This window comes from Nicoliella spurrieriana, from assembly GCF_023380205.1.
In the GTDB taxonomy this organism is placed as follows: domain Bacteria; phylum Bacillota; class Bacilli; order Lactobacillales; family Lactobacillaceae; genus Nicoliella; species Nicoliella spurrieriana.
On the sequence record NZ_CP093361.1, the window covers coordinates 1,557,129 to 1,614,799 of the forward strand.

Annotated in this window: 59 protein-coding genes and 2 other annotated features (2 of these 61 cut by a window edge); of the genes, 8 read left to right on the forward strand and 51 right to left on the reverse strand. The window is 41.7% G+C overall.

All coding sequences use genetic code 11. The features are described from left to right. From MOO44_RS07900 to MOO44_RS07915, 4 genes are all read right to left on the reverse strand, one after another. Positions 1 to 399, reverse strand: the 5' portion of a protein-coding gene (locus MOO44_RS07900; protein WP_260116578.1) for a cysteine hydrolase family protein. 159 nt of this gene lie to the left of the window's left edge; 399 of the gene's 558 nt are visible here — the first part of the coding sequence; it begins with the start codon at positions 397 to 399; the stop codon falls past the left edge of the window. Between the two features lie 14 nt (positions 400 to 413). Then, a complete protein-coding gene (gene ccpA / locus MOO44_RS07905) occupies positions 414 to 1,415 on the reverse strand; it encodes a catabolite control protein A (RefSeq protein WP_260116579.1) in 1,002 nt (333 codons plus the stop codon). Positions 1,416 to 1,568: 153 nt separating this feature from the next. Then, a complete protein-coding gene (locus MOO44_RS07910; protein WP_260116580.1) occupies positions 1,569 to 2,039 on the reverse strand; it encodes a hypothetical protein in 471 nt (156 codons plus the stop codon). 21 nt (positions 2,040 to 2,060) lie between these two features. Next, complete coding sequence (locus MOO44_RS07915; protein ID WP_260116581.1) at positions 2,061 to 2,456, reverse strand: DUF948 domain-containing protein; 396 nt, start codon at positions 2,454 to 2,456, stop codon at positions 2,061 to 2,063. 141 nt (positions 2,457 to 2,597) lie between these two features. Between MOO44_RS07915 and MOO44_RS07920 the strand changes: the two genes are divergently transcribed. Then, on the forward strand, positions 2,598 to 3,485 hold the full coding sequence (locus tag MOO44_RS07920) for a mechanosensitive ion channel family protein (protein WP_260116582.1): 888 nt from the start codon (positions 2,598 to 2,600) through the stop codon (positions 3,483 to 3,485). A gap of 41 nt (positions 3,486 to 3,526) precedes the next feature. On the opposite strand, the gene MOO44_RS07925 is transcribed toward MOO44_RS07920, so the two are convergent. Then, positions 3,527 to 4,123 carry an XTP/dITP diphosphatase gene (locus MOO44_RS07925; protein WP_260116583.1) on the reverse strand — a complete coding sequence of 199 codons (597 nt, stop codon included), beginning with the start codon at positions 4,121 to 4,123 and terminating at the stop codon, positions 3,527 to 3,529. Between the two features lie 5 nt (positions 4,124 to 4,128). Then, the gene (gene murI, locus MOO44_RS07930; protein WP_260116584.1) at positions 4,129 to 4,938 is read right to left on the reverse strand and encodes a glutamate racemase; all 810 of its coding nucleotides are present in this window, start codon (positions 4,936 to 4,938) and stop codon (positions 4,129 to 4,131) included. Positions 4,939 to 5,089: 151 nt separating this feature from the next. Here murI and MOO44_RS07935 point away from each other — a divergent pair, with 151 nt between their 5' ends. Further along, the gene (locus tag MOO44_RS07935) at positions 5,090 to 5,665 is read left to right on the forward strand and encodes a YslB family protein (protein WP_260116585.1); all 576 of its coding nucleotides are present in this window, start codon (positions 5,090 to 5,092) and stop codon (positions 5,663 to 5,665) included. A gap of 42 nt (positions 5,666 to 5,707) precedes the next feature. Here MOO44_RS07935 and trxA read toward each other — a convergent pair whose 3' ends face one another. From trxA to ezrA, 36 genes are all read right to left on the reverse strand, one after another. After that, a complete protein-coding gene (gene trxA, locus MOO44_RS07940; RefSeq protein WP_260116586.1) occupies positions 5,708 to 6,022 on the reverse strand; it encodes a thioredoxin in 315 nt (104 codons plus the stop codon). A 76-nt stretch (positions 6,023 to 6,098) separates the two neighbouring features. Then, positions 6,099 to 8,462 carry an endonuclease MutS2 gene (locus MOO44_RS07945; protein WP_260116587.1) on the reverse strand — a complete coding sequence of 788 codons (2,364 nt, stop codon included), beginning with the start codon at positions 8,460 to 8,462 and terminating at the stop codon, positions 6,099 to 6,101. 12 nt (positions 8,463 to 8,474) lie between these two features. Then, a complete protein-coding gene (locus MOO44_RS07950) occupies positions 8,475 to 8,960 on the reverse strand; it encodes a CvpA family protein (protein WP_260116588.1) in 486 nt (161 codons plus the stop codon). Positions 8,961 to 8,962: 2 nt separating this feature from the next. After that, positions 8,963 to 9,223, reverse strand: coding sequence for a cell division protein ZapA (locus MOO44_RS07955; protein ID WP_260116589.1), 261 nt, complete (start codon positions 9,221 to 9,223; stop codon positions 8,963 to 8,965). Between the two features lie 100 nt (positions 9,224 to 9,323). Then, positions 9,324 to 9,629 carry a DUF1292 domain-containing protein gene (locus MOO44_RS07960; protein WP_260116590.1) on the reverse strand — a complete coding sequence of 102 codons (306 nt, stop codon included), beginning with the start codon at positions 9,627 to 9,629 and terminating at the stop codon, positions 9,324 to 9,326. A gap of 18 nt (positions 9,630 to 9,647) precedes the next feature. Next, entirely contained in the window at positions 9,648 to 10,082 is a 435-nt protein-coding gene (gene ruvX / locus MOO44_RS07965) for a Holliday junction resolvase RuvX (RefSeq protein WP_260116591.1), read from the reverse strand. Further along, positions 10,079 to 10,366, reverse strand: coding sequence for an IreB family regulatory phosphoprotein (locus MOO44_RS07970; protein ID WP_260116592.1), 288 nt, complete (start codon positions 10,364 to 10,366; stop codon positions 10,079 to 10,081). The genes ruvX and MOO44_RS07970 overlap by 4 nt, the downstream gene beginning before the upstream one ends. Positions 10,367 to 10,546: 180 nt before the next feature. After that, positions 10,547 to 13,192 (reverse strand): alanine--tRNA ligase, encoded by a 2,646-nt coding sequence (alaS, locus tag MOO44_RS07975; protein ID WP_260116593.1) that lies wholly within the window; start codon positions 13,190 to 13,192, stop codon positions 10,547 to 10,549. Positions 13,193 to 13,480: 288 nt separating this feature from the next. Next, positions 13,481 to 14,842: a DEAD/DEAH box helicase gene (locus MOO44_RS07980; protein ID WP_260116594.1), complete on the reverse strand. Its 1,362-nt coding sequence runs from the start codon at positions 14,840 to 14,842 to the stop codon at positions 13,481 to 13,483. Then, a complete protein-coding gene (locus MOO44_RS07985) occupies positions 14,842 to 15,798 on the reverse strand; it encodes a DHH family phosphoesterase (protein WP_260116595.1) in 957 nt (318 codons plus the stop codon). Before MOO44_RS07985 ends, MOO44_RS07980 begins: the two co-directional genes overlap by 1 nt. An 84-nt stretch (positions 15,799 to 15,882) precedes the next feature. Further along, positions 15,883 to 16,260 carry a preprotein translocase subunit YajC gene (gene yajC, locus MOO44_RS07990; RefSeq protein WP_260116596.1) on the reverse strand — a complete coding sequence of 126 codons (378 nt, stop codon included), beginning with the start codon at positions 16,258 to 16,260 and terminating at the stop codon, positions 15,883 to 15,885. 51 nt (positions 16,261 to 16,311) lie between these two features. Continuing rightward, complete coding sequence (ruvB, locus tag MOO44_RS07995; protein ID WP_260116597.1) at positions 16,312 to 17,319, reverse strand: Holliday junction branch migration DNA helicase RuvB; 1,008 nt, start codon at positions 17,317 to 17,319, stop codon at positions 16,312 to 16,314. A 21-nt stretch (positions 17,320 to 17,340) separates the two neighbouring features. Beyond that, positions 17,341 to 17,958 carry a Holliday junction branch migration protein RuvA gene (gene ruvA, locus MOO44_RS08000; protein WP_260116598.1) on the reverse strand — a complete coding sequence of 206 codons (618 nt, stop codon included), beginning with the start codon at positions 17,956 to 17,958 and terminating at the stop codon, positions 17,341 to 17,343. A 14-nt stretch (positions 17,959 to 17,972) separates the two neighbouring features. Further along, positions 17,973 to 19,943 (reverse strand): DNA mismatch repair endonuclease MutL, encoded by a 1,971-nt coding sequence (gene mutL, locus MOO44_RS08005; protein ID WP_260117331.1) that lies wholly within the window; start codon positions 19,941 to 19,943, stop codon positions 17,973 to 17,975. Positions 19,944 to 19,968: 25 nt separating this feature from the next. Then, a complete protein-coding gene (gene mutS / locus MOO44_RS08010; RefSeq protein WP_260116599.1) occupies positions 19,969 to 22,602 on the reverse strand; it encodes a DNA mismatch repair protein MutS in 2,634 nt (877 codons plus the stop codon). Positions 22,603 to 22,623: 21 nt separating this feature from the next. After that, on the reverse strand, positions 22,624 to 23,427 hold the full coding sequence (locus tag MOO44_RS08015) for a TIGR00282 family metallophosphoesterase (RefSeq protein ID WP_260116600.1): 804 nt from the start codon (positions 23,425 to 23,427) through the stop codon (positions 22,624 to 22,626). 87 nt (positions 23,428 to 23,514) lie between these two features. Beyond that, positions 23,515 to 25,083 carry a ribonuclease Y gene (gene rny, locus MOO44_RS08020; RefSeq protein WP_260116601.1) on the reverse strand — a complete coding sequence of 523 codons (1,569 nt, stop codon included), beginning with the start codon at positions 25,081 to 25,083 and terminating at the stop codon, positions 23,515 to 23,517. A 170-nt stretch (positions 25,084 to 25,253) separates the two neighbouring features. Next, positions 25,254 to 26,345 (reverse strand): recombinase RecA, encoded by a 1,092-nt coding sequence (recA, locus tag MOO44_RS08025; protein WP_260116602.1) that lies wholly within the window; start codon positions 26,343 to 26,345, stop codon positions 25,254 to 25,256. An 86-nt stretch (positions 26,346 to 26,431) separates the two neighbouring features. Further along, on the reverse strand, positions 26,432 to 26,905 hold the full coding sequence (locus MOO44_RS08030) for a nicotinamide-nucleotide amidohydrolase family protein (RefSeq protein WP_260116603.1): 474 nt from the start codon (positions 26,903 to 26,905) through the stop codon (positions 26,432 to 26,434). A gap of 41 nt (positions 26,906 to 26,946) precedes the next feature. Beyond that, complete coding sequence (gene pgsA / locus MOO44_RS08035) at positions 26,947 to 27,528, reverse strand: CDP-diacylglycerol--glycerol-3-phosphate 3-phosphatidyltransferase (protein ID WP_260116604.1); 582 nt, start codon at positions 27,526 to 27,528, stop codon at positions 26,947 to 26,949. Between the two features lie 52 nt (positions 27,529 to 27,580). Further along, the gene (locus MOO44_RS08040; RefSeq protein ID WP_260116605.1) at positions 27,581 to 28,465 is read right to left on the reverse strand and encodes a helix-turn-helix domain-containing protein; all 885 of its coding nucleotides are present in this window, start codon (positions 28,463 to 28,465) and stop codon (positions 27,581 to 27,583) included. A gap of 93 nt (positions 28,466 to 28,558) precedes the next feature. Then, entirely contained in the window at positions 28,559 to 29,845 is a 1,287-nt protein-coding gene (gene yfmH / locus MOO44_RS08045) for an EF-P 5-aminopentanol modification-associated protein YfmH (protein WP_260116606.1), read from the reverse strand. Beyond that, entirely contained in the window at positions 29,832 to 31,094 is a 1,263-nt protein-coding gene (gene yfmF / locus MOO44_RS08050; protein ID WP_260117332.1) for an EF-P 5-aminopentanol modification-associated protein YfmF, read from the reverse strand. Before yfmF ends, yfmH begins: the two co-directional genes overlap by 14 nt. A gap of 95 nt (positions 31,095 to 31,189) precedes the next feature. After that, the gene (locus MOO44_RS08055) at positions 31,190 to 32,041 is read right to left on the reverse strand and encodes an amino acid ABC transporter substrate-binding protein (protein ID WP_260116607.1); all 852 of its coding nucleotides are present in this window, start codon (positions 32,039 to 32,041) and stop codon (positions 31,190 to 31,192) included. 12 nt (positions 32,042 to 32,053) lie between these two features. Beyond that, positions 32,054 to 32,683 carry an amino acid ABC transporter ATP-binding protein gene (locus MOO44_RS08060; protein WP_260116608.1) on the reverse strand — a complete coding sequence of 210 codons (630 nt, stop codon included), beginning with the start codon at positions 32,681 to 32,683 and terminating at the stop codon, positions 32,054 to 32,056. 21 nt (positions 32,684 to 32,704) lie between these two features. Further along, on the reverse strand, positions 32,705 to 33,358 hold the full coding sequence (locus MOO44_RS08065) for an amino acid ABC transporter permease (protein WP_260116609.1): 654 nt from the start codon (positions 33,356 to 33,358) through the stop codon (positions 32,705 to 32,707). A gap of 152 nt (positions 33,359 to 33,510) precedes the next feature. After that, positions 33,511 to 33,744, reverse strand: a binding site (T-box leader). A gap of 50 nt (positions 33,745 to 33,794) precedes the next feature. Then, positions 33,795 to 34,598, reverse strand: a complete 804-nt coding sequence (gene minD / locus MOO44_RS08070) for a septum site-determining protein MinD (protein ID WP_260116610.1) — start codon at positions 34,596 to 34,598, stop codon at positions 33,795 to 33,797. Next, positions 34,598 to 35,263 (reverse strand): septum site-determining protein MinC, encoded by a 666-nt coding sequence (locus MOO44_RS08075; RefSeq protein WP_260116611.1) that lies wholly within the window; start codon positions 35,261 to 35,263, stop codon positions 34,598 to 34,600. Before MOO44_RS08075 ends, minD begins: the two co-directional genes overlap by 1 nt. Before the next feature lie 11 nt (positions 35,264 to 35,274). Continuing rightward, complete coding sequence (gene mreD / locus MOO44_RS08080) at positions 35,275 to 35,802, reverse strand: rod shape-determining protein MreD (RefSeq protein ID WP_260116612.1); 528 nt, start codon at positions 35,800 to 35,802, stop codon at positions 35,275 to 35,277. Between the two features lie 14 nt (positions 35,803 to 35,816). Then, positions 35,817 to 36,665, reverse strand: a complete 849-nt coding sequence (gene mreC / locus MOO44_RS08085; protein WP_260116613.1) for a rod shape-determining protein MreC — start codon at positions 36,663 to 36,665, stop codon at positions 35,817 to 35,819. Positions 36,666 to 36,743: 78 nt separating this feature from the next. Then, positions 36,744 to 37,748, reverse strand: coding sequence for a rod shape-determining protein (locus tag MOO44_RS08090; RefSeq protein ID WP_279306817.1), 1,005 nt, complete (start codon positions 37,746 to 37,748; stop codon positions 36,744 to 36,746). A 155-nt stretch (positions 37,749 to 37,903) separates the two neighbouring features. Then, positions 37,904 to 39,211, reverse strand: a complete 1,308-nt coding sequence (locus MOO44_RS08095; RefSeq protein WP_260116615.1) for a bifunctional folylpolyglutamate synthase/dihydrofolate synthase — start codon at positions 39,209 to 39,211, stop codon at positions 37,904 to 37,906. Between the two features lie 59 nt (positions 39,212 to 39,270). Further along, entirely contained in the window at positions 39,271 to 41,928 is a 2,658-nt protein-coding gene (locus MOO44_RS08100) for a valine--tRNA ligase (protein WP_260116616.1), read from the reverse strand. 48 nt (positions 41,929 to 41,976) lie between these two features. Beyond that, positions 41,977 to 42,189: a binding site (T-box leader), on the reverse strand. Between the two features lie 58 nt (positions 42,190 to 42,247). After that, a complete protein-coding gene (thiI, locus tag MOO44_RS08105) occupies positions 42,248 to 43,465 on the reverse strand; it encodes a tRNA uracil 4-sulfurtransferase ThiI (RefSeq protein WP_260116617.1) in 1,218 nt (405 codons plus the stop codon). 10 nt (positions 43,466 to 43,475) lie between these two features. Beyond that, positions 43,476 to 44,621 (reverse strand): cysteine desulfurase family protein, encoded by a 1,146-nt coding sequence (locus MOO44_RS08110; RefSeq protein WP_260117333.1) that lies wholly within the window; start codon positions 44,619 to 44,621, stop codon positions 43,476 to 43,478. Positions 44,622 to 44,735: 114 nt separating this feature from the next. Next, positions 44,736 to 46,451, reverse strand: a complete 1,716-nt coding sequence (ezrA, locus tag MOO44_RS08115; RefSeq protein ID WP_260116618.1) for a septation ring formation regulator EzrA — start codon at positions 46,449 to 46,451, stop codon at positions 44,736 to 44,738. A gap of 181 nt (positions 46,452 to 46,632) precedes the next feature. Between ezrA and MOO44_RS08120 the strand changes: the two genes are divergently transcribed. The 6 genes from MOO44_RS08120 (at position 46,633) to MOO44_RS08145 (ending at position 50,578) form a co-directional block, all read left to right on the forward strand. Continuing rightward, positions 46,633 to 47,079, forward strand: coding sequence for a GAF domain-containing protein (locus MOO44_RS08120; RefSeq protein WP_260117334.1), 447 nt, complete (start codon positions 46,633 to 46,635; stop codon positions 47,077 to 47,079). A 194-nt stretch (positions 47,080 to 47,273) separates the two neighbouring features. Then, positions 47,274 to 47,882, forward strand: a complete 609-nt coding sequence (rpsD, locus tag MOO44_RS08125) for a 30S ribosomal protein S4 (protein WP_260116619.1) — start codon at positions 47,274 to 47,276, stop codon at positions 47,880 to 47,882. Positions 47,883 to 47,975: 93 nt separating this feature from the next. After that, positions 47,976 to 48,449: a YueI family protein gene (locus MOO44_RS08130; RefSeq protein WP_260116620.1), complete on the forward strand. Its 474-nt coding sequence runs from the start codon at positions 47,976 to 47,978 to the stop codon at positions 48,447 to 48,449. 11 nt (positions 48,450 to 48,460) lie between these two features. Further along, positions 48,461 to 49,738 (forward strand): replication-associated recombination protein A, encoded by a 1,278-nt coding sequence (locus MOO44_RS08135; protein ID WP_260116621.1) that lies wholly within the window; start codon positions 48,461 to 48,463, stop codon positions 49,736 to 49,738. A 20-nt stretch (positions 49,739 to 49,758) separates the two neighbouring features. After that, entirely contained in the window at positions 49,759 to 50,046 is a 288-nt protein-coding gene (locus MOO44_RS08140) for a hypothetical protein (protein WP_260116622.1), read from the forward strand. A 61-nt stretch (positions 50,047 to 50,107) separates the two neighbouring features. Then, the gene (locus MOO44_RS08145; RefSeq protein WP_260116623.1) at positions 50,108 to 50,578 is read left to right on the forward strand and encodes a universal stress protein; all 471 of its coding nucleotides are present in this window, start codon (positions 50,108 to 50,110) and stop codon (positions 50,576 to 50,578) included. A 189-nt stretch (positions 50,579 to 50,767) separates the two neighbouring features. Here MOO44_RS08145 and MOO44_RS08150 read toward each other — a convergent pair whose 3' ends face one another. The 9 genes from MOO44_RS08150 to MOO44_RS08190 form a co-directional block, all read right to left on the reverse strand. After that, positions 50,768 to 51,661 carry a helix-turn-helix transcriptional regulator gene (locus tag MOO44_RS08150; protein WP_260116624.1) on the reverse strand — a complete coding sequence of 298 codons (894 nt, stop codon included), beginning with the start codon at positions 51,659 to 51,661 and terminating at the stop codon, positions 50,768 to 50,770. Positions 51,662 to 51,732: 71 nt separating this feature from the next. Beyond that, on the reverse strand, positions 51,733 to 52,314 hold the full coding sequence (locus tag MOO44_RS08155; protein WP_260116625.1) for a DNA-3-methyladenine glycosylase I: 582 nt from the start codon (positions 52,312 to 52,314) through the stop codon (positions 51,733 to 51,735). A gap of 76 nt (positions 52,315 to 52,390) precedes the next feature. Next, positions 52,391 to 53,509, reverse strand: a complete 1,119-nt coding sequence (locus tag MOO44_RS08160; protein ID WP_260116626.1) for a D-alanine--D-alanine ligase family protein — start codon at positions 53,507 to 53,509, stop codon at positions 52,391 to 52,393. Positions 53,510 to 53,590: 81 nt separating this feature from the next. Then, positions 53,591 to 54,361 carry a hypothetical protein gene (locus tag MOO44_RS08165; protein ID WP_260116627.1) on the reverse strand — a complete coding sequence of 257 codons (771 nt, stop codon included), beginning with the start codon at positions 54,359 to 54,361 and terminating at the stop codon, positions 53,591 to 53,593. A 32-nt stretch (positions 54,362 to 54,393) separates the two neighbouring features. Further along, entirely contained in the window at positions 54,394 to 55,281 is an 888-nt protein-coding gene (locus MOO44_RS08170) for an ATP-binding cassette domain-containing protein (RefSeq protein WP_260116628.1), read from the reverse strand. Next, positions 55,268 to 55,645: a GntR family transcriptional regulator gene (locus MOO44_RS08175; protein ID WP_260116629.1), complete on the reverse strand. Its 378-nt coding sequence runs from the start codon at positions 55,643 to 55,645 to the stop codon at positions 55,268 to 55,270. Before MOO44_RS08175 ends, MOO44_RS08170 begins: the two co-directional genes overlap by 14 nt. 130 nt (positions 55,646 to 55,775) lie before the next feature. Beyond that, complete coding sequence (locus MOO44_RS08180) at positions 55,776 to 56,600, reverse strand: MetQ/NlpA family ABC transporter substrate-binding protein (RefSeq protein WP_260116630.1); 825 nt, start codon at positions 56,598 to 56,600, stop codon at positions 55,776 to 55,778. 16 nt (positions 56,601 to 56,616) lie between these two features. Further along, positions 56,617 to 57,309: a methionine ABC transporter permease gene (locus MOO44_RS08185; protein ID WP_279306812.1), complete on the reverse strand. Its 693-nt coding sequence runs from the start codon at positions 57,307 to 57,309 to the stop codon at positions 56,617 to 56,619. Further along, positions 57,302 to 57,671: the end of a methionine ABC transporter ATP-binding protein gene (locus tag MOO44_RS08190; RefSeq protein ID WP_260116631.1), read on the reverse strand. The gene runs 665 nt beyond the window's last position; 370 of the gene's 1,035 nt are visible here — the last part of the coding sequence; its start codon lies beyond the right edge, outside the window; it ends in the stop codon at positions 57,302 to 57,304. The genes MOO44_RS08185 and MOO44_RS08190 overlap by 8 nt, the downstream gene beginning before the upstream one ends.

Consider the following 57,671-nt stretch of genomic DNA (forward strand, 5'->3'; position numbering starts at 1 on the left):
CACCCCCGTTAAATGAAGGGTGTCAACATGGCGCTCCCGCAACCGAATATCTAAGTCCGTCCCGGCAAATGAGCTATAGCGGGTCTTATCAAATAATCTGACCCGTTCGTTAGCCTGATTAGTTTGATACCAAGAATTGACCTGCCCAAACAACTCGCGTCCCCATGAATTCCGTACATTATGCGGTGGGTAAAGCTTCGTTTCTGGATGGTATTGATCATTTGGCCGATGGACATCGGTCGGTAGGTACACAAAAGCACCCTGCCTTAGCATTTGGGTAGCTAGGTTAGTAATTGAAGGAGCTAATTGTTGGGCTGCTTTACCACAGGTCAATGCCCCGTGGTCAGCAACAAAATCATTTGTGTAATCGATAATCAATAACGCTTCGTTTGATTTCATTCTCATCATCCTCACTAGTTAGTCGAATTCCGGTTAATAATTTGATGGGCCAACACGACGTTTTTATTTGCAACGACATCATGATCCATCAACTTAGTTAATAGCCGCATTGCTACGGCTCCAATATCGTAGAGTGGCTGGTCAATTGATGATAATTCTGGTCTCACCACCCGGGTGAACTTCGTATTGTTCCCCGTAATCAGTTGAAAAGCAGTCGGGACGTTAACTGAGGCATCGGTAAGCCCGTTTAAAATCCCAGCAGCTAATTCATCGTCACTGACAAAGGCCCCCTGAATCCCGTTTTGAATTAAACGGGGAGCTAAATCATAACCATCTTGATAACTTTCACTGGTTTCAAATAATAAATGCTCATCAAATTCCACTTGCTTTTTTAAAAGGGCATCACGATAACCAGCAAGCCTGTATTCCCGGTTAATTGAATACTTCAAGGCACCACAAACCAAACCGACTTTTTGACACCCGTTGTTCAACAGCTGACTAACTGCCTCATCAGTCGCAGCTCGATAATCAATATTAACGCTAGGTTCTACTGGATCCTTACTAGTCGTTCCTGCTAATACTACCGGCACCTTTGCATCATTGAAGGCCTTCCGCAGATTAGTCGTAACATCACGCCCCATGAATACAATTCCATCAACCTGCTTAGCTAATAGTGAATTGAACACCCGACATTCCTTTTCAGTGTTTCCATCGGAACTAGCCAAAATAATATTATATTTATACATTTCAGCAATATCGTTAATTCCACGAGCCAATTCTGAAAAATATATATTAGTAACATCTGGAATAATGACCCCCACCGTAGTGGTTTTTTTACTGGCCAATCCCCTAGCTACTGCATTAGGGTGATAATTTAAGTCCTTAATAACCCTTAACACTTTATTGCGGGTGTTTTGACGTACATTGCTATTTCCGTTTACCACCCTTGAAACAGTTGCCATTGAAACGTGGGCTTCTCTGGCAACGTCATATATGGTAACCGTTTGTTTTTCCATGAAATGGCCTTCCTTTACATTAAATAATAGCGCTTACATTACTATTTAATATAACAAACATCGAAGGTTCAATCAATTTTTACAACCAACTATTTGTAAATAAAAAAGCCCACCACGGTTAAGTGGTAAGCTTCGCAAACTAAGTATCAGTTATTATTTTGAAGTCCCGTTCGGGTAGAATGTTTCGACCTTTTTGTCATTTTTAAAAACGTCGTCGGCATTCACAACAATATCATCCTGTGCATCCTCAGATGTATTATTCAATTCATCACGAAGGCGATCAGCTGCGGTATGGAATTGAGTAGTATTACTTTCATCATTATCGTCATCACTATTTTCTTTGAATCGATCGTTAATTTTTTCACCAGCTGAATTAACTGCTTGTTTTGCATTGTCAGTCAATTCACCAGTTTTTTGGTTAACTTTTTGCCGCGCGTCTGAAATGGCATCATTTGCGTAGAATGCATAGTCAACCGCACGGTCTTTTAAATCATGAGCTGTGTTGTTAACCTTAGTAATGATTTCCTTTTGTTTTGCTGAATCCAGGCGCTTAAATGCAAAATAAGCTGCAGCACCAGTTAATCCAACGAATAAACCAAATCCAAATCCTGCTTTTTTACTCATAACGAACACCTCTAAAATTGATTATTTTTTATTCTTATTTTTCTTCTTGCTGTTACCAAAGATAGAAGCACCAGCTAAGCTCATTAACTTAGTGCCAAAGCCCATCTTACCGCCATTCTTGACCCGGCCAGTAAGATTCTTAGTAGAATCATTTAATTCTGACACACTAACTCCCAAGTCTGCCGCTGCTTGGAACACTGGATCAATCGTATTGACCTTATCATTTAAATCCTTAAGCATTGAGTTAGAACTTGCTAAAACTTTTTCAGTTTGACTAGCGAGAACATCAACATCATCAGTAATTGACTTTAAGCTTTGGTTAACCTCGTTTAAAGTCGTTACTAGCTTTAATAAGAATACTCCGATAAAGATTACTAATAGCAGAAAAGCTAAGGCAGCAATAATCCCTGCAGTCATCTAAATTCCTCCCCCCAATTGATTATTAAACCTACTGTTAAGAATATCATTTTCAATAATGTTTGACAATTAAAGTTAATTACTAATTATTATTGTTAAACTATGTTAAAATACGTTTATTATATCGAGGGGGAATTAATAATGCTTATCGCAGAATCTGTGATCACTAAAAATAGTTCATTCATTCAAAAGTACTTAGCAACGTTCAAGTGGGATAAAATTTTAAATGATTTCACTAGCGCCGCCTTTTCTGTGATTGTAATTTCAATCTTTTTTATCATCATTAGTCGGGTTGGTAAATTCTTTATCAACAAGGCGTTCAAGCAATATGCTAAAAGCAACAACACCAATAATTCGGCTAAGCGCATCAACACGCTGCATGTCGTCTCCAATAATTCATTCCAATATGGATTAGTATTTTTTTGGATCTACTCGGTCCTTTCAGAAGTAGGCGTCCCAATCGGTACCCTGCTTGCCAGTGCCAGTATCTTCAGTGTTGCCATCGGGATTGGAGCACAGGGATTGGTTACGGATATTGTAACCGGCTTTTTAATTTTATTTGAAAAGCAAATTGATGTTGGTGAATACGTTACCATTACCATGACGACCGGGACCCAAATTGAAGGAACCGTTACCGGAGTGGCATTGCGGACGACTGAATTAACCAGTTTTACGGGTTACGTTAACTACATTCCTAACCGCCAACTAGCTGCGATCACGAACCGAAACCGTAGTGAGACCAGAGCGATCATTCAGATCCGTATTAATGGGAACACCCCAGTTGATAAAACCATCGGGGTTATTAATAAGGTTAATGCTGAAAACGTTAAAAAGTATCCAGATATTATCGCTGCACCAGATGTTTGGGGTGCATTCAATACTCCTGATGGTAACCTTGCCATTCAAGTTAATATTGAAACTAAGAACGGTCAACAACTATACATTCAACACCAATTCTTAGGTCTCTACCTAGATGCCATCTCAGATGCCGGAATCGAATTACCAAAGAGCCCGGTTGTGTTGAACTAATTAATGACCAAATAAAAAAGACGAATTTAAATTCGTCTTTTTTATTTGGTCTGATTCCACCACTCATCAATTTTAGCAAGTAACTGGCGAGTGGCGCGCCCCCGATGGCTAATTGAATTCTTCTGTTCATCGGTCATTTCACCCATCGTTAACTTAAACTTCGGAACGTAAAATAACGGATCATAACCAAAGCCGCTGGTTCCACGCGGTGCATCTAAAATTTCACCATGAATATCCCCGTTCACAACCAGTTTAGCCCCACTGGGCTTTAGTAGTACCAGGCACGTCCTAAAAATAGCTGAACGGTCATTTTGCCCCACTAAATTAGCTAATAGTTTTTGGTTATTTGCTAAATCATCATGATCGCCAGCATACCGTGCTGAATGGACTCCGGGAGCCCCATTTAAGGCGGCAACCTGTAATCCTGAATCATCAGCAAGCGCAGCTAGCCCAGTTGCATCCACCACTGCACGGGCTTTAATGGTCGCATTTTGTTCAAATGTTGCTCCGTTTTCGTTAATTGAACCCACTTCCGGAAAATCGGCCAGTGTTTTGACATTGAATCCGTGTGGTTCCAACATTTCTCGAAATTCACGAGCCTTATTAGGGTTGTTCGTCGCAATAATTAAATCAGTCATTAAAATCACTCCAATTCTGAAAGGTCGACATGGCAGGCGTCAATTTTCATTTGTAACCAATCCTCAGCAATGGTTACGAATTTAGCCACCGCACCGGTCGTATAGAACCGATAGGTCGCTTGATGATCATTAGGGGCCATTAAATCCGCATGTTTTAGGCCGTCAACTACCTGCTCACAAACGGCAATGCCGGGATCCACCAATCGAATCCGAGGCCCCACCGCATTTTGAATCAATTTTCGCATAATGGGGTAGTGGGTACACCCCATTATCAACGTATCAATGCCATGAGCTAGCATCGGCTTAACATCGACATCAACAATCTTTTGATCTTCAGGCCGATGGTATTCACCATCCTCGACCATTGGAATAAACCGTGGACACCCGAGACTAAAAACAGTGGTCTTTGGATCAAGCCGTTTCAACTCCCGTTCGTAAGCATGGCTATTAACGGTCCCATTGGTTGCAATTACACCCACCCGATGGTTAAGCGTCGTGTTGATTGCTAATTTACTACCCGGATCGATTACGCCAATTACCGGGATTGGCAACTCACGAGCTAACAGTGGTAGTGCCTGGGCAGATGCAGTATTGCACGCCACCACTAATAATTTAATCTCTCGTTTCAATAGAAAACGGGCAACCTGGGTTGCATAGGTTTGAATTTGTGCTTGGCTTTTTTCGCCGTATGGTAATCTGGCTTCGTCACCGAAGTAAACAATTGACTCGTTCGGCAGCTTCTTGATAACAGCTTTGGCAACCGTCAGGCCACCGACTCCAGAATCCATGAATCCAATCGGTTGTGAATTCATCATTGGTCCCTCTTTCGCATATTATGAAACTTAATTATCTAACATTTTCTACCAACCTTCAAGGTATAAGATAATGTAAAGGGGTCGCAAAAATTGTTTTAGTAAGTGTATAATAGTGATTATAAATGAAAAAGAATTGAGGTTGAGAACGGATATGAATCAAGAATTATATCAAAAATTCATTACTAATCCGGAAATTAAACAAAATTGGCCAGCAGCACTCCTCCGTGATGGAGTAATTTCCGACCTGCTAGGTGAGGATATCCATAGTATTCTTTACTGGGCTGGCAAATCCATGGCTAGAAAATACGCCACCACTAATCCAGCGGACCTAATTACCTTCTTTGAGCAAAGTGGGCTAGGCCATCTAACCATCCAAAGTGAAAATAAGACTGCTATCGAATGGCTCATTGACGGCCCCATCGTCAACGCCCGCCTTGCTGTTAATGCGGACGCGGACTTTATGTTCGAGGCCGGCCTACTTGCCCAATCAGTAGAACAACAACGCGGCCTCATTTCAGAAGCCGAACTAAATAAAAAAAGCGTTAAAAAGGGGAGCGTAGTCATTACCGTCCATATCGACCCCAAAAATACGACCGATGAATTTGAAACGGTTGCTCCATTTTCCGTTATCTCGAACCGCAAAGAACAACCCGTTGAACAAGAACCAATGCCAAATCAACCCACTAACGAAGCGGTTGATCAACATCAAGATCAAAAAACCAAATAAAAAATCACGACCACACAGTCGTGATTTTTTATTTGGTTTTAATTAGTTAACGTATTGATCCAATATCTTTGCTAATTGTTCCTTACTGTGGTAACCCACAATACTATCTACAACCTTACCATCCTTTTTAACTAGCAAGGTTGGAATACTCATAATCCCAAACTTTTGGGGAGTGGCTTGATTTTGGTCAACATCCATCTTATTGAACGTTACCTTATCACCCATCTCTTCTGATAATTGATCAACAACTGGTGATTGCATCCGGCATGGACCACACCAAGTGGCCCAGAAATCAGTCAAGGTAACACCCTTTGAAGTATCTTGTTCAAATGTTTTATCAGTAGTTTCAGTAACCATATAAATCCCTCCTAAATTAATTCTTTTTAATAGTTTAACACGCATTATTTTAAAATCAATCAAAACGCATTGTACACTATTTAAATTTAACAACGGTCGCCCCATCACCACCAGCATTGGCTGGCGAGTAACCAAAGCTCTTTACCCGTCGATTTCGTTTCAAGTAGTCAGTAACACCCTTTCGTAGGGCTCCGGTCCCCTTCCCATGAATAATGGTTACGGACGGGTACCCAGCTAGTAAAGCAGCATCAATGTAGCGGTCAACCTCGTGCATTGCCTCATCGTAACGATGGCCACGTAAATCAAGGGTCGATGACATCCCAGAAGAACTAGTCCGCCGTACCGCACTATACTGCCGCTTGGGTGCTTGCTTAGGCTGATTCAGCTTTTCTAAATCGGATTCTTCAATCTTCATCCGCAGAATCCCAATTTGAACTTCCCAACTCTGCTTGCCGACCTTATCAACTAATACCCCTGGTTGTCCGTATGATTTCACCATCACATCATCACCCTTGTGGAAATCATGCTTAGCTTTTTCACGCTTCAAGACCCGGTTGTTGGATAGATTAAGATCCTTATGCAGTGCATTTAACTGCCCCTTTGCATCCATTAGTTCATTTTCCTTTACTGCCGATTCAGAAAGGTGTTTTTGCTTTTCATGCAGATCAGCAATGATTTTATCAGCCCGGCGTTTGGACTTGGCAACAATTTCGTTGGCACGTTCCTTTGCATTTTGAGTCAGTCGTTCCCGCTGCTTTTCGTACTGGCTAAACTTCTCAGTCAATTCGGCATGCAACTTAGTAGCCGCATTTAATTGACTCCGTAGATAGTCAGCATCCTCCCTTGCCCGACGGGTTTGATCTGCCAGTTGTTTAATCATATTATTGATTTCTTGACTACTGGTATCTGAAAACGAGCGCGCTTCTTGAATCACGCTAGCTTCCATCCCAAGCCGCTCAGCGATATTAAGTCCATTACTTTGGCCAGGCACCCCGACCAAGAGGTGGTAGGTTGGTTTTAACGTATCAATGTCAAATTCCATTGAGGCATTAATTGTCTTGGGGCGATTGTACGCATATGCCTTTAATTCTGGATAGTGGGTCGTAGCAATCACTTCACTATCAACTGATCCAATTTTATCTAAAATCGCGATTGCAAGGGCAGCTCCCTCCTTGGGATCAGTCCCAGCACCCACTTCATCCAATAGTACCAAGCTATTCGCAGTAATTCGTTTCAAAATCCTGATGATGTTATCCATGTGCGATGAAAAGGTACTCAGATTATTTTCAATCGATTGTGCATCCCCAATATCAGCGAAAATATCGTCAAATACACCGACTTGACTGCCCTCGTTAACTGGAATGAACAACCCTGATTGGGCCATTAGCTGTAATAAGCCCACCGTCTTAATCGTAATGGTTTTCCCACCCGTATTCGGACCGGTCACCACGATTGCACGGTATTCAGCACCCAGGGTAATCGTATTCCCCACTACCTTGTGGGGATCAATCAATGGGTGTCGAGCGTTCTTCAAGTGCAGGTGATTAGCACGCGACAGCTTGGGCAACGTTGCTTTAATTTTTTTAGCGTACTGGGCCTTCGCGTTGATTAAATCCAGGTGGCCAATGATTTTCGCATTGGTGATAATTTCATCCTGGTACGGCGCCACCATTGCTGATAACTCCGCAAGGATTTTAATTTCCTCATGGCGAGCGGCTAATTGATCACGACGAAGTTGGTTGTTTAATTCCACCACTGCGGCAGGTTCAATGTACAGGGTCTGTCCAGATGCACTTTGGTCATGAACGATTCCGCCAAATTTTCCCTTTGCCTCAGCCTTTACTGGAATAACGTAACGGTCGTCACGAATGGTTATGATGGCCTCACTAAGAAACTTAGCCTGGTTACCACGTAAATACTTCCCCATCCGGTTACGAATCGTAGTCTCAGTCCGGGTAATCCGTTTTCTTAATCCATAGAGCTCCTCGGAAGCTGAATCTAATAATCGGCCATCCGGATTTAAAGAGTGCTGTAAGCGTTGCGTAATTTCCGGAATAATCGCAAAGGTTGTAATTAAATCATAGAGTTTTTGTAGCTCAACTTTATTGGCACGTAAATTATCAAAAAAACTAACCATCCGGTTTACCGTGATTAATACCTGCATAATCTGAGCCAATTCGGTTCCGTTTAAACTAGCGTTGATTGTTAAGCGCTTCATGTACGGACGAATGTCATTTAAAGTCACTAATGGCATTGATTTTTGTAATCTTAAAATATGGGCACCATCATCAGTTTCCAAAAGGGCCCGTTCAATTTGTTGCGGGTCACTGCTGGGGTTTAATTGACTGAGCTCGTGTCGGCCAGTGCTAGTTGATAGGTACCCATAGATTGCTTCTTTTATTTTATTGTACTCAAGGGTATTAAGAACCTTTGAATTCATAATTCCATCCCCCTAATTAGAATGTAACCACTTATCAATTGCATTGTGGGTAATTGTTGGTGTTTGGTTAACGATCATTTGAGCAACGGTCGAGTGGGCATATTGAGTTGCAAACCAATCGGCATTTTGTAATATCAAAAAATTCAGGCTAATCCAAATTAATCCATAGCACATTATAAAGCCCGCCACCCCACCTAAGAGGCCGTTAATTTGCTTCAAAATCGGTAGTTGCACAGCTGTCTTTAGAATCCGACCAATCCGCATGACTAATAAATAGCACACTAAAAAGGTTGCAAAGAAGGCAATTGAACTAACAATTGCTGGACTAGCGCTCTGCAACAAGGTTAAAATCCAGTGCCTTGGGTACACTGAAAACTGCCATGCAGCCCAAAACGAAATTACATAGCCTGCAATAATAACTAAGCTTGCCACTAAGCCACGGTGAAAACCAATCATCACACCGCAAAATAGTAAAATTAAAATAATAATTGTTAACATGATTATTTTTTGGCTCCTGATTTTGAGTCCGTTTTTAGTTCATCTAATTCGCCCTGTAGTTTTAACTGATCAGAAATCGCATTAAATGCTAATAATACCATTGCATCTTCGTAGCTGACGCTAGCCGATAGTTGATTTAACTGGCTTAATTGCTTGTTCATTAAGTCAGTTACGGCATGCATATGCTCCATCGAACTTTTGCCGACAAACGTATAGGTCCGGTTCCCAATTTTAGCTTTAAACCGCTTCTTGGTTTCACTCATTTTAATCCCTCCACATTCCTAAACGGAGCATTTAATTAGAAATGACCGTAAAGTTAGTTCCTCACAAAAAAACTCCCAACGGGTGCTGGGAGTCGGTGCATTATTCATCAGAATCATTATCTAAAAATGTATTTAGAACGGATTCAACAATGTCCCATTCCTTTTCAGATTCGATCGGCATCAAGCGGCCACCCTGTGGATCGGTAGGATCTTCACCCTTTGGTAATGCGTAGGCCTCGATGTCGACTTCATCGTCATCTTCCTTACCAGCTGGGTATACTAGAATGTATGATTTTTCCATATCGTCAGATTCAAAAGTGAATAAAATCGTGTATAATTCTTCATTCCCCTGGTCATCAACTAAGGTAATTTGTTTTTTGCCATCTTCATTAGTCGTTTCGGTCATTATAATCTAATTCTCCTTTTAATTTAGGGTCAATTTTCCCTTACGGTCTAAGTAGCCCTGTAAAATTAATTCTGCAGCCACTTTATCGATCACCTGTTTGCGTTTTTTACGTGAAGTATCAGCTTCTTCAACTAACATTCTTTCTGCTTCGACGGTCGTGAGCCGTTCATCTTGAAAATCGAATGGAATCCCAAATCGCTGGTTCGCCATCCAGGCGTACTTACGACAGGCATCCACCCGTGGGCCCGAAGTATTATTCATATTTTTAGGTAACCCGACCACAAAACCAGTTACTGCATATTGTTTAACTAATTGTGCCAGTCGGTCAAACCCAAACTCCTTTTGTTCCTCATCAATTGGTATAATTTCGACACCTTGGGCGGTCCATCCCAACGGATCACTAACTGCAATCCCGACGGTTTTAGTCCCAACGTCTAATCCCATTAACCTCATTTATGATCCTCGTTTCCATCGGTCCCGACATTTTGATTATTATCCAGATAAAAACGGACTAATTCTTCAATAATTTCATCACGTTCGTGCCGTCTGATTAGATTTCGAGCATCGTTGAAGCGTGGAATGTAAGCTGGATCACCTGAAATCAAGTAACCCACAATTTGATTATATGGGTTATATCCCTTTTCTTCCAACGCACGGTACACAATTAACAGTGTATCATGTACGTCCTTAGGGGCTTTATTAAAATCGAAATACATCGTCTTATCTAGGGAAGCCATTTGCAACACCTCACATATTCCTTGCGTTCCTTGTTATTTTACTAAAAAAATCAATAAATCTCAAATTGAAGCCGGTTTAAAATCCAGTCCGTTCACTAGTTAGTTGCTCTATTATATCATAAAAATATAAAAAAACACCAATGGTGAAGCGTTCTTCAACCATTGGTGTTTTTTATTCAACTATTTTTGGGTCTTGACCCAATCATAAGCAGCACTCATTGCATCGTTCAAACCAGCAGGATTCGTTCCACCAGCTTGAGCCATGTTAGGGCGACCACCCCCGCCACCATTAATGGTGCCTGAGATGGCTTTAATTAAGTCGCCAGCCTTAAAGCCAGCCTTGACCTTATCATCACTAACGGCTGCGATTAAATTAGCCTTATCCTTGCTATTAGTTCCTAGCACTAAGATGTCGGATAAGCCCTTAGTCCGCCAAGTATCAGCTAATTGCCGGAGTTGAGCCATTCCAGAATCCTTAATGATTCCAGTGATGACCTTCACTCCATCAACATCCTTCACGTTAGAAAAGACATCGTTAGCTTGTTGCGAAGCCACCTTTGCTTCTAATGATTCTTGTTTTTGCTTCAGATCCTTAATTTCAGATTGAAGCTGGGCGACCTTATTTGGAACGTCCTTAAGTTGCTTAGCCTTTAGTTCGGCTGCAATTCGATTTAGGAGTCCTTCCTTATCGTTTAGGTATTCAAACGCTTCACGGGAAGTCACCGCTTCAATTCTTCGAACCCCAGCACCTACTCCAGATTCGGAAACGATTTTAAATAACCCAATTTGACTGGTGTTCTTAACGTGATCACCACCACAGAATTCAATTGAGAAATCTCCGGCACTAACCACTCTGACCTTCTTACCATACTTAGAACTAAATACCGCAACGGCACCCATTTCCTTTCCAGTCTTTGGATCAGTTTCGATCGTTGTGACGGGTAGTTCTGCAAAGATTTGGTCATTAACCATGTTTTCGACTTTTTTCAAGTCATCTTCGGTAACGGAACCAAAGTGGTTAAAGTCAAACCGGAGGTAGTTTGGTTCAACTAATGAACCAGCTTGTTGGGTGTGACCACCTAATACATTTCTTAATGATTGATCCAATAAATGCGTCGCAGTATGGTTCTTTTCGACCTTATTATGGAAATTGCGATCAACGACTAATTTATAAGTAGCACCCTTTTGCATTGGTTCCACTAATTCAACGGTGTGTAAGTTTTGGTTATTAGGTGCGTGTTGGACATCAATGACTTTGGCTACTAACTGACCATCTTGATCTTCGATTACCCCCTGGTCAGCAACTTGGCCCCCCATTTCAGCATAGAATGGCGTCTTATCAAAAATTAATTCAGCCTTACCAGCCTTAACGGAATCAACTAGCTGTTCATCGAACACGATGTCCTCTAACTTAGCGTTATCAACAGTTAATTGGGTATATCCAACGTATTGACTAGGGGTCTTAATATCAACTAATAAATCCCGTTGGACACTCATTGCATTGCCATCGTCACGAGCATTACGTGCCCGATCCTTTTGCTTTTGCATTTCATTCTTGAATCCTTCGGCATCAACGCTCATCCCCGCATCAGCAAGGTATTCTTGCGTTAATTCAAATGGAAATCCGTAGGTATCATAAAGCTTGAATGCATCGGCGCCACTCATTTGCTTATTTGCTGATTTTTTAACCCCATCCATTAGTTCGTTCAAGAGGGCTAATCCATCTGATAGTGTATCATTAAAGCGGTTTTCTTCTGATTGAACCACTTTTTCGATATAATCAGCATTCTTCAATACTTCGGGGTAGTGCGATTGCATAATCTTACCCACCACTGGTACTAATTGGTAAAGGAAGTTTTCGGTAATGCCTAAATCCCGACCAGCCACGATGGCCCGCCGAATCAACCGCCGAATTACGTATCCACGTCCCACATTAGATGGAATTGCCCCATCATTAATGGCAAAGGTAATTGCACGGGCATGGTCAGCAATGATTTTGAATGAAACATCGTCAGCGGCAACCTTTCCATACTTACGGTTGGCACTTAATTCCTGAGTCTTGTGGATAATTGGTAAAAATAAGTCGGTTTCAAAGTTAGTGGGCGCATTTTGAAAAATTGAAACGACCCGTTCTAATCCCATCCCCGTATCAATGTTCTTCCGTGGAAGTGGTTCGTAGGTGTCATCTGGTTTGTGGTTAAATTGGGAGAACACGATGTTCCAAACTTCCAGGTACCGTTCGTTTTCGCCACCAGGGTAGTTTTCAGGATCATCGGGTGCTAAGTCGTTAAACTCTTCCCCACGGTCGTAGAAGATTTCTGAATCAGGACCTGAAGGGCCTTGACCAACATCCCAAAAGTTATCTTCCATATCAATTAAATGGTCTGGTTCCACTCCGGCTTCGATCCAGAATTTTTTAGCATCCTCGTCTTCTGGATAAATCGTCATGTAGAGCTTATCCTTATCCCAACCAAAATACTTTTCTGAAGTTAATAGTTCAAAGGCCCAGTGAATGGCTTCCTTCTTAAAGTAATCACCCACTGAGAAATTCCCGAGCATTTCAAATAACGTTTGGTGACGCGCAGTCTTTCCCACATTTTCGATATCGTTGGTACGAATACTCTTTTGTGAACTGGTCATCCGCCGGTTTTTTGGAACGACCCGGCCTTCAAAATACTTCTTCATTGTAGCCACTCCGGAGTTAATCCAAAGTAATGACGGATCATCAACCGGAATTAATGAAGCACTCGGCATGATCGTATGGCCGCGTTCCTCAAAGAAATCCAGATACATTTGTCGAATTTCACTACTACTTAATTTTTTCATCAATAAACCCCTCCAAAAAGCACAAAAACACCGTTGCCAGTAAAGACGCTTTGAACGCGGTACCACTTTACTTGCAACGATGTTTTCGTTTACCTCTTTATTTCCCAATAACGCTGAGTCGCGTAACTTTAATATGGATAGCATGAATAACGAACTTGTGGGCTTTGCATTGACCAACCCATTTCTAATTTACCATTTGATATTCATATGTTCCAAACTGTTAATTAACTTTATCCGATTTCATTATACAATATTTTGATTTCATCGGCCATCTTTTACAACTAAAAATTAACGATAACGCTGTGAACTTTGCTTCTTTTGCTTCCGTTGCTTGCGCGCTTCGTTTCGTTGTTCGATTCGTCGGTTCATATCATCATTACGCTTGATTGCGTTTTTGATGCGTCGCTTATAGCCCGGCTTGACCTTGCGTTTGTTCTTTTTGACCATCCCGATCATCGTCGGATCCAATTTTTTAGCGCGATTCCGGTGCGTCTTACGCCGGTTCCGGTCGTAAGAATCCACAATTTCGTGGTTACGAATGGCCTTGGGCTTGAATTGAATTCCCATTTGTTCCAATTCTGACACCCGTTGCTCCTCACCAGGTTGATAAAGGGTGATGGCCGTTCCAGGCATCCCGTTGCGCCCGGTTCTGCCGACCCGGTGAATGAAGTAATCAAGATCTTCTGGAATATCATCATTAATGACGTCAGATACCCCATCGATATCGATTCCACGAGCTGCTAGGTCAGTTGCAACTACGAATTGAAATTCAAGTCTTTGCACCTGCTTCATGACCCGCTTCCGTTCCCTAGGCTTCATTCCACCTTGAATCATGCCGACCTTTAAGCCCTGTCCTAACAGGTAATCATGAATTTCTTGGACTCGAGAACGGGTATTTGCAAAGATCAACACCAAGTAAGGTTCCCCAATCGTAAGCAGTTGGTAGATTAAATCATTTTTATCCTGCCCCTTCGTTGAAATCAATAGGTTATCAACAGTGGGACTAATTACCGATGCCACCGGAATTTCTTCCGTCACCGGCTGATTCATGTACTTCTTTAAGAACGGCTCCAGCTTTTGAGGAATCGTCGCAGAAAAGACCATCATCTGCAGCTCATCACCAAAACTAGCCGCAATCTTATCAACTTGGTCCAAGAACCCTAGGTCAAGGGTCATGTCGGCTTCATCAACCACTAAGCGATTTGCAGTGTGTAAATCCAATGCTTGGGTGTTAATCAAATCTAAAATCCGCCCCGGAGTTCCGATGATAATCTGTGGTTGTTCATTTTCTAGCTTATCAACTTGCCGCTTCTTATCAGTCCCACCAACGTAATTAGCAATATGAATGGGTTGTTGGCTGTGTTCTGCGAGTTGCTTAGCGTTTTCATAAATTTGGTAGGCTAACTCCCGACTAGGGGTGGTGATCACCGCTTGCACTACTTGCCTATCCAAATCTAATTGATCAAAAATTGGTAACAAGAACGCATGCGTCTTCCCACTCCCGGTGGCAGATTGACCAATCACATCCTTGCCCCGTTCAATTACCGGAATTAATTTTTCTTGAACCGGTGTAGGGGTCGTAAAATTAAGTTCAGCCAATGCCTCATTGATAAATGGCTTTAGGGCGAACTGTTTAAAAGTGGTACTCATTAGGCAATTTCTCCTTTATAGTTCTTGGCAGCCTCACTAATTGCTGCAATCACTTGCTTAATTTCAGCGTCGTCTTTTGCGACCGCCCCACTAGCAAGTGGATGGCCACCACCACCAAATTGCTTGGCGATCTCGTTAATCACTGGACCCTTCGAACGAAGCCGCACCCGGTAGCTAGCATCCTTTTGTTGAACGAAAATCGCCCAGTTCTTAATTTCCTTTAACTTCCCAGGAAGGGGAACCACGGCGGAGGTACTTTCATCGCCCAGATCTAATTGTTTCAGAATTTCGTTAGTTAAAACAATGTAGCCAGCCCCACTGTCTAAAATTTGAATATTTTGGTAGACGTATGCCGAAAGCCGCGCTAATGGCAAGTCAATTTCATCTTCGATTTGATTAACGTCGCTAGTGGAAAAGTCCAATTGAGCTAATCCAGCAGCCACCGCAAAGGTGTGTGCAGAAGTCGATGGGTACTTAAAACGACCGGTATCACCAATGATGCCGGCATATAATAGCCGCCCGGCCTCAGCATTGATCTTTAGATCATCACTGGAACTGTAAAGGTCATAGATCAATTCACTGGTACTAGAAGCATCTGGAACCACCCACATTAAATCCCCAAATTGATCATCATTGGGGTGGTGGTCAATTTTAATTATCTGCTTGCCCTTAGTGTAGCGTGCATCATCAACCCGGGGCTGATTAGCAGTATCCAACACCATCACTAGGGCGTCTTTATAAACATCATCAGCGATTTCATCAACGGTCCCTAACCAGTTAAAACCGGTGTATTGTTTACCGACGCAGTAAACGTGCTTTTCTGGAAACGATTCCTTGATTACGTTCGCCAAGCCCATTTGTGATCCAATTGCATCTGGATCTGGATGCTGGTGGCGATGGATGATAATTGTGTCAAATTTTTTAATTGCGTTCACGATTTGTTCTTGAGTATTCATAATGACATCCTTTTTTATTTGCTAACTTAATTATACCATTAAAAAAAGCCTGAGTAACTTCAGGCTTTTTAAAGGTTAATTAAATTACTTTGCTGGTTGATTATCTGCATCAGACTTAGCAGCAGTCTCATTTGATTCAGCTGATTTTGCTGGTTCAGCATCAGCGCTAGCAGAACTGGCAGCTTCATTAGTATCCGCAGCAGTTGCGGCGGTAACACTAGCAATCGCATTTAAATCAAATTCAAGATAAATCCCGTCACAATCAAGCGTTACGGTCTTAGTATCCCGATTAATTGAATCAACGACCCCGTGAAGCCGACCAATCGTAACCACTTGGTCACCCTTCTTGATGTTGTTAATGGTTTGTTGGTGTTCTTGTTGGCGTCTCTTTTGTGGTCGAATCATGGTAAAGTACATTACCACAATGATAATCACGATGAAAATTAATGATGAATATTGCATATTTTAATAACACTCCTTACTTTACATACTACTTTAACAAAATTTAGCCCCTTAGTCTAGCGGTTTTAGCTTAAAATGCTGATATGCGCGGTTCGTGACCGTTCGTCCGCGGGCGGTCCGCTTTAAAAAACCAATTTGTAATAGATACGGCTCATACATTGACTCAATCGTATCAGATTCCTCACCAATGTTAGCAGCAATCGTATTTAGACCAACTGGGCCGCCATTATAAATTTCAATCATGGTCGTCAGCAACTTCTTATCGGTTGCATCCAATCCCATATCATCTACCTTAAGGAGCGTTAGCGCATGGTCCACGATTGGTAATTCAATTTGGGCTTGTCCTGAAACCTGGGCAAAATCACGAATACGTTTCAAGAGCCGGTTAGCAATTCTAGGGGTTCCCCGCGAGCGCCGGGCAATTTCATGGGCCGCCTGCTCGTTAATCGTGGTCCCAAAGATATCCGCAGTTCTTTTCACGATTTCTTGTAAATCGGCCACTTCATAATAGTTCATATGTTCAACGATTCCAAAGCGATCACGCAGTGGTGGTGCTAGGGTTCCCGCCCGGGTGGTTGCTCCGATCAACGTAAATGGAGGCAACGGGAAGTGGACTGGATGGGCGGTCGGTCCCTGCCCCACCACGATATCGATGTAAAAATCTTCCATCGCTGAATATAACATTTCCTCCACCACCTTAGGCAGGCGGTGAATTTCATCAATAAATAAAACGTCACCGGGCCGAAGTTCGTTCAATAACGCAACCAGGTCCCCTGGCTTTTCAATCGCCGGGCCACTGGTGGTTTTGATGTTAACACCCATTTCACGGGCAATGATCATCGCTAAGGTGGTCTTCCCTAATCCAGGTGGCCCATATAGCAAAACATGGTCCAAAGACTCCTCACGCTGCTTGGCTGCCTTTATATACACTGACAACTCATGCTTGAGTTGTTCTTGTCCAATGTATTGGCGCAACGTTTGGGGCCGCAACGATTTCTCCACTAATTCTTCATCGTGGTCTTTGGAATCACCTGAAACGATTCGATCGTTATCTGACATTCAATTCCCTCCCTTCGATTTTTAAAACTGGGTCAATAACCTCAGCCCCTCACTCAAGTATTGATTGGTGTCTAATTCGCCGTCCAATGCCAATAGTTGTTTTTTGACCCTGGCAACGTCCCGGCTGGAATATCCCAATGCATTGAGGGCTGCTAACGCATCTTGTAGCTCCCTCGTATCGGAAGTGCTTACACTAACAGCAACCCTTGATTTAGGAGCCAACTGGTCGGCTTCAAAGAGGTCGTCCAGTTTGCCCTTTAGGTCCAACACAATCTGCTTTGCGGTCTTTTTTCCGACCCCCGGAAACTTCGTCAAAAAGGTGATGTTTTCCTCATTAATTGCCCGTAGGAGACCCTGGTTTTGATTTCCCGCCATAATGGCGTTGGCACTCTTTGGACCAATGCCAGAGACATTGATCAACTTTTCGAATAACGCCTTATCATTTCGACTAGCAAAAGCGTATAACGATTGAAACGAGTCCGTGATCACTTGGTGAACGTATAGTTTTAGCTGCTTATCCGCATCCACGTGGTACCGGTAGGGATCAGCCGTATAAAGCAGATAGCCAATTCCATTCACATCTAAAACAATGTAGCTGGGGGTCACCGCCGTAACGAACCCCGTTAGATATTCATACATTTAATTAACCTTCCTTAATTCCGTTTGGTTTGGCTCTCGTGGGAATCTTGAATTCGTTTGAACATTTTTTGCATATCGTAATTAGTAAAATGAACCAACACCGGCCGACCGTGCGGACAATTATAAGGATCTTCGACCTGACTTAACTGATCTAGTAGTGATACGGCCTGCTGCCGATCCAAATGGTGATTAGCCTTAATCGCCCGCTTACAACTCATTGTAATCGCAGTCTGGGCGCGAAATTGAGCAACGGAAAGCTTTCCGTTAGTCAGCACTTGATCGACCATTTCTCGAATCGTTTGTTCCGCTCGTCCGTTGATAAACCACGTTGGATGGCTCCTAACGATGAAGCTATTCTTGCCGAACGGTTCCAAAAAAATGCCAATACTTTTCAATAGTTCCAAGCGTTCAGATAATACCAACGTATCAGTGGTGGAATACTCCAGGACGATTGGGACCAATAAATCCTGTTGGTCGTTTGCCACGTCTCCAATCGATTCACGAAACCGTTCGTAATTAATCCGTTCCTGCGCAGCATGTTGATCAACGATGTACATGCCATCCGCTGCTTCCGTCAACAAGTACGTTCCATGCATCTGTCCAATATAAACCAGATTCGGAAATTGGTGCTGGTTCTCAGCCGGCTTAGCAGCTGGCTTAGCTTCCACCGGGGCCAGCGTTGCAGCCGGCTTTGGATTAGTAGCGGAATCAAATGGTGGCATCGTCCCTTCGGCCTGATAGTAGGCAACGAATTTTTGAACATCAGCGCTAGCTAAATCGGCCTTATTCTCAACCATAATGACGCGCTTGGGGCGCTTCGTTTGCGGTTTAAGCGATGATTTGTTTGTAGGCTCATTTGAATCGACTGGCGGTTGCTGTTGTGGCAACGGAGCGGCAGCAGCTTGGTAATGGGTTGAATTTTGGTTCAATTGAAATGCTAATTGATCATCATGATACTTAGGTTGAACCGGCCGTTGCTGATTCATTACGTCTGGAATTAAATTCTGGTGTAAGAAACGCTCAGCAATCGTATTCGTAATTAAAGTACAGAGCTGCTCTTCCTTACTAATCCGGACGCTTTGTTTCGTCGGATGAACATTAACATCAACTAACGTTGGATCCGTTTGAATATTAATCACTGCAATCGGATAGCGCCCCACCATTAGCTTTGATTTGTATCCATCCACGATTGCCTTTACGATTGAATAGTTCTTAACGAACCGGCCGTTTAAAATCACAACGACATAGTTGCGATTAGCCCTGGTCAATTCAGGTAAACTCACGTATCCATTAATTTTAAAATCTAAGTCGGCGCCCTTGAACGACAGCATCTTGTGCGCCTTAGATGCACCGTAAATCCCACCGATGACTTGGAGTTGATCATTGCGCCCGGCCGTCCGTAATAGTTCCCGCTGGTTATGCACTAACGTGAATGAAATTTCTGGATGGCCCAGTGCAATTTGATTCATCGCATCGGTAATCTTGGATAGCTCGGTCGCTGGTGTTTTCATGTATTTGAGGCGCGCTGGCGTATTAAAAAAGAGGTTCGATACGCTCACCGAGGTTCCCCGCCTAAGTTCGGCCGGTTTCCGATCAATTAGCTTTCCACCCCGAACGTGGTATTCAGCACCTTCCGTGCCATTTGATGTCTTTAAATCAACATCGGCAACTGATGCAATGCTAGGCAGGGCCTCCCCCCGAAACCCCAGTGAATGCACATTGAATAAATCACGGCGATCAATAATTTTACTGGTGGCATGCCGCGTGAACGCAAGCGGGAGGTCTTTTGGGTCAATTCCCCTGCCGTCATCAATGACTTGAATCATTTTAAACCCAGCATCGCTGATGTTCACATCAATTTGCGTACTATGGGCATCAATTGAATTTTCAACCAGTTCCTTAACAACCGAAGCTGGTCGTTCAACCACCTCACCGGCCGCAATTTGATTGGACAGAATTGGTGACAATTTGTGAATTGCTCCCATCATTAACACTCCCTTCTTGGATCAGTTACTTCTTCAAACGTCGTTTCCATTCATAGACCCGATTCATAACGTCCATTGGCGTTAAGCTCATTAAGTCTGTCTGGGCCAACTCATTTAAGATGCGTTGGTCGTTCTTACTCATGGGCTCCGTCCGTGGCGTTCGATCCGGCTCTGCAAACAATGCCAATTGGCCATCTGCATCACCTGATTTGGATGCGGGAGCCGGCTTTGGGGTCGCAGCTAACGTGGCCTGTGGTTGCGATTCAATCGGACTAGCGTGTGCTTCTAAGTCCTTTAAAATTACATCAGCACGCTGAAGCAATGGCGCTGGTAGCCCCGCAATTTTAGCAACGTGGATCCCATAGGATTTATCAGCCGCGCCGGGTTCGACCTTGTGTAAAAAGACCAGCTCGCCGTTCTTTTCACTCGCCCCAACGTGGACGTTCTTTAGTTGGGCTAGTTCTTGGTCCAATGCAGTTAACTCATGGTAATGGGTCGAAAAAAGCGTTTTAGCGTGAATATAATTATGGACGTATTCAATAATTGACTGGGCCAATGCCATTCCATCATAGGTCGCAGTCCCCCGCCCTAATTCATCGAATAGAATTAAACTATTGGGAGTGGCTTGCTGTAATGCCTGGTTAGACTCCTTCATCTCGACCATAAAGGTACTTTCGCCACTAATTAAATCATCAGCCGCACCAATTCTAGTGAAGATCTGGTCAAAAATTGGCATTTTAGCGGACTTAGCCGGCACAAAGCACCCGATTTGAGTCATTACCACCGTTAATGCCAATTGGCGCATATAGGTACTCTTACCGGACATATTCGGTCCGGTAATCAATAATACATTGGTATCTGAATTCATCTTAACGTCATTTGGAACGTATGACTGGCGGCCCATTACCTTTTCAACTACTGGATGGCGACCGTCAATAATTTCTAAGTCATGTGCATCGTTCAATTCAGGGCGTACCAACCGATACTCCTCACTAACGTTAGCAAAACTTTGCAATACATCTAACGTTGACACTGCATCAGCTAGCCGTTGCAGCCGCTGAATCGATTTTTTGACCTGATCACGGACCTCAACGAATAATTCATATTCTAAGCTTTTTGATTTTTCCTGAGCCTCTAAAATCAACGACTCGCGTTCCTTTAACTCAGGCGTGGAAAAGCGTTCAGCATTGGTCAGGGTTTGTTTACGTTGATACCGGTCCTTAGGTAATTTCCCTAAGTTCACCTTCGTCACCTCAATATAATACCCGAACACGTGGTTATAGCCAATTTTTAAATTGTTAATCCCCGTGGCCTTGCGTTCACGCGTCTCTAACTCGGCTAGCCACTGCTTCCCATTTTGCATTGCATCCCGATATTGATCCAATTGATGACTATAGCCGTCCTTAATGATGCCACCCTCTGTAACCGAAATCGGTGGTTCATCAACAATCGCAGCCTCGATCAAACGGGAAACATCATCGACGGGTTCCAGATGTGCATCAATGGGGCCCAGTATTTTTTGATCCAGTTGGCCTAGACAATACTTAATTTGGGGGATTTGGTCCAACGAAGTCTTCAACTGAATTAAATCGCGGCCATTAACGCTCCCAAACGCTACCCGGCCCGCTAAGCGTTCCAAATCATAGACTTTCACTAACGCATCCGTTAGTTGACTACGTTCAAAGTAGTGGTTCAATAACTCCGCCACTGCATTTTGGCGGTTAGTAATCGTTTGGCGATCAATCAACGGACGGACTAACCAACGCTTTAATTTCCGACCCCCCATGGCCGTCTTTGTGTTATCCAGTAGCCACAGTAGGGTGCCTGATTTTTTCTTCGTTCGAATGTTTTGGGTCAATTCTAAATTATACTGTGAATTATGATCCATTTTTAAAAACGCCGACGGTTCGTAAGCCACGGCTCGTTGTAGGTGCGCTAAATCGCGTTTCTGGGTCTCGGTAATATAGGTCAAAAGAATGGCAACACTGCGCTTTTGCACCGCGCTAGGTAGCCCCTCAGTTAAGTAGCTAGTTTCTGCCATCGACTTGATCTCATCTTGATGTGAAACCAAAATACCAAGCTTAGTAAAGCGCTGGACTAACGCATCACTTACCTTTGCATCCACCACGACTTCCTTTGTTTGGAGGCTTAACGCCTCGTTAATAATCGTATCCACCGTCCCCAACTGGCTGGTCTTAAGCTCACCCGTCGATAGCTCAGCATACGCAAACCCGTATTGCTTTGTTTGATCATCATACACCAGTGCAGTCAAATAATTATTGTTCTTGGCGTTTTCGACACCGGATTCAGTTCGCGTCCCGGGTGTGATTAATTGGGTCACCGAGCGCTTAACCATCCCCTTGGCTAGCTTGGGATCCTCCATTTGCTCACAAATGGCAACCTTATATCCACGGTCGACTAAAATATCAACGTAATTTTGCACTGCCCGGTGCGGGACCCCACACATTGGAATCGGATCCTTAGAATTGCGGTTCCGACTAGTTAAAGTGAGTTCTAAGATTTGGGACCCCTTAATTGCGTCTTCATTGAACAGTTCATAAAAATCTCCCAATCGATACATTAAAAAAGCATCCGGATATTGGTCCTTAACTGCTTGGTATTGCTGCATCATGGGTGTTAATTTAGTCGCATTTGCCATTAAAAAGTTCCTTTCATTTGTTTAATTGCTATAAGGATGGTCTGGATTAATTAAGATTGGTCGAATTTTAGTCGCCAGCCCAGTGCGGTCACTAAGGTCAATTACACACCCAGACAAAATGCCACTCCCGGTTTCTGCCACCTTAAATTGAACCGGGCGTTGGGTAATGAATCGCTTCAAAATTAAATCGGTCTGCATTCCTAAAATACTATCGTATGGCCCCGTCATTCCAGCATCACTCATAAATGCGGTTCCTGCTGGTAATACCCTATAATCACTAGTTTGAACGTGGGTGTGGGTGCCCACCAGTGCCGATACTCTTCCATCTAAATACCGGGCAATTGCCATCTTCTCACTGGTCGTTTCAGCGTGGAAGTCAATGAATTGATAGTCCGTTTTAGCCCCCACCTGTTCTAAAATCGCATTAATTGTATCGAATGGGTTATTTAAATTATCCATGAATACCAATCCCTGTAGGTTAATGATGGCCACCTGTTTGCCATTTACATTTACAATCGTGTATCCACGTCCTGGCACGTCTGGACCTGGATAGTTAGCAGGCCGAATTAAATTCGGTGTCTGATCGATAAAATCCAGAATTTCAGCATTATTCCAAGCATGGTTACCTAACGTAATTACATCCGCTCCGGCACTCATGATCTGTTTATAAACCCGCTGGCTAATACCCCGGCCAACAGCAGTCGCATTTTCACCGTTCACAACGGTAATTTGGGGCTTTAAATCCCGCTTTAACTTGGGCAAATATTCCTGAAGCATGGATACACCCATATTTCCCACGGTATCACCAACAAATAGTAATCTCATTAATCTGGTCCTCAATTCTTTCATTAAAACATTTATTTTAATTTTACCACGAACATTTTAAAATAAAAAAGGCCAGGATGGCCTTTTTTATTTTGCATATTCAACTGATCGAACTTCACGAATAATCGTGACTTTAATGTGACCTGGATATTCCATGTCAGATTCAATCTTTCGTTTAATATTTCTAGCTAAAACAACTGCTTGTGTATCGGAAACCTTTTCGGGATTAACGATGACCCGAATCTCACGACCAGCTTGAATTGCATAGCTTTGTTTAACTTCTTTAAAGCTGTTACTAATTTTTTCTAAACTATCTAAACGATGGACAAAGCTTTCAAGCGATTTACTCTTTGCCCCCGGTCTAGAGATCGAAATCTTTTCAGCAACCGCCACTAATTCAGAAATCACATACCGTGGTTGAGTAGAACTAGCGCTGTCATCAGCTTGAATTGAATCGATGATCACTGGACTTTCGTGATACTTCTTAGCGAGGTCAGCACCAATTTTAACGTGCGAACCGTCCGCTTCATGATCAACTGCAAGCCCAATTTCGTGTAATAATCCTGCGCGTTTTGCTAATGTAACATCCTCACCCAATTCAGCAGCTAGAACCCCGGTTAGTTTAGCCACCTCAATCGACCGACTTAAAGCATTTTGACCAAAGTACATCTTATACTTTAATTTACCAACTAATTTCGTTAACTCATGGTTCATCGAATGAATCCCTAAGTCAAAGATGACATCTTCACCCACTTCTTGGATGTGTTGATCTAATTCACGACGACTCTTATCCACCATCTCTTCAATTCGAGCTGGGTGGATCCGACCATCTTTAATCAACTTTTCCAATGCAATTTTGGCCACTTCTCTTCGAATCGGGTCAAAACCACTAAGGATTACGGCTTCTGGAGTATCATCGATTACCAGATCGATTCCAGTTAACGTCTCAAAGGTACGAATATTACGGCCCTCACGACCAATAATCCGGCCCTTCATGTCATCATTTGGTAAATTAACGACTGATACTGTCGTTTCTGAAACCGTATCAGCAGCACTTTGTTGAATTGCCTGAACAATTAAATTCTTCGCTTTTTCATTCGCATCACGATGCGCTTGATCATAGCTAGACTTAATCATCTTGGCCCGCTCATCAGCTAATTGATTCTTAGTCTCCTTGATAATTAAATCGCGGGCTTCATCTTGTGATAGCGATGAGACCCGTTCAACTTCAAGTTGACGTTTTTCAACGAGTGATTCTGCTTCTTTTTGTCGTTTAGCAATTTGTTTTTCGTCCGAACTAAGCTTAGCTTCCTTCTTGCTGAACCAATTATCCCGTTTTTCTAGGGAAGATTCTTTCCGGTCTAGCGAATCTTCGCGTTGTAATAATCGATCTTCTTGTTTTTGAATATCAGAACGCCGGTTCTTCAATTCTTTCTCAATTTTCGATCGATAATCATTACTTTCTTCACGCGCCTCAAGGATGGATTCCTTTTTGGTGGTTTCAGCTTGGCGCTTTGCAGCTTCTAAAATGTCATCAACATTTTGATGGGCAGCATTAAGACGCTTTTCAGTAGCACTTTGGTGCACTGCTTTTCCAACAAAAAAACCAACGATAATAGCGATGATTGCGACGAGGATTAAATAAATAAATGACACTATAACACCTCCGCATCATCAAACAATGATTAATTAATCAGTATTTTAGATGTTATTGATTACTATCACACATATTCCATTTTAAATTTTAGCGGGCTAAGTGTCAACTAACTTATAACCATTTCAAAATAAAAAAACAAATTAAGCGAACTTAACTTGTTTTTTAGATTTTACTTATTTGCCTTTGGCTTAGCTTCGCTGGCCTTGGGTTTATCATTAGCTGGTTGATCAACTGGTTGGTCTGCTTCATCAACAGCATCGGTTTCATTTTGACCATCCATATCATAAGCAGCGCGAACCTTTTTATAGATTTCAGCCTTAACATCTGGATGCTCAACTAGGTATTGCTTAGCATTTTCACGGCCCTGACCAATTCGGTCGTTTCCGTATGAATACCACGAACCAGCCTTATTGATGATATCCTTATCAGCAGCCATATCGATCAATTCACCATCCTGGGAAACACCCTTCCCATACATGATGTCAACTTCACACCGCTTGAACGGAGGCGCAACCTTATTCTTAGCGACCTTAATCTTAGCCCGGCTTCCGATAATATCAGTGCCGTCCTTAATTTGTTCACCACGTCTAATTTCTAATCTGATCGTAGAATAGAATTTAAGGGCCCGGCCACCAGGAGTGGTTTCGGGATTTCCGAACATTACCCCGACTTTTTCACGAATTTGGTTAATGAAGAGTGCAATCGTTTTAGTCTTATTAATGGTCCCCGATAATTTTCTTAATGCTTGTGACATTAAACGGGCTTGCAATCCAACATGGGTATCACCCATTTCACCTTCAATTTCTGCTCGTGGAACTAAAGCAGCAACTGAATCAATTACCACGATATCAATGGCACCACTAGATACTAAAGCATCGGTAATTTGTAATCCCTGTTCACCAGTGTCTGGTTGGGATAACAATAGATCATCGATATTCACCCCTAAATTAGTCGCATATTCAGGGTCTAATGCATTTTCAGCATCAATATAAGCAGCAGTTCCACCCTGCTTTTGTACCTCAGCAACGGCTTCTAGTGCAATTGTAGTCTTACCAGAACTTTCTGGCCCATAGATTTCAACAATCCGGCCCCGTGGATAACCGCCCACGCCTAAGGCATTGTCCAAAACTAATGATCCAGAAGGAACGGTAGAAATCCGTGTGTCGCCACGGTCGCCCATCCGCATAATGGAACCCTTGCCGAACTCTTTAACAATTCGCTTCAATGCACCATCTAGTGCCGTTTTTCGTTCGTCAGCCATTCATTTTCCTCCTTGTCAAATCCAAAAATCATCTTTATCTACTATACTAATCAATCGTTAAAAATGCAAACAAAAGTTCGTTTAAATCAATTCAATTGGCGCGCGAGTAATTCAAATCCCTTTGCAACAGCCTGTTTTCGAACTGCATCCCGATCACCACTAAAATGATAAACATTTGCAAATGAAGTGTGATCAGTAAAACTAATGCCGATCCAAACCGTCCCGGCTGGCTGACCCTCCAGTGATTCGGGACCTGCCACCCCGGTAAATGAAACTGCAGCACGGGTGTTCATTTTCATCCGTGCTCCACTAGCCATTTCAATTGCCGTTTGCTCAGAAACGACCCCTAAGCGTTCAATCGTTTGCTTACTAACCCCCACCAATTGATGCTTCGCTTCATTGGCGTAGGTTACAAAGCCCCCCGGAAAAATTGCTGAAACTCCTGCAACGTCTGCTAGTGTGCTTTGAAACATCCCGGCAGTTAAGCTTTCAGCAGCCGTAATGGTAATGCGGTTTACAATCATGCGTTGGACCAGCTCAGTTTGAAATTGATTCGCCATTTTGAACCTCCTTACCATTTAAATACGAATTTAATGTTATTTTAAATCGAATTTTTAAAAATATCACGACTTTTAATAAAGTATTCCACACCGGAGTAAACGGTAAAAAATAAGCAAATGTATAATAAAATTTCACCAATGGGTACGTTAATCATACTAAATAAAAAGTTATTGGTTAATAAAAACAAAATCGCAAACATCTGTGAAGCCGTTTTAATCTTACCAGGCCAAGCAGCAGCAATCACCTCACCGTCAGTCTGGACTGCGATTAATCGTAACCCCGTTACTGCCAATTCACGACACACAATAATTGCAGCGACCCAGGCCGGCACCTTACCAAATGATACCAAAATGATAAAGGCACTCATTACAATCATTTTATCGGCTAGTGGATCAGCGAATTTGCCAAAGTTCGTAACTAAGTGGTCCCGTCTAGCAATTTGTCCATCCAAAAAATCGGTCAAAGTTGCTACCGCAAAGATAATGGCCCCCAATAGGTTGTTTACCGACATGGTACTCCCCAGAAAACTAACCGATCCAAGACTAACTGGTAGGACCAAAATTAAAATAAAAATGGGAATCAAGATAATTCGTAATACAGTTAATTTGTTTGGTAAATTCATCAAAAAACCTCCAAATAAAAAGCCGGGTACTACGACCCCGCCTTTTATAATCTTATTTACTAAAGTTAAAAGTAATGTTTTGAACTTGCGATGTGCCAGTTAACTTAACAGCTTTACCATTAATTGATAACTTAGTGGAAGTTGCGTTTCCTAAATTAAGGGTAGCTGAAGTCGTGTTGCTAGGTAACTTAACGGTATGACTAGCATTTGCATCTTGTGATGCTTGATAAACGTTACTACTATTTGCGTTTACACTGACCCATGCCTTAGCAGAAGTAGTGATTTTTAATTCACTAGCAGCCTTCTTAGTGGTAACGGTGTAGGTCCCACCATCAGTAGAAGCAGCAGTGGATTTAATGGTCGTGTTGTTAGCAGTCGTCTTCTTCTTAGTAGTCGTCTTTTTAACCTGCTTCTTGGAACTGCTGGAAGCAGAACTACTGGAAGAACCAGATACTGAAACAGAACTACTACTGCTGCTGATATTTGTTTGTTGGGAGTTCTTAGAACTTTTAGCAGCTGCGAACCAAATGACCACAATTACTAATACCACCGCAACTGAAATAACGGTCACTGGAATGTAACGTCTAATCGTCGTATTCCGATCATCGACCTTCCGCTGAGCAGTTCTGGTCGCAATTTTATCCTCGCTGACTTTATCAACGTATTCAGGATTTTGCGTATCAGGAAGGGTAGCATCAAATTGCTTAAGTAGCTCATTTCCATCAAGTCCCACTGCGTCAGCATACTGCTTAACAAAGGCCCGCACGTAGAAATCACCAGGTAGTTCATCGAATTTATTTTCATCGATGGCAATCAAATACCGTTTTTGAATTTTAGTATTCTTTTGCAGATCATCAATCGTAAACCCTTTTTTAACACGAGCATCGTGTAGGGTTTGGCCAATTGATGAAGTTTCTTGTTTGTCTTCTTCACTCATCAAAATTACCCCAATATTTTTAAATTTTTACATTATTAAGTATATCATAACAATAGTTGTCAGATAAGATTTGTTTTGGGTTTGAATAATTTCTTAATCAAAAACGTTAGTCGTGACCGCCTTTAAATCAAACAATTGACCAGCGACTGCCTTTAAATCAGCCAGTTCAATTGAATTGATGATATCCACTTCATCATACAGATTCGTAAAATCATCTAACGGGGATCCTAAGCGAATCGCAATCGCTTCTAATGAATTCATCATCAAAACCCGTTGCCCAATTTTTTCCCGTTTAATTAACGCAAAATCATTAGCTAACTCATCGATCTTATTAACTGCAGTCTTCATGACATCTAAAATCCGCTCAATAAATTGTTGGGGGTGGTTAGTATCACCAGCCAAAAACGCAAAGTAAAATTCACGTTCACAGTCTAATTCAAAACTAAATGAATCATCTAAAATTCCTTCATCATATAACTCTGAATATACCTGTGAGTTTTCAGAGAAAAAGAGGTTCAGAAGCAATGACATCGTCAATTCACGCTTAGCTTCTGAGGGACCATTAGGCAACTTAGCAATGCCCTTCAACCCAATGGCTACCTTTGGCCGTGATAACTTCAGCGTTTCATGATGGCTTGTGGTAAAGTCATACGGAGCTTGCTTAGGAAAAACACGCTCAATCTTAACCGGAGCTGCAAACTGCTTAGCCGCTTGATCATCTTCAACAAATTGAAAGACCTCATCCGGGTCAACATTACCAACCACCTTCAGCGTCATATTGCTAGGTTGATAAAATACCTGATATGCCAAGTTTAAATCATCGGCAGTAATTTTAGCAATTGATTCAATGGAACCAGCAATATCCTTATTTAGCGGAAAATCAGGATAGAGATTCCGAATCGTTTGAAAGAAGATTCGCGAATTAGGATCATCATCATACATTTGAATTTCCTGTCCAATAATGCCCTTTTCCTTTTCCACCTTTTCGGGCGTAAAGTACGGTTCTTGAACAAAGTCCAATAGAATTTTTAAATTCTCCATTACGTGATTCGTCGTAGTGAATAGGTAGTTCGTGTTCGTAAAACTAGTGTAGGCATTGGCGTTGCTTCCATACTTAGTAAAGAGGTCAAAGGCATCGTAGCCATTCTTGTCAAACATCTTATGTTCCAAGAAGTGAGCAATTCCGGCGGGGAGTGTGACCACTTCGCCAGTATTAGGGTTTACAAATTGGTTATCAATTGAGCCGTAGTCAACCCCTAGCGTGGCGTAGGTCCGGTAATACTCTGGTTTAGCGACCACCATTACCAATAGCCCATTTGCCATGCGCTTCGAATAAACGTTATCGCCATAAATTGAATATTCCTTTTTATTCACTGTCATCATTATCCCGCCCATCTAAGAAATAAATTGCTTGTAGTTTCACTTGTTTAGCCACTGCCATTACTTCCGCCTTAGTCACTGCCCGAATTCGATCGCACCAGGTATCCACTGCCTCGTGTTGACGATTTAAGAGGCTATCTACTAACCGTTCATCAGATAATTGTCTTTGACTATCCAATCCAGATAAGCGCCCATTAATCAAGTCAGCCTTAATGTTTGCTAACGACTCATCACTAAAATCACCATTTTGAATGTCAACTAACTGGTCATTAACAATTGAAATTACCTTTTCATGGTCACTGGAGTTAATTCCAGTTTGCACCATCAATAGGCCAGACATCGTAGAGAAAGTGCTACTAGCATAATAAGCCAGGCTATATTTTTCCCGAACATTTCTAAATAGCTTCGACTGTGGCGTGCCACCAAACAAGCAGTTAAACAGCATGGACGCATACCGATCATCACTATCGTAGCGGACCGGTAGGTAGTACCCCATATCTAATTTACTTTGCTTTAATGCCTGTTGTTCGGTTCGTTCAGCCACCTTCGTTAATGGGGTCCGATCAATTTTAACCGGATATTGATGTTCAGCTCGTTCCTTAAATTCAAGTTGGGTTATTTGCTCCTTAATTGACTGTTCATTTACGTCCCCTAGTACTGAAATTTGGACCTGGGCCTGGGTCAACATTTCCCGGTAGGCGTCATAGACCCCCTTGGCAGTGGTGGCTTGTAGTTGTTCCACGGTTCCTAATACAAACTCTGCGTAATTAGGTTCCCCCTGGTAGTAAAGTGCCCGTAATTGGTTACTGGCGTAAAACTGCTTATCATCTGGAATCGATTTCACGTAATTGATTAGATTTTGTTTCTGCAATTCGAACGTCTGCGCTTGAAACGCACCGTCACTTGCCAAGGGGTTAAAAATAACCTGATTTAAGAAATTAACCGCCATTTTAAGGGTGGAATCATTGGTTGGTAAATACTTTTCATTTGGAAAACTAATCACTAACCTTAAAATATGTAGCTTGCCATACTTTAAGACGTTGGCTCCAAACACCATCCCATACATCCGTGATAACTGCTTAGCTAGTAGTGATTGGGTCGGATAATCACCGTTACTAGTCTCCATTAATTCAGCCACAAGTGCGAGGTTGGCAAAGCGTGTGTGATCAAGCGGCTCAATAAAATCAACCGTGATGCTGGTACTTTTGAACTTAGTGGTCTTAACCACGTTTAATTTGACGCCGTTCATTAATTTCAAATCAAATTCTCCCCTTTAAATTTACATATTCTCTATGTTAAATTATGGGCACTAAAATATCAAACAAAAAACGAGCGGATGCCCGTTTATTTATCGTATTTTTTAAGGAGTGGTGAATCATATTGATTTCCGAACCACTTCTTGGTAATTTTTTTCAATTGACCGTTTTTCGCCATCTTCACTAGTGCGTCATTAATCTTATTTCTCAGGGTGGTATCACCCTTTCTGACCCCGACTGCTAATTTAGATTTGGGAAAAGCTCCCACATAGGTGCTATATTTATTTGGCGTTGATTCGTGTTTGATGTAGTAGTTTGCATAGGTACTATCAATCAATAGTCCACTGACCCGTTGGGCATTCAAATCAATAAATGCATCGGTAAATGAATCGTATAGTACTGGTTGGTGATTCTTGATCTTATCCTTTAGTAGCTTTGGTTGTTTGTCTAAGCTAATAATTTCGGAAGAGCCGGTTTGGGTCCCTAATTCCTTGCCCTGCATATCATTAAAGTTCCTGATATTAGACTTCTTCAACGAAACTAATTCCTGGTCATTATATAAGTAGGGTTTGGAAAAGGCAATCATCTTTGCCCGCTCTGGAGTAACCGTTAACCCATTCCAAATCAAATCGATGGTTCCATTGCGTAGTTCGGTAACGTTCATCGACCAATCAATGGGTTGAAAGCTTACCTTGATTCCGTATTGTTTAAAGACCGCTCGTGCGAGGTCAATATCATAACCAGTAATCTTCCCCGCCTTAGTTTCAAATCCAAACGGAACAAAACTATCATCTAGCCCCACGACAACCTCTTTTTTCCGTTGGATCTTATTCCATGTGTTTTCGGTATTCGCCCGCTGGGTAACGGATTCACAACCACTAAGGCTCAATCCGACCACTGCAATTAAAAGCAGCGATAACCATTTATAAATTTTTTTCATCATTGGCACCCCCTATTTGACTGGTTGAACTTGTAACATATCATCTGCAACCTTCTTTGCAAAGTCCATATCATGGGTGATGACAATTTGAGTAACTCCGGTCTGCTTCAAGCTTTTGATAATCCGAGCTACTTCATCCCGTAAATTGGGGTCCAAAGCTGAAGTGGGTTCATCATAACAAATAATTTTTGGATTCATTGCTAGGGCCCGGACAATCGCAACCCGTTGTTTTTGTCCACCAGAAAGCTGGTATGGGTATAAGTCATCCTTCCCATCTAAATTCAACTCACCCATTAGTTGCTGGGCTTTTTGCTCTGCAACCGCTCGATCCTGTTTTAATACCAACTCTGGCGCTAGGGTGATGTTTTGAATCACGGTCAAGTTTGGAAATAATTGGAAGTCTTGGAAAACAACGCCGACAACGTTATTTTCACTAGCGGTGGGGTCAAATTGCTTTCCATCTAAGATGAATTCCCCAGCATCTAATTTTTCCAACCCACTAATACAACGCAGGAGGGTGGTTTTCCCGGCCCCAGAGGGCCCAACTATACACATAATTTCATTGTCTTTAATTTGAGCATTCAAGTTGTTAATAATGGTTCGGTTCCCAAATTTTTTGGTAATATTCTTTAATTCAAGCATTCTGATTTCCCCCTTCAAAAATTATTTCCAGTAACTGTAGTGTTTTTCAACGCGCCGTAGGATAAAGGTCAAAATGGCGGTTAATGCTAAGTAGATTACTGCTACTAGGACTAATGGTAATAATGTAACATCCCTAGCCGAAGCAACGTTTCCGGCTCTAAGTAAATCACCAATTCCAATTACGTAAACTAGTGATGAATCCTTAATCAGATTAATAACCTCATTTCCGATTGAAGGAATTACGATCTTAACCACCTGTGGAACCACGATTTTTCTAAACGTCTGCCAATACGATAACCGTAATACCCGTGCACTTTCGTATTGACCCTTGGGTACCGATTGTAAACCGCCCCGGAAAATTTCAGCAAAGTATGCAGTGTAGTTTAGAATAAACGCGAATAGTGCAGCATCAAATCTTGGAAAGACAATTTGAATGCCGGGCATCATTGGTAACCCATAGAACACAAAAATCAATTGAAGTAACAATGGACTCCCCCGCATGATCCAAACGTAGAATTCCAAGACCGCCTTTAACGGCTTAAACTTAGAAATTAATCCCACCCCGGCAACAATTCCTAATGGAATTGAAAAGATTAGGGTCAAGAAGAAAATCTGCAGAGTCGTCTGCACCCCCGAAAGTAACGATGGTAAAATTTCAACAATATAATTAAGCATTGGCTAGCTCCCCTTTCAAAATAAAAAGTCCCCTTAGAAATTAATCTAAGAGGACGTATCAACGTGGTTCCACCTCAATTTGTAATCTGCTTACACAAATTACCTCAGTGAGTTCAGTAAATAAAAAAGTCCCCTTAAGCCATTGAATGGCTTAAGAGGACGATTTCAATCGTGGTTCCACCTCAAATTTTTTCACTGTTCACACAGCAAAACTCAATGAGTTTATTTACTAAACTACAACAATAACGCGTTAAAACGGTAATTTCCTACTAATCTTCAGAAATAACGACTCCCAGGCGTGAATAAATCATGCCATCCACCTACATCCCATCACCGTAGGCTCTCTGTAGAACAACATTGAATAAATTCCTGATCAACATCTTTAATTTAATTAAGGTAATCATATAGCATTAATCCATATTCGTCAAGTTATTTATTAATCTTTTCTAGAAAATAACCGACTCCAAAATGATTTCTGGGGTTTGGCAATTTTGTTAATATCCATTAATGGCACCGTCTCACCGGTTAGTCGTCTAGAAATGTTACGATACCCCTGTGATGCTGGATTCTCAGGGTTCATTACGATGGGTTCACCATGGTTAGAAGTCTTAATAACCTCGTCATCATCAATTACGATTCCAAGCAATGGAATTCCTAAGTGCTGGGTAATTTCGTCGATATCCATGGTATCGCCATCTTCCATCATGTTAGTTCTAATCCGGTTAATAATTAATTGCGGCTTATCCTGAAGTGGATGTTGTTCTAATAATCCAATCACCCGATCAGCATCTCGAACTGCAGAAATTTCAGGAGTCGTAACAATAATGGCCCCATCAGCACCGGCAATGGCGTTCAAAAAGCCCTGTTCAATTCCAGCCGGACAATCGATAAAGACATAGTCAAATTCTTGTTTAATCTCGTTTACAATCGTCTTAACCTGCTCTGGATTTAAAGCGTTCTTATTGGTGTTTTGGGCAGCAGGTAACACGTAAAGGCTGTCAAAACGCTTATCCTTAATTAAGGCTTGCCGTAATTTAGCCCGCCCGGAAGCAACATCAACAATGTCGTAAATAATTCGATTATCTAAGCCCAAGATAACATCTAAGTTCCGTAATCCAATATCCAAGTCCATTAAACAGACTTTTTTACCCATCAGGGCTAACGCCACCCCGACGTTAGCGGAGGTCGTCGTTTTACCAACGCCACCCTTACCAGAAGTAACAACGATTGCTCTCCCCATTACAGAATTCCTCCAATTCGATTATAAAATTTAGGATTAATTTGTTTTAATCCGCTTACCTTACCATAATCTAATGTGTGTAAATCATTCACATATGCGACGTTTTGAAAAGAATTTTGAACCTGCTTATCAGCAACGATATCAAATTGTTCACCAATTCTAATTTGTTGCGCACTATGTAAGTCACCAACGATTAGCTTATCTTCAGCATTGGGAGCCCCCGCTTGCACGATTCCATAAACGCTGCCCAATACATAGATATTACCATCGGTAACCAACTTGCCACCTTCATTTACAACCCCCAAAAACAAAACGTCGCCCTTAGCCCTATAGACCTGTCCATTTCTAATGATTTGAGCCACAATGTGGACGTTCTCATCCTCTTTGATCCGATTAGCATCAGCGATGGAAATCACTTCACTACTGATTCCATCCATTATTAAATGGGGGTATTGTTCAAAGACCTGCCCCACCACCTTAGATTGCTCATCTGAAAGAAGACGGCGCCCAGTGATTACCTCTAAATGCATTCGTTTAGTAGGATAATCTTGATTTAATTTAGCCAGGAGGGTTTCTAACTCCTTTTGAATATCAGAAATTGACGCCCCCTCGTTCAGCACCAATTCGTACCCGTTCTGGGTTCCCTTTAAGCTAACTGCTTTCAAATCAATTCCTCCTATTCCTTTTCTCGATAATGATCAAATAGTAGCGAAACCGGATAATAAGTAATAATAAATAAAACTAAGTTAAACGCAAGGCTAGGTCCCAGTACCGAGACCAAAAAGTTAGTCGCAGTAATATTAGCCAAGTGTACAAACCGGTTCGCTAGAAACGAAAACGACATGGAAATCGTTACGCCAATAAAATAGATTAAAAATCCAGAAATAAAGGTTGCGGATAGGTATCGATATGAAAGTCGGCAAATATAAATCGCCAGTGGGAGGATAAATACAAACACCCCGAGGGTCCCAAAGTAAAAAGTATCCATAACGAATCCGGTCACAAACGCCCAAATCCCTAAATGTAAGTTAACTTCATTTTCGAACATTAGTCCAAAAATTAACCATAATAAAGTAATACATGGTACAAATGACTGTACTCCAAACAGCTGTTTACTAAAGATTTGGCTAACTGATCCATCCAAGCAAAAGGCAATGTACAAGCCAATTGGAAATACGAACCGTAACGGTGAATTCCTTAGCATTTCAATTCCCCCTACTAATTGCGACTAGCAACCGTCACCGCTTCAATATCATTTAAGTCAGCGGCCGGGCTAATATAAATTTTAGATGATAATCCATAGTCATCGTTAGAAACCTTAGCAACCTTTCCAATATAGAGTCCCTTAGGAGTAACGCCACCTAGTCCACTAGTATAAACCTTTTGGCCCACCTTGATTTTGGCCTTAGCGGTAATATTCCCCATTTCAATCAGTCCAGTTGTTTTATTATAGCCAGAAATAATTCCGTTAATGACCTTGCCACCATTGGCATTCACTTCAATTGCAAACCGATTGGTAGCTGCATTGTTATTCGTAATTAATTCTACCTTACTATTGGTCTTATTCACTTCTGCAACCCGGCCAGCTAGTCCGGTATCCACTAAGACCGGCATGTTCTTCTTAACTCCAGCATTAGCCCCCCGATTAATAATAATCTGATTTTGCCATGATGACGGGGTGCGGGTAATTACAGCGGCATTGATCGACTTGTAGCTAGTCAAAGTATCATTTAGCTTTAGTTGGCTCTTTAACTTCGCATTTTCCTTTTGTAATGCGGCATCACGAACTTGCGTTGAGGTAATCTGATTAACCCGCTTACTCAATACCTGATTTTCCTGATAGGTATTCAACAGGGTACCAATCGACCCCACACCGTTACTAACGATGTTCACCGGGGTTGAAACAATCGTATCGGTAAAGCCTGCCACATCGTTTCCAAATTGTTGGATTAATGGTGGCGTCGCCTTGCGGTTACGCACCGCAACTGAAAACGTCATTAACCCGATGCTAATTACAACGCACAACATGACAATTACCAATTTTCGATTGGAGAAAAACTTGTGCATAATTGCCCCTCCATAGATTTTAATTTATAAAAACAAAAGCGGGAAGCATTAAACCTCCCGCAGTGATTGTTTTTTTCTTTATTTTTTCTTCATTACATCAATACTCTTTAGTGATTCACCAGTTCCGATTGCAACACAATCAAGCGGGTCTTTAGCAATTGATACTGGAACCTGAGTCTCATCTGAAATCACTTCAGAAAGGTTTTTAAGCAATGCACCACCACCGGTAAGTACGATTCCATGATCGATAACATCGGCAGCAATTTCTGGAGAAGTTTCTTCAAGCGTTTCCTTAACGGTTCCGATAATCTCTAAAATTGGTTCGTGAATAGCAGTGGAAATATCTTCAGCTGAAATTTCAACCGCTTTTGGTAATCCAGTCAAGAGGTAACGACCACGAACAGTAGTCCCTTCGATGTTCTTAGCATCATCTAGTGATGCGGAACCGATTTCCCACTTCAGACGTTCTGCAGTTCTTTCACCAATTAATAAATTATGCTTTTTACGAACGTAAGTCGCAATCGCTTCGTTCAACTTATCACCAGCAACCCGAAGTGAGCGACTGGATACGATTCCACCTAATGAAATCGTAGCAACATCGGTCGTTCCACCACCAATATCAACTACCATACTACCAGTGGGATCCATGATTGGTAATCCGGCTCCAATCGCAGCAGCAAATGGTTCTTCAATTACATAAGCATCACGTGCTCCAGCAACCCGGGTGGCATCGATCACGGCTCGTTTTTCAACTTCAGTAATTCCACTAGGAACACAAACCATAACGTATGGCTTACCGCTTGAATGCCCCAATGTCTTTGTAATGTAGTATTTAAGCATGGCAACAGTCGTATCGTAGTCAGCGATTACCCCGTCCTTCATTGGCCGAATTGCCTTAATACTTGCAGGCGTTCTTCCAATCATATTACGAGCTTCTTCACCAACGGATACAATTGCTCCAGTTTTGGTATTTTTAGCAACAACTGAGGGTTCTCTTAAAACGATTCCCTTTCCCTCAACGTACACAATGGTATTTGCTGTTCCTAAGTCAATCCCAATGTTTTTCGTTCCAAATCCAAACACGACGTTCATCCCTTCGTACTCATATCAACGATATAAATTTATCAATTTTAGTATATCATATTTTTATCAGAATTAAATCACTCTTAATTATTTTAAGCAAAGTAATGGCCATAATAAATGCTTTTGTAAACAATTTAACCATTAGTTAAACATTATTAATGCTTGAACAATGCCCTGACGTCAGAAATAAAATATAACGATCCCGTAATTATCAATCCATCATCTTGGCCCATCTGATTGGAAACGGTCAAAATCGCTTCCTGCCAATTAGCAATAAATTCAATTGGGTGCGCGGATTTGACCTCCGCCCGCACGGTTGAAAGATCGGCCGCCATGCGTTGGTTCGGTCCCACAAATTCAGTTAGGATTAAATGGACATTTTTAAGGCCTGCAAGGGTCTCAATCATTTGTAAATACTGCTTATCAGCTAGTATAGCAAGTATAATATAAATTTCACGATCTGAAAAATGATTTTGAATGTTCTTTTGCATTTCTTTAATTGCTGGCAAGTTATGGGCACCGTCAATCACCACTAACGGTTGGTCGTTTAGCTTTTCGAACCGGCCGGCCCACTGGGTATTCAATACCCCCTGTTTGATCATCTTGGCACTAACGGGGGCGCGATGTAAGCGCATGAATGTAACAAAGGCTTCAATTGCAACGGAAGCGTTATCAATTTGAAAGTCACCCATCATGTTCATCTTAAGCCCCTTAGTATTAATTTCACCATCGCTAAAATCAAACTGCTCATGCCAGCCGCTGATTGGCCGGGATTGAACACTAAAGTCACGTCCTAGGCACTTGATAGGTGCAGATAACTCGGTTGCCTGGTTTAAAATGACCTGTTTAGGGGTCGCTGCAATGTTGCCGATGACTACCGGCACGTTCGGTTTGATAATCCCCGCCTTATGCTTAGCGATTTCTGATAACGTATTCCCCAAAAATTGCATATGATCGTAGCCAATCGTGGTAATTACGGATACGTCAGGATAGAGTACGTTCGTGGAATCATTATCCCCACCAATGCCGACTTCAACGATAACGACATCAGCATGCCCTTCGGCAAAGTAGGTAAACATCATTGCGGTCAACACCTCAAACTCAGTGGGCCCCTCGTTTGGCATCATCGCATCAATCTCAGCCACAATCGGAGCGACACGCTTCACCAATCGAACCACTTCGTCATCACTAATTGGCACACCATCCACACTAATTCGTTCGTTGAACCGGACTAAAAACGGCGAAGTAAACGTCCCGACCGTTAGACCCGCTTCAGATAGCAGGTTGCGTAAAAACGAGACGACCGAGCCCTTTCCATTGGTCCCAGCAACGTGAATGGCGGTAATTTGTTGCTCCGGGTGCCCTAATTTGTCCATTAATAATTGCATTCGCTTCATGGTCGCATCCTTATGCGATTTAACCCGCCCGTGAATGTAGGCAAGTGCTTCTTGATAACTTTTCATAGTACCTCCTTTCAAAAAAGCCCCGCACAGTATCTGTCCGGGACTTGATTGATTAATTATTATTGAGCTTTAAGGTCGGCTTGCCGTTGTTTAGTCGCAGCTAACTTGGCCTTATTATCTTCTAATTTTTCACGTTCAGCATTCACGACCGCTTCGGGTGCATTTTGCACGAAGCGCTCGTTGCCAAGCTTCTTTTCAGCCCGCTGAACTTCAAATTCAAATTGTTCGATTTCACCATCTAACCGCTTAATCTCTTCGTTAAGATCAACTAACTCGGCAAGTGGAATGCTGACTTCAGCATCAGTCATCACACTGGTCATGGCTAACTTAGGGACCTGAACGTCACTCCCCACTTCCAATGTCTTTGGATGACAGAAGCGTTGAATGTAGCCTTGGTTCCCTTCAAAAATATCCTTTAAGTTTTGGTTATCAGTCTTAATTAAGATATCAACCGCACTGGACATCTTAGCATTAGCCTCTGAACGAATGTTCCGAACCGCTTTGATCAAATCGATCAAACTATCCATATCGGATTCAGATTTTGGATCATTAAATTCAGGATGATCCACTGGGTAGTCGGCAACCACTAATGATTGCCCAACGTGTGGCATCGTTTGCCAAATGTTTTCAGTTACGAATGGCATGATGGGGTGCAACAGGCGTAGCGTTTGATCTAATACGTAGGCCAAAACGTTGCGGGTGTTTTGCTTAGCATCTTCATCATCACCAGTAAGGGTTTCCTTACTCATTTCAATGTACCAATCACAAAAATCATCCCAGATGAAGTTGTATAGGGCCCGGCCCGCTTCACCGAAGTTGTACTTATCAAATTGATCAGTCACCTGCTTAACGAGGTCGTTTAACTTACTTAAGATCCAACGATCAGCTAGGTTCCACTTAGCAGGATCTGGTAACGTTGGTTTTTCCATTTCCCCTAAGTTCATGATTACATACCGGCTGGCATTCCAGATCTTATTAATAAAGTTCCATGCCGATTCAATTTTGGCGTAGCTGAACCGGACATCTTGTCCCGCAGTAGAACCGTTGGATAGGAACCAGCGTAATGCATCTGCACCGTACTTATCGATCACATCCATAGGGTCAATTCCATTCCCCAATGACTTACTCATTTTGCGTCCCTGTTCGTCACGAATCAATCCATGAAGCAAGACGTCCTTAAATGGTCGCCGTCCGGTAAATTCAAGGCTTTGGAAAATCATTCTAGCCACCCAGAAGAAGATGATGTCATAACCAGTAACTAACGTGTTGGTTGGGAAGTAACGTTTAAAATCAGGTGCATCGGTATCAGGCCAGCCCATCGTTGAAAATGGCCATAAAGCAGATGAGAACCAGGTATCCAAGACATCGTGGTCTTGTTCCCAATTTTCGATATCCTTAGGAGCTTCTTCACCAACGTAGGTTTCACCAGTCTGCTTATTGTACCAAGCTGGGATCCGGTGGCCCCACCAGAGTTGCCGTGAAATGACCCAATCATGGACGTTTTCCATCCATTGGTCAAAGGTGTGTTCAAAGCGGTCTGGCACGAAATTCACTCGGTCATCAGTCTTTTGGTTCTTCAATGCTTGTTCAGCCAATGGTTTCATTTTAACGAACCACTGGGTAGAAAGTCTGGATTCCACCTGGACCCCAGTTCTTTCAGAATGCCCAACCGCATGGACAATTGGGTCGACTTTTAGCATGTATCCTTGGGCTTGCAAGTCATCCGTCATTGCCTTTCTAGCAGTGAAACGATCCATGCCTTCGTACTTCCCAGCATTGGCATTCATTGTAGCATCTTCGTTCATCGTGTTGATCCGCTTGAGGTCATGCCGGTTTCCAACGTTAAAGTCATTTGGATCGTGGGCAGGCGTAATCTTAACCATCCCGGTTCCAAATTCCTTATCAACGTAAGCATCCGCAATAATCGGAATTTCACGGTCAACCAATGGGACCCGAATCTTTTTGCCTACGATGTCCTTATACCGTTCATCGGTAGGATTAACCGCCACCGCAACGTCACCAAACATCGTTTCAGGACGGGTGGTAGCAATTTCAATGTAATCCTTGCCGTTAAACTTAGTGCCATCGGTAAATGGGTATTTAACGTGATAAAAGGCCCCCTTATCGTCTTTATGAATCACTTCGATGTCAGACAATGCAGTTCTAGCCTTTGGATCCCAGTTAATGATGTATTCACCACGGTAGATTAACCCCTTCTTATAAAGGGTCACGAACACCTTGCGTACCGCTGCTGAAAGTCCGTCATCGAGGGTGAACCGTTCACGACTGTAATCGAGTGAAAGTCCTAACTTACCCCATTGTTTTTTAATGGTTGCGGCATAGTCATCCTTCCATTCCCACACCTTTTCGATGAACTTATAACGACCGAGGTCGTATCGGGTAATGCCCTGGGCGTTCAACTTAGCTTCAACTTTGGCTTGCGTTGCAATTCCGGCATGGTCCATCCCGGGTAACCAAAGTGTATCGTAGCCTAACATCCGCTTTTGGCGAATTAAAATATCTTGGAGGGTCGTATCCCACGCATGGCCTAAATGTAACTTTCCAGTCACATTTGGCGGCGGAATCACGATTGAATATGGTTTTGCTTTTTGATCGCCACTGGGCTTGAAGACACCTTCATCTAGCCATTCTTGGTATTGACCATCTTCAACTGCACTATGGTCATACTTTGGTGGCATTTTAATATCCTTAGTCATAAAAACACCTCAACTTAAAGTAATTTGTAAACAAAAAAGCACCTCGTCGAATAGGACGAAGTGCTCGCGGTACCACCTAAAATTAAACCGAAAAATCGATTTCTCTCATGTAACGGATTAACGGGGTCAACCGGGATTACCTACTAATTTCAGTAACCCAACTCCCAAGGTACCTTCATCTAAAATGGTGAAAATCCTCTCAACTAACCGGATTTCTTTCTGAACACCACTCAAGATTACTCTCTTGTTCACAGTTTTTCTTCTTGATAACTATCATAAATCAATCGACTACAAACCGTCAACTAATTTTTTAATAATTCTATAATAATTCAGAAAAGACGTCTTGATTCTGATTCATAAACTCTTCCCCTGGCTTAATATCAGTGACTTTAATGCCAGCCACTGCTTCCTTAGTCAACGCATCCACATCGATGTAGGTTTCGTAGTGGCGTGTTTTTGCTAAGTCAGGCTTAGTCTTAGGCGAAGGCGGCGTAAAAATCGTACAACAATCTTCAAATGGCATGATCGATAAATCATAGGTACCAATTTTTTCGGCAATTCGAATGATTTCAGTCTTATCCATCGATACTAATGGTCGTAACACCGGTAGGTTCGTAACGTCATTAATCGCCATCATACTTTCAAGCGTTTGGGAAGCCACTTGCCCCAGTGACTCACCAGTAAAGACTCCCTTACAGTGGCGATCACGGGTGATTTGGGATGCAATCCTTAACATCATTCGTCTTTGAATCGTCATTAGGTATCCTTCCGGAACCTTTTCCTTAACCGTTTCTTGCACCTTAGTAAATGGCACTTCAATAAATTGAATATTACCACCGAACTTAGCAACTTGTGCGGATAATTCCTTAGCCTTAGCTAGTGCTTGGGGACTGGTATATGGTGGACTAAAGAAGTGAATCATATCGACCTTAACGCCCCGTTTCATTGCAAGGTAGGTCGCAACCGGGGAATCGATTCCACCCGATAACATCATCGTAGCCCGACCACCGGTGCCGACTGGTAGGCCCCCGGCACCCTTAATCGTTTCGCTAGATAAAAAGATCCCGTTCATCCGAATTTCTACCCGAATTTCAATATCAGGGTGTTTCATTTTAGCCTTGATTCCATCAACATTTTCGATAATAAAGCCACCCAATTTATCATTAATATCATAGGTATCTAGCGGGTAGTTCTTATCCTGTCTAATCGTATTGATTTTAAACGTCATCCCAGATTGATATTGATCCTTAACCATCTGCAAAGCAACGCGCTTGGCATTGTCAATGTCCTTATCCAACTTAATGGCAGGCGAAAGCGTCTCAATCCCAAATACCCCCGTTAGGCGTTCAATGACCTTATCATAGTCTTCACCATGCAGGTCAACGTGCAAACGGTCCTGTTGGGGATTAACGTGAATATCTGAAAAGTCGTGCAACACGTGGCGAATGTTCTTACCAAGTTGCTTAATAAAGTCCTTGCGGTTCTTACCCTTAGTGGATAATTCACCGTATCTGACCATAATTTCACTATATTGCATGAATATCTCCTTAACTTAATTTACTAAATTGTTCGTATAACTGATCAAAAACGCGGTTAAATGTTTCTGCTTCCGCTAACGTATTATTGGCATCTAGTGATACCCGGACGGCGCTGGTGCATAGCTCAGTCGGTTCTTGCATTGCCGTCAACGTAGCTGATGGCACGTGGTCCTTTGATGAACAAGCACTGGTCGTTGAAATATAAATATCATGATCTTCAAACGCATGCACGATGGTCTCGCCACGCACTCCTAAAATTGAAAAGCACAAAATATGGGGAGCAAAGTTATCCTGATCCTTAGAGAAAATCGTAACCTTATCAAAGTTTTTGATGTGGTCATAGATAGCCGATTTAATCGCTGCCTGTTTTTGCACCTTAGCATCCTCGTCGGTCAATAACAACCGTAGCGCCCGAGCCATTGCAGCAATTGCCGGTAGGTTCTCAGTACCACTTCTAAGGTTATGCTCCTGTCCACCACCGATCATTAGCGGTGCGATTTTCTTGCCAGCGCGCTTGTAAATAAACCCGACTCCGCGGGGCGCATGGAATTTATGTCCCGAAAAAGTGACAAAATCGACCCGCTCGTTCATGATCAGGTCTTGGATTCCCTTCCCAATTCCCTGAACCGCATCAATGTGGTAGTGAATGTTTGGGTATTGCTTCAAGACTTCAGCAGCATCCTTAATGGGTTGGATTGTTCCAATTTCATTATTAACCGCCATGATTGAAACCAAAATGGTGTCCTTACGAATCGCAGCCTTTAAATCATCAATTGAGATGCGCCCCTCTCCATCCACTGGGAGGTAGGTAACGTCATAACCCAACTGCTTTAATTGTTCACAGGTATTGTGAATAGCAGGATGTTCAACTGCGGTCGTAATAATATGCCGACCAAATTTGCGCTTTTCAATCGCAGTTCCTTTTAAGACCCAGTTATCACCTTCGGTCCCACCACTAGTAAAAATGATTTCATTCGGTTGAACACCCAATAAATCAGCAATTTGTTTTCTTGATTGATTCAACAAATTAAATGATTCTTCACCAAAACGGTGTAAACTAGATGGATTTCCCCAAATTTTTTTACTAACCTGGTCATAAGTGTTCAATGCCGAAGGATCAATTTGTGTCGTTGCACTGTTATCAAAATAAATCATAGTCACCATAAACCCTCTTTTAAATTATTAGTCCGGCCAATTTAAATTCTAACTATATATTATAACAGAAAAAACCATTTATGCGATTAGATTAACATAAATGGTTACTTTTAGTTAGTTTTTATGGTGACGATAATAAGCACTTTGAATGCGTTGATAAATTGCCGGGTCAATTAAATCCAATGCGGTAACGATTACATTCAAACTTTCTTCGTATTGATAATCATGGTCAAATAAGTAATGGGCCCGCTTACTTGCCTCCGCAATGTCAGCATGACTAGTTCGATACCGGTTAGCGAACTGCATCATTTGTTCGGAAAGCGCGGCGCTATCTAACAACGTATTGGTCCGTTCCAATAAATTATCAACATCGGACTTAATGACCTCAATTTGTTCATTGATTGAATCCATACTAATCCTAGTCTGATTAATTGCCTGCGATAACTTTTGCACTTCTTGGTCCACCAACGAATACGCATCGATGTAATCATCGGAGATTCCGGGCAGGTTCATATTCTCAATCCGACGTTTCATTGTGTGCATTTGTAGTTCAAAGTCTTGAATTGCCTTAACTGCCCGGTCCTCTTCTTCGTTCAAATTAGCGACCGAAGCATTAATTTCACGTTGTTGTGCTTCAATTTGACTAAGGGCCTTCTTAGCTTCACTAATGTGTTCTGAGATGCGCGAATAAACTGCGCGTCCGTCAGAAACCGATTGTAAATCATTTTGATGGGTAATATCAATTGCCTTAATTTGTTCGGCCAACTCCCGCGTGGTCTCGATTTCTTGATGCTCTAGATCGTAATTTTTATCTAGTTGTTTCAACTCGCTCATTAACTCGATATTTTGCCTTTGGGCGTGTGAAACGAATGCGGTGATTACATCAATTTGTTTTTGCACCCGCCGCTTGGATTTAATTTCCAATTCCATCGCATCATAAAGCTGATCAATCATTTTATCAATTTGGTGATTGCCGCTTCTGGTCTGGGCGATCTCTAAATCCCGTAGGTTATCGAGATTTTTTTCAATTTGCTGTCCCACAAATTGAATTGCCCCATCAATATTGTCATCAGCGAACTGATAGCCCGCATTGACCATTTCTCGATGCCCCGTTTTAATTTCATCCACTTGTTCTGGATATTCAACGGTCAAACTCTTGTAAATTTTAGGGATTTCATCTAAGAATACCTGCAATTGATCTGACTGGCTAACTAATTCAGGGAGGATGTTTTCAGCGGCATCATGATCACCATCTTCAGTCAACTGTTTAAATTGAGCGAATTTTTCCTCTGCTTTGGTAAGGCGTACCTCTAAATTATCAGTGGTCGGTCCATAAAGATAGTTCTTATTTAAAAGGGTCGTATGCATCTGCTTAAACCGTTCTGTTAAATCTTGGATGACCTTGTGATGTTGCTTATTTAAATCCTTAATCTGCACCAGGCCAGCCTGAATCATTTGCACCCGTTGGGTAACATCACCTAAGGATTGATTTACTGCATGGTAGAGCTTATTCGTCCGTAAGAAATTAAGGGTTTTACTAACCTTCGTTGCCCCGTTGATTAAATCGTTAATCTCGGTGAAATCAGTATCTAAGATTTCCTGATAACCATCGGTGTAGCCGTTCAATTGGTCCAACGTCTCCCCGGATAAATTCATTTTTTGGGCATCGTCTAACTCATCTTGGATCGGAATGGACTGGACTTGCTCAAACTTAGCTTGAAGTACCCTCATTTGCTTAATTATGTAATGTTGGTACGTCACAATCGCAAGGTAGATGACCAATACTACCACCACGATTGCAACCAATATTCCTACAGCTGAATTTCCCATATACACTCCCACACCTTTTTAAAAATAAGTAATCATTTCTATTTCGCTATTGTTCGTAAATTGATACTATTCATTTTATTATAGCTAACATTTGGCAAAAAATCACTAACCATTTAAAATTATAACATATGATATTTTTTTAAATCATTTAGGGGGAATTCCTTTGCAAAATCATAAATCAATGCTCGTTCAACAATTAGATGCGCTATTAGCTAATGAGACTGATTCAGTGGCCAACATGGCCAATGCTTCAGCATTACTGTATGAATCATTGTCAGATATTAACTGGGCTGGTTTTTACCGATTCGTTAAGGAAGCCGATGAATTAATTCTGGGCCCATTTCAAGGCAAGGTCGCATGCGTTCACATCCAAAACGGAGCTGGCGTTTGCGGAACCGCTTTCAAAAACAATCAAGTGTTAAGGGTTGCAGACGTTCACCAATTTCCGGGTCACATTGCATGTGATGCCAATAGTAAGTCAGAAATCGTATTACCCGTTAATGATGAAGACGGCACCCAATTAGGGGTCCTAGACATCGATGCCCCAATCGCTAACCGGTTTACTACTGAAGACGAGGAAGAATTAAAGCAATTTGTTGCCACCTTTGTCGCACATTTGACAAAGTAGCTCAACCAAGCTACAATAAGTAATTGTGTAAAATAATGCAGCGGTACACGGTAAGCTCGTCAACATGTTGTTGCCACATTGGTTCAATAAGTAACCCTCCGGCTGCTGAGGTGAACATTGCAAAGCAACATGCACGAATACTAAGTGTATATACGGATTATTTTACTCCAAAAATTAATTGGAGGAATTTTATTATGTCAAGATATACAGGTCCAAGTTGGAGAATTTCTCGCCGTCTTGGTGTATCTTTATCAGGTACTGGTAAAGAATTAGCTCGTCGTCCTTACGCACCTGGTGATCATGGTCAAGGTCGTCGTCAAAAACTTTCAGAATATGGTACTCAATTACGTGAAAAGCAAAAGCTTCGTTACATGTACGGTATGACTGAACGTCAATTCGCTAACTTATTTGTTCGCGCAGGTAAGGTTAGAGAAGGTCGTCACGGTGATAACTTCTTAATCTTACTAGAACGTCGTTTAGACAACGTTGTTTACCGTTTAGGTTTAGCTACTACTCGTCGTCAAGCACGTCAATTAGTTAACCACGGTCACATTACCGTTGATGGTAAGCGCGTTGATATCCCATCATACGAAGTTGAACCTAACCAAGTGGTTGCTGTTCGTGAAAAGTCTAAGGACTTACAAATCATCAAGGATGCTGTTGACGCCGTTGTTGGTCGTCCAGCATACGTTACCTTTGATGCAGATAAGCTTGAAGGTTCATTAAATCGGTTACCACAACGTGATGAACTTAATGCTGATATCGATCCATCACTTATTGTTGAATACTACAACAAGCTATAATATGGATTTCGATCCCAAAAGTGTTTCGCTTTCGCGAAACACTTTTTTTGTTATACAATTTAAGTATCAAATGTAAAAGCGAGGAATTTAAATATGGCAAATAATGATAATGATGTAAATAGCAGATTAGAGCAATCCACAGTCGGGACTCCTAAGATTAATCCAGATGAACAAAGAAAGTACCTGGGAACGTTTCGCGAACGGGTCTCACTTGCAATCATGATTCAAGATTTGGGCACTCCACAGGCTCAACAGGCCTTAGAAACTGAAATTAAGGCCCACCCAGATTATCAACTCTTGGTCAACGGTCAAGTGGGTCAAGATCAAATTGGTCCCTTTATGAAACTAGCATCCCAAAATAACGTTAAGTTCACAATCAGAACCGATTCATTTTACTTTACCAATCCCGATAGCTACGGCGTTGTTTATGCGGCTGCTAGCGCCATCAACGTTAGTCCAGTCGAGCTTCATCAAAAATACCCGAACCTATTCCAAAATGATGGTAGTAGTGCCGCTAACCCAGAAAAGCCATCATTTATGGATAAGTTAAAACACCTTTTTAAATAGGAGGTAATTGTTTGCAACAACCATTAGCGTACCGGATGCGCCCTAAGAAAATCGAGGATATTGTCGGTCAACAATCCTTGGTCGGCCCCGGTAAAATTATTAATCGGATGGTGAAGGCCAAGTCGCTTTCTTCAATGATTTTATATGGTCCGCCCGGGACTGGGAAGACCAGCATTGCGAGTGCAATTGCTGGTTCCACTCAGTATGCATTTCGCAAACTAAACGCTGCCACCGATACCAAAAAAGACCTCCAAATTGTTGCTGAAGAGGGTAAAATGAGTGGTACCGTAGTTTTATTATTGGATGAAATTCACCGTTTGGACCGTACTAAGCAGGATTTCTTACTTCCCCTTCTCGAAAGTGGGCAAATCATTATGATTGGGGCCACCACTGAAAATCCATACATTAACATCAGCCCGGCCATTCGGAGTCGGACTGAGATTTTCCAGGTCCACCCCCTTACCCCTGATGACATTCAAATTGCAGTCAAAAGAGCATTGAATGATCAGGAAAACGGGCTGGGTAAGATAAAAATCAAATTAGATGATGATGCACTGCATTTACTCACGACTGGCACTAATGGTGATCTAAGAAGTGCGCTGAACGCCTTAGAACTGGCTGCTAACTCTACCGATGCGGACGCTAGTGGCGTCATTCATATTCAATTACAAGACATTGAAGAATGTCTGCAAAAAAAATTGCTCAGTGCTGACAAAAATGGTGATGCTCATTATGACGTCATCTCGGCCTTTCAAAAGTCGATCCGCGGTTCCGATACCAATGCTGCATTACACTATGCCGCTCGGCTGATGGAAGCTGGCGACATTAATTCGCTGACCAGACGCTTAATCGTAATCGCATACGAAGATATCGGATTAGCTAACCCCAGTTTATGTGCCCGGACCGTGACTGCAGTTCAAGCAATGGAAAAGCTAGGGTTACCGGAAGGCCGGATTCCACTTGCTGACATCATCATTGAACTTTGCATCTCGCCTAAGTCCAATTCAGGCTTAACCGCAATCGACGCAGCCATTGGTGATGTTAAGCGTGGTCATTTCGGACAGATTCCACCCTACCTTAAGGATGCTCACTACAGTGGTGCTAAAAAGCTGGGGCATGGAATCAACTATCAATACCCTCATGACTTTCCAAATGATTGGGTGAAACAACAGTACCTGCCAGATCAAATCAGTAGCGCTAATTACTACCACCCTAAAACCAACGGGAAGTATGAAAAAGCGTTTGCCAATCAATACCAAAAAATTCAAAATGCCCAACGTGGGCACTAAAAATAGAAATGGAGTTTAACATGTTAGTCGTTGTATTAACCATTATTTTTGCCGCCATTATGCTTGGTGTCGGGGCGTTTTTATTCACCCACCAAAATAAGCCTTTCTTAGTCTTTCATCCGGAAAGCATTCCCGGACTAAGGTTAGTCGTTAAGGTTTTTGGCGGACTCTTTATGGCCTGCGGATTAGTGTTTTTAGTGATTCTCTTTTTAGATAACGATCAATTGTTATTTTGGATGCTAATCATTGCCTGTTTCATCGTAATTGCATTTCAAATTACGATCGCTCGTTATTTTGGCAAAAAATAATAAGTTCATTTAGTTCCTTTTATTTTAGATTCATTTTAAAATAATAGTGGAGGTGGGGAATATGTTAGGTAACTACAAAAACATTTTAGTCCCAGTTGACGGTTCTAAGGAAGCTAAATTAGCCTTTGATAAGGCGGTCATCATTGCCAAGGAATCCAAAGCAGGCATTCACATGGTTCACGTTATTGATACCCGTTCATTCCAAAACATTTCAAGTTTTGATAGTTCAATGATCGATGAAGCCACTGCAAACGTTAAAAAGACGTTAGATGATTACCTAGACCAGGCTAATCAAGCCGGTGTATCAAATATCGACTATTCAATTGAATACGGTGCTCCAAAGGTGGTCATTGCCCGTGAAATGCCGGATCGTTACCATACCGATGTAATCATCATGGGCGCAACCGGATTGAGCGCGTTTGAACGTTTGATGATGGGTTCCGTAACTGATTATGTAAGTAAGGCTGCTAAGTGTGACGTGTTAATCGTTAGAACCGACACCAATAACCAACCTGTAAATAAAGCAAAATAACTCAAAACCATTTATAATTCGACTCCCACGGGGCGGATTACTAAATCGAATTAGGCTAGCAATCATTAAATCAAGATTGCTAGCCTAATTTGTTATTCAATGATCATCAAAAGCCCCCCATATGTTGGCCCAAACCGTTCATCATATGGGGGGCTTCAGTGTTAATCGATAACTAAAGCGCACATTCGTTTATTCTGTAACCAGTGTGCGGAGCTTATCAACCTGGTCAATTAGTTGATCATCATTGTAATAATCACCAAAGTGATGTGCCCGGTCTAAGTAACAAATTGCTTGCGCATAGGCATCAGAAGCAATTAATCCCCTTGCCATCGCTAAATTCAACGGCCCGAGTTGATACATTGAATCAATTGACCTTAAAAACTGACATGCTGCCCGTGTTAATACCATTGCTTCTTCATGTTTTAAAAGATGGTGTTGGAGATCGATCGCCTCGACATAGATATTAATCAAGCGTTTAAAGTTATTGCGGTGGCTAAACTGATGGATTTTTAAGTAACTAGTCGCTAATTCGTTAAACTGTTCAGCTTGAGCTAGGTCATTTAACATGAAATACGCTTTTGCCATTCCAATGTGGGCCCAAGTAGTATAAATATTCTCAGTCGATAACCCACTGTACTTAACTAAGACTTCTTCAAAATTTTTAATCGCGTTTAAGTAATCTAAATCAGCCTTAGAATGAATATCACCTAGATAGCAATAATATCGTGATTTAAGTTCACGACTGGCAAGGTTTGCTACGTTTACCTTAGCAATTAATTGCCGGGCTTTCTCATAATCAGATTTCCAAATTGCACCCTCCACTAAATCAAGTGTTTTATTGCTAATCTGGCCACTAGTAATTACATCGTGAATATTTAAGTCTAGTCGCTCACAAATTTTATAAACAATGTCAATACTAGGTGAAACATTTTTGTTTTCAATCAAACTAATTAACCCCTGGGTACAAATATTAACCGCCAATTCAGTTTGCGATAACTGCAGTTGGCGGCGACGGCGTTTAATTTGACTCCCCATGATTCTAATTGAGCCACGGCTAATATTACTAGTCCTCATTATTCTCATCAACCTCATCCCTTTCTTATCCGAACATCATTTTAATATCTTAGATCAATCATAATATATTTATACAAATGTTAGCAATTGTTTTCATAAAAATTAATGATTTGTTTATATCTATAGCAAGTTAATTCATGGTCATTCACCACTCCCGCTGCTTGCAATAGCGAGTACATCGTTGTAGGGCCAAGTCTTTTAAAGCCTAATTGTTTAAACTCAGTCACGTATGGTTGCACGAATTCGGTTATTGAAACCGCTTCGTCGCGTTCCCTGAAATGGTTTAAAGGTTGACCATTAGTATATTTCCATAATAGGTTCGATAACGTCACTTGTTTCGCTTGGAGCTGCACCAACGTCTTAGCATTATCAATCGTAGCCATTATTTTTTGACGATTTCGAATGATGGCAGCGTTCTGCAATAATAATTGCAATTGTTTGTCATCATAATTAGCAACCACGTTAAAATCAAAACTAGCAAACGCCAGCCGAAATGCTGGTCGTTTTTTGAGAACCGTTAACCAACTTAACCCCGCTTGAAACGTTTCTAACGTCATTAACTCAAATAGTGTTTGTGAATCATATTCCGGCACCCCCCACTCTTGATCATGGTAAACCATTAATTGGGGGTCCGTTTGCGCCCATTTACATCTTGATGCCATAAAATCCTCCTTTGTCTAATCATTAAATACGAATTTAATCTAAAAAAACACCCATTAAATGGATGTTTTTAAATTATTATTTTGATAATTTTTCCTTACCAAGTGGTGTAAAGTCATGGTGAATTTGTTTACGTCTATTAAATTCAGCAATCGCTAATTCGATTAACCTATCAATTAACTCTGTATAGGTAATTCCAGAAGCGTTCCATAACTGTGGATATAAACTAATGTTAGTGAAGCCAGGCAACGTATTAATTTCACCTAAGTATGGTTCATCATCCTTAGATACCAAGAAATCAATTCGTGCCATCCCCTTTAAACCGAGGCCCTTATAAGCAGTTAACGCCATTTCAGTAATGCGATCCGCCAATTTTTGGGATACATCAACTGGAATATCAAAGTGCACTTCACTAGCATCAACGAATTTATTTTCATAAGTATAGAATTCATCATTTTCAGGCACCCGAATTGCACCCAACTTAGAAGCAATCGGGTGTTCATTCCCTAAAATCGAGATTTCTAATTCTTGGGGGCCCTGAATTGCTTCTTCAACAAGGACCTTGTAGTCATAACGAAAGGCATCTGCTAAGCTATCCTTGTATTCTTCAGCATTGTTCACTTCATGAATGCCAACTGATGAGCCTTGATTAGCAGGCTTTATGAACATCCGTGTCCCCAATTGAGCAGCCAATTTTTCGTATGAATAATCCCCCTCATTATCAGGAGTCAATAAGACATACTTCGTATTTTGCACTCCGTATAAGTCCAACATTTTCTTGGTAATGTCCTTATCATAAGCCATTGCTGATTCTAAGATTCCACTACCGACCCATGGCTTTTGCAAGAGTCTGAATAACCCTTGAATCGTACCATCTTCACCTAAGTTTCCGTGAATGACTGGGAAAAAGACATCCACATCCTTAATTTTCCCCAAATTGGCAATGTTTGCTAACGGATCAGAAGCGTCAACAGTGGGCATTACTGATTTCACAACTGCATCCTCATCTTCACCATCAAATACCCGGTGGGAATCTGTATCACTGAGGAGATACCCCTCCTTAGTCATCAAGAATAAGCTTACATCGTACTTATCCTTATCCATTGCATCGTAGATGTTATGAGCTGAACGCTTCGAAACATCATGTTCGGAAGAATTGCCCCCAAAGAAGAGAGCCACGTGCATTTTCTTTGTCATTTTGTATACCGTCCTTATATATTCTCAGAAACTTTATTATAGCATATTTACGAAACTAATAGTGAAGTTTACTGGGAATTTTTAATCACGACGGAGTTGTAACCGCATCGTAATCAATTTAGTTAAACAAGTTATTCCCCCTAAAAACACTAGTGCAGTTACTAACAAGTTAAACGGATTATTAGGCCCATGCTCACGATAGCCAAACAGTAAACTAATTAGTGAATTAAAAAATGAACTTACCATTTGACGATTAATCACCTTAGCCGAAATAAGGCTTTCAATACCAGGAATGATCATTTTTACCACTGTAACGATTACACCTATTAGAGCAAAAAATGCAATTAAGATTACCCACTTCTGCATTTTTTTAGAAAAGAGGCTCAAAAACACTCCCATTAATTCACTAATTTCAAATATAAAATAGTTTTGCAAAATGGCAAATACTAATAACATCAAAAAATTTAAAATGGAGTTATTGAAAAAGCCTGCATAGCTAGACTCATTAAAATCATTAAAAGCAAACATGATTTGACCGGCGGTCAGCATCAAAGCCAAAGCGACTACGACGTACCAATCGATTTTAAACGTTTGGAACCGTGAAAAACCATTTTGGAGTTTAAATTCAAACGAACTGCTAAAATTAAGCGCCATTATAAATAACGAAAAGAAAGTCAGATCTTGAATCAATAGCACCAAGATATTACTGAAATTCCCAAAATGACCAGTTGTAACTAGTCCAATTAGATGTGGTAAGTTTTGTAACCCCAATAAAAATACTAATAAAAAACCAATTGATTTTAAGATGGTCTGCATCTCAATTTTAAATAACTGTCGTTCTCGACTATTCATAATGAACCCATCCCCCTATTAATGCATTAGTTCTAAATCGTTTCTTCTTCATCGAATAATTCCTCATCCCGACTCGTTAAGTAAATAAAGAGCGTTTGCAAATCCATTCCATTAATCGAGACCGTATCCGGTACCTTGCGATCATCATTTAATTGACCGTAGACATAGTTCGTCTTTAAATTAGCGAGCTTTTTACTTCCAATCACATTCAATCCATCACAGTAGGCATCTAATTCATTTTCGGGCCCGGTAATTTCGTGGGCGTTCTTTAGTAGCTCCTCATTTTCACCATCGACAATGATCCGCCCATCATCAATAATTACGACATCACTAACTAGGTTAGCAATTTCATCGATCAAGTGGGTCGAAATAATCATTGTTCGAGGTCGATCGCTATAGGATTGAATTAACTCGGAGTAAAATAATTCCCGATGATTAGCATCTAATCCTAGCGTTGGTTCATCGAAAATCACCACGTTCACTGGAACGCATAGTGCAATAATATCCTTGACGATTGAATGGTAACCAGTCGAGAGCTTACTAAAACTAGTCTTAATATCCACCCCAAATTCACGCACTAAGCGATTAGCCAACGACTTATCAAAGCCATAATACAACTTAGCAGTATTTTTAATGATATCGCGAACCTTCATCGAATCTGGATACATGTTCGTTTCGCTCATCATAAAAACATCACTAAGGGCACCGCAATTATCATTAACTGATTCGCCATCAATCATTACATTCCCGGAGCTAGTAAAGTTAAGCCCCGTAATGATGCTTAACAAGGTACTCTTCCCAGCACCATTTCGGCCTAATAAGCCGTAGATTCGATCAGGCTTAAAGGTCAGGTTAATATCATTCAATACGTTATGTTTGTGAAAATGCTTATTTAAATGCTCAATTTTAATCGTTGTCATGTTGATACCCCCGTTGAATTAATTTTAAAACCTCATCTTGGCCTAACTTTAACTTATCAGCCTCATGAATCATATCAACGACAAAGTTTTCGTAGAATTGGGAGTGGCGTTTTTCAACCACCCGCTTTTGGCCATCAATCGTTACGAACGTGCCCATTCCACGTCGTTTTTCTAATAACCCTTCGTTTACCAATATGTTCATCCCCTTCAGCACCGTTGCTGGATTAATATGAAACTGCTTTGAAATTTCAGTCGTCGATGGAATTTGATTATTTGCCGGAAACGCCCCGGTAAAGATGGCGTCCTCAATCTGTTCGGCCACTTGCAAATAAATCGGTTCCGAAATGTCAAAATCAAACTGCATATGTTCTCACATCCTTCAATTTATTCTGACATCATTTAGTTAATTACTTATGTAACTAACTATACAGACACAATTAAAAAAAGTCAAATTAAAAGGGCGCCTAGCTTCTTGAGCTAGGCACCCTTGTTGGTTAGTATTTATGGGCTGGTAAAACGCCACCCTTATAATGATCGTAAATCCATTTTTGAACTGGTTTTGATTCTAAGACCTTCATTAACTTCTTAATTTGCGGCTTATTCCGATCTTCTTTTCGGACCGCAACAATGTTGTTGTATGGAGAATTTGGGCTACTCTTTTGGAGTGCAATTGCTTGCTTCTTCGGGTTTAAGCCACTTTGGACAGCATAGTTAGCATTAATTGCTACCGCATCCCCTTCACCGTTTTCGTAAATTTCTGGCAGTAGTTTAGGTTCATAACTATTCTTAAATACGAGGTGGCGGGGGTTACTTACAATATCAGAGAAGTTGGCCTGTTCAATGCTGACACCCTTCTTGATTTTAATCAAGCCTGCTTGTTGGAAGAGTTCCAAAATTCTACCATAGTCAGGTGCATTGTTACTAACTAAGATGGTCGAATTGGGTTTTAAATCCTGCAGGCGCTTTACCTTTTTAGAATAAATCCCCATTGGTTCCAAATGCACCGCTCCAACGTTAACTAAATCACCATGATTTTGCCGATTCCATTGGTTCAAGAATGGAATCGTTTGGAAGTAGTTTGCGTCTAATTCACCGGATGCTAACGCCTTATTGGGGAGGATGTAGTCTTGAAACACCCGTACATTCAGGTGAATGCCTTCCTTTTCCAATTCCGGTTTAATGTGATTCAAAATTTGGGCATGTGGGATATTGGAAGCCCCAATCGTAAGTGAATTTTTCGAATGCGCACCACCGGGGCCAATTACCAATAGTGCAATGAACGCAACCACTAAGGAAAGTAAGAAACCAACTTTTTTCATTTGAATCCCTCCCTAATTATAGTCCACGTTTATCGGTTCTTTTAACGAATGTGTCACCCAAAAATTGAGCAATGAACACAAAAATCAAAATGATTACGGTAGCCACTAACGTAATACTATTGTTATTTGATTGGAATCCATCCAAATAGGCTAAGTTTCCAAGCCCACCGGCACCAATCGCACCGGCCATGGCGGTGTATGAGATTAACGAAATCGTGGTCACAGTCGCACCGGCAATCAATGCGGGCGTACTTTCTGGAATCAAGACCTTCCAGATGATTTCCCAGTTAGTCGCTCCCATTGACCGGACCGCTTCGATCACTCCGTTGTCAATTTCGCGGAAATTGGATTCCACCATCCGCGCATAAAATGGTGCAGCGGAAATGACCAATGATGGGATCGCTGCGGTAGGTCCAATGATGGTCCCCACGATGTTCTTGGTAATCGGAAGTAACAATACGATTAAAATAATGTATGGAATCGATCTGAAGATGTTAACCAATACTGAAACGACGAAATTTAATACCCGGTACCAAAATCCCTTCTTATCGCGCGTTTCAAATAAAATTAACCCCAGGGCAATTCCAATCACAGCGACTAAAATCATTGAGACCAACGTCATCCAAACTGTTTCCCAGGTGGCTGACCACATATTCGGCCAATTTACGTTTTTAAATTGAAAATACGAACTTAAACCTTGATTATCCACGGCTTAGTACCTCCGTTTCTACTTTTAGTGTCTGAAAGTCTTCGAGCGCTTTCTTTTGTTCTGCCGGGTCACCCAGTAACTGAATGACCAAAGTCCCAATCGTCCCGGCTTGGGTCGGGTGTAGTGCCCCTTCAATGATGTTGATTTCCAAGTCTGGCCGTTGCTTAGCTACCTGGGAGACCACTGGCGATTGGGAGCGTTTACCATTGAACGTTAATTTAATAATGGATCCATTTGGATAGCGGTTCACTAATTCATCCAGTGCCATCGTGGTGTCCTTAGTATTTGGTGCATCGTTTTCACTTACGAAGCGCTTAGTAATTGGTTGTTTAGGATGGTTAAAGATATCACTAACACTGCCC

Coding starts and splice junctions, on each gene's coding strand:
- MOO44_RS07925 (WP_260116583.1), bottom strand. CDS start 4,123: ATGACTGATTTAATTATTGCGACGAACAACCCTAATAAGGCTCGTGAA.
- MOO44_RS08155 (WP_260116625.1), bottom strand. CDS start 52,314: ATGGCATCAAGATGTAAATGGGCGCAAACGGACCCCCAATTAATGGTT.
- MOO44_RS08055 (WP_260116607.1), bottom strand. CDS start 32,041: ATGAAAAAAATTTATAAATGGTTATCGCTGCTTTTAATTGCAGTGGTC.
- MOO44_RS08145 (WP_260116623.1), top strand. CDS start 50,108: ATGTTAGGTAACTACAAAAACATTTTAGTCCCAGTTGACGGTTCTAAG.
- trxA (WP_260116586.1), bottom strand. CDS start 6,022: ATGGTTACTGAAACTACTGATAAAACATTTGAACAAGATACTTCAAAG.
- MOO44_RS07970 (WP_260116592.1), bottom strand. CDS start 10,366: ATGGCTTCCCTAGATAAGACGATGTATTTCGATTTTAATAAAGCCCCT.
- MOO44_RS08180 (WP_260116630.1), bottom strand. CDS start 56,600: ATGAAAAAAGTTGGTTTCTTACTTTCCTTAGTGGTTGCGTTCATTGCA.
- MOO44_RS07955 (WP_260116589.1), bottom strand. CDS start 9,223: ATGAGTGAAACCAAGAAGCGGTTTAAAGCTAAAATTGGGAACCGGACC.
- yajC (WP_260116596.1), bottom strand. CDS start 16,260: ATGCAATATTCATCATTAATTTTCATCGTGATTATCATTGTGGTAATG.
- mutS (WP_260116599.1), bottom strand. CDS start 22,602: ATGGCAAATGCGACTAAATTAACACCCATGATGCAGCAATACCAAGCA.
- MOO44_RS07985 (WP_260116595.1), bottom strand. CDS start 15,798: ATGAATACTCAAGAACAAATCGTGAACGCAATTAAAAAATTTGACACA.
- MOO44_RS08165 (WP_260116627.1), bottom strand. CDS start 54,361: ATGAATAGTCGAGAACGACAGTTATTTAAAATTGAGATGCAGACCATC.
- MOO44_RS07910 (WP_260116580.1), bottom strand. CDS start 2,039: ATGAGTAAAAAAGCAGGATTTGGATTTGGTTTATTCGTTGGATTAACT.
- MOO44_RS08100 (WP_260116616.1), bottom strand. CDS start 41,928: ATGACTAAGGATATTAAAATGCCACCAAAGTATGACCATAGTGCAGTT.
- MOO44_RS08065 (WP_260116609.1), bottom strand. CDS start 33,358: ATGCTTAATTATATTGTTGAAATTTTACCATCGTTACTTTCGGGGGTG.
- ruvA (WP_260116598.1), bottom strand. CDS start 17,958: ATGTATGAATATCTAACGGGGTTCGTTACGGCGGTGACCCCCAGCTAC.
- MOO44_RS08150 (WP_260116624.1), bottom strand. CDS start 51,661: ATGAGAATAATGAGGACTAGTAATATTAGCCGTGGCTCAATTAGAATC.
- MOO44_RS08060 (WP_260116608.1), bottom strand. CDS start 32,683: ATGCTTGAATTAAAGAATATTACCAAAAAATTTGGGAACCGAACCATT.
- ccpA (WP_260116579.1), bottom strand. CDS start 1,415: ATGGAAAAACAAACGGTTACCATATATGACGTTGCCAGAGAAGCCCAC.
- MOO44_RS08030 (WP_260116603.1), bottom strand. CDS start 26,905: ATGGCGAATCAATTTCAAACTGAGCTGGTCCAACGCATGATTGTAAAC.
- mutL (WP_260117331.1), bottom strand. CDS start 19,943: ATGGGAGCAATTCACAAATTGTCACCAATTCTGTCCAATCAAATTGCG.
- MOO44_RS08120 (WP_260117334.1), top strand. CDS start 46,633: ATGCTCGTTCAACAATTAGATGCGCTATTAGCTAATGAGACTGATTCA.
- MOO44_RS08110 (WP_260117333.1), bottom strand. CDS start 44,621: ATGATTTATTTTGATAACAGTGCAACGACACAAATTGATCCTTCGGCA.
- MOO44_RS08040 (WP_260116605.1), bottom strand. CDS start 28,465: ATGAGTGAAGAAGACAAACAAGAAACTTCATCAATTGGCCAAACCCTA.
- MOO44_RS07960 (WP_260116590.1), bottom strand. CDS start 9,629: ATGACCGAAACGACTAATGAAGATGGCAAAAAACAAATTACCTTAGTT.
- yfmF (WP_260117332.1), bottom strand. CDS start 31,094: ATGAACGGCGTCAAATTAAACGTGGTTAAGACCACTAAGTTCAAAAGT.
- MOO44_RS08015 (WP_260116600.1), bottom strand. CDS start 23,427: ATGAGATTACTATTTGTTGGTGATACCGTGGGAAATATGGGTGTATCC.
- murI (WP_260116584.1), bottom strand. CDS start 4,938: ATGATGAATTCACAACCGATTGGATTCATGGATTCTGGAGTCGGTGGC.
- pgsA (WP_260116604.1), bottom strand. CDS start 27,528: ATGAATTTACCAAACAAATTAACTGTATTACGAATTATCTTGATTCCC.
- thiI (WP_260116617.1), bottom strand. CDS start 43,465: ATGCAATATAGTGAAATTATGGTCAGATACGGTGAATTATCCACTAAG.
- minD (WP_260116610.1), bottom strand. CDS start 34,598: ATGGGGAGAGCAATCGTTGTTACTTCTGGTAAGGGTGGCGTTGGTAAA.
- mreC (WP_260116613.1), bottom strand. CDS start 36,665: ATGCACAAGTTTTTCTCCAATCGAAAATTGGTAATTGTCATGTTGTGC.
- ruvX (WP_260116591.1), bottom strand. CDS start 10,082: ATGAGGTTAATGGGATTAGACGTTGGGACTAAAACCGTCGGGATTGCA.
- MOO44_RS08095 (WP_260116615.1), bottom strand. CDS start 39,211: ATGAAAAGTTATCAAGAAGCACTTGCCTACATTCACGGGCGGGTTAAA.
- ezrA (WP_260116618.1), bottom strand. CDS start 46,451: ATGGGAAATTCAGCTGTAGGAATATTGGTTGCAATCGTGGTGGTAGTA.
- mreD (WP_260116612.1), bottom strand. CDS start 35,802: ATGCTAAGGAATTCACCGTTACGGTTCGTATTTCCAATTGGCTTGTAC.
- MOO44_RS08140 (WP_260116622.1), top strand. CDS start 49,759: ATGTTAGTCGTTGTATTAACCATTATTTTTGCCGCCATTATGCTTGGT.
- MOO44_RS08160 (WP_260116626.1), bottom strand. CDS start 53,509: ATGACAAAGAAAATGCACGTGGCTCTCTTCTTTGGGGGCAATTCTTCC.
- MOO44_RS08170 (WP_260116628.1), bottom strand. CDS start 55,281: ATGACAACGATTAAAATTGAGCATTTAAATAAGCATTTTCACAAACAT.
- MOO44_RS07920 (WP_260116582.1), top strand. CDS start 2,598: ATGCTTATCGCAGAATCTGTGATCACTAAAAATAGTTCATTCATTCAA.
- MOO44_RS08130 (WP_260116620.1), top strand. CDS start 47,976: ATGGCAAATAATGATAATGATGTAAATAGCAGATTAGAGCAATCCACA.
- alaS (WP_260116593.1), bottom strand. CDS start 13,192: ATGAAAAAATTAAGTAGTAGTGAAATTCGACAAATGTATCTGGATTTC.
- ruvB (WP_260116597.1), bottom strand. CDS start 17,319: ATGTCAGATAACGATCGAATCGTTTCAGGTGATTCCAAAGACCACGAT.
- recA (WP_260116602.1), bottom strand. CDS start 26,345: ATGGCTGACGAACGAAAAACGGCACTAGATGGTGCATTGAAGCGAATT.
- yfmH (WP_260116606.1), bottom strand. CDS start 29,845: ATGACAGTGAATAAAAAGGAATATTCAATTTATGGCGATAACGTTTAT.
- MOO44_RS07935 (WP_260116585.1), top strand. CDS start 5,090: ATGAATCAAGAATTATATCAAAAATTCATTACTAATCCGGAAATTAAA.
- rpsD (WP_260116619.1), top strand. CDS start 47,274: ATGTCAAGATATACAGGTCCAAGTTGGAGAATTTCTCGCCGTCTTGGT.
- MOO44_RS07950 (WP_260116588.1), bottom strand. CDS start 8,960: ATGTTAACAATTATTATTTTAATTTTACTATTTTGCGGTGTGATGATT.
- MOO44_RS08175 (WP_260116629.1), bottom strand. CDS start 55,645: ATGCAGTTTGATTTTGACATTTCGGAACCGATTTATTTGCAAGTGGCC.
- MOO44_RS07945 (WP_260116587.1), bottom strand. CDS start 8,462: ATGAATTCAAAGGTTCTTAATACCCTTGAGTACAATAAAATAAAAGAA.
- MOO44_RS07980 (WP_260116594.1), bottom strand. CDS start 14,842: ATGAGTACCACTTTTAAACAGTTCGCCCTAAAGCCATTTATCAATGAG.
- MOO44_RS07915 (WP_260116581.1), bottom strand. CDS start 2,456: ATGACTGCAGGGATTATTGCTGCCTTAGCTTTTCTGCTATTAGTAATC.